Source organism: Henriciella mobilis, from assembly GCF_003576285.1.
Lineage (GTDB): Bacteria > Pseudomonadota > Alphaproteobacteria > Caulobacterales > Hyphomonadaceae > Henriciella > Henriciella mobilis.
Map to the genome: position 1 here is coordinate 113797 of NZ_QWFX01000014.1, position 57671 is coordinate 171467.

General features: G+C 62.5%; 46 protein-coding genes (2 of these 46 only partly in view). 16 read left to right on the forward strand and 30 right to left on the reverse strand.

Going from position 1 to position 57671, the window contains the following annotated elements; genetic code table 11:
• The 11 genes from D1223_RS15040 to D1223_RS18760 form a co-directional block, all read right to left on the reverse strand.
• Positions 1 to 619, reverse strand: partial view of an acetyl-CoA carboxylase biotin carboxylase subunit gene (locus D1223_RS15040; protein WP_119377257.1) — the start only. It extends 1379 nt beyond the left edge of the window; only the first 619 of its 1998 coding nucleotides appear in the window; the start codon lies at positions 617 to 619; its stop codon lies beyond the left edge, outside the window.
• Between the two features lie 93 nt (positions 620 to 712).
• Positions 713 to 1195 carry a potassium channel family protein gene (locus D1223_RS15045; protein ID WP_119377258.1) on the reverse strand — a complete coding sequence of 161 codons (483 nt, stop codon included), beginning with the start codon at positions 1193 to 1195 and terminating at the stop codon, positions 713 to 715.
• A 3-nt stretch (positions 1196 to 1198) separates the two neighbouring features.
• On the reverse strand, positions 1199 to 2164 hold the full coding sequence (locus tag D1223_RS15050) for a hypothetical protein (protein ID WP_119377259.1): 966 nt from the start codon (positions 2162 to 2164) through the stop codon (positions 1199 to 1201).
• A 102-nt stretch (positions 2165 to 2266) separates the two neighbouring features.
• Entirely contained in the window at positions 2267 to 2677 is a 411-nt protein-coding gene (locus tag D1223_RS15055) for a BLUF domain-containing protein (RefSeq protein ID WP_119377260.1), read from the reverse strand.
• Positions 2678 to 3109: 432 nt separating this feature from the next.
• Positions 3110 to 3484 carry a hypothetical protein gene (locus D1223_RS15060; protein ID WP_119377261.1) on the reverse strand — a complete coding sequence of 125 codons (375 nt, stop codon included), beginning with the start codon at positions 3482 to 3484 and terminating at the stop codon, positions 3110 to 3112.
• Between the two features lie 176 nt (positions 3485 to 3660).
• Positions 3661 to 5160, reverse strand: coding sequence for a tryptophan halogenase family protein (locus tag D1223_RS15065; protein WP_119377262.1), 1500 nt, complete (start codon positions 5158 to 5160; stop codon positions 3661 to 3663).
• Positions 5161 to 5165: 5 nt separating this feature from the next.
• Entirely contained in the window at positions 5166 to 6206 is a 1041-nt protein-coding gene (locus D1223_RS15070) for a cupin-like domain-containing protein (protein WP_119377263.1), read from the reverse strand.
• A 124-nt stretch (positions 6207 to 6330) separates the two neighbouring features.
• Positions 6331 to 9342 (reverse strand): TonB-dependent receptor, encoded by a 3012-nt coding sequence (locus D1223_RS15075; RefSeq protein WP_119377264.1) that lies wholly within the window; start codon positions 9340 to 9342, stop codon positions 6331 to 6333.
• 44 nt (positions 9343 to 9386) lie between these two features.
• A complete protein-coding gene (locus tag D1223_RS15080; protein WP_119377265.1) occupies positions 9387 to 10415 on the reverse strand; it encodes a glycoside hydrolase family 16 protein in 1029 nt (342 codons plus the stop codon).
• 219 nt (positions 10416 to 10634) lie between these two features.
• Positions 10635 to 12908, reverse strand: coding sequence for a beta-glucosidase BglX (bglX, locus tag D1223_RS15085; RefSeq protein WP_233353200.1), 2274 nt, complete (start codon positions 12906 to 12908; stop codon positions 10635 to 10637).
• A 145-nt stretch (positions 12909 to 13053) separates the two neighbouring features.
• Positions 13054 to 13803 carry a LytR/AlgR family response regulator transcription factor gene (locus tag D1223_RS18760; protein ID WP_158586609.1) on the reverse strand — a complete coding sequence of 250 codons (750 nt, stop codon included), beginning with the start codon at positions 13801 to 13803 and terminating at the stop codon, positions 13054 to 13056.
• A gap of 88 nt (positions 13804 to 13891) precedes the next feature.
• Between D1223_RS18760 and D1223_RS15100 the strand changes: the two genes are divergently transcribed.
• A complete protein-coding gene (locus D1223_RS15100; RefSeq protein WP_119377266.1) occupies positions 13892 to 15073 on the forward strand; it encodes a sensor histidine kinase in 1182 nt (393 codons plus the stop codon).
• 50 nt (positions 15074 to 15123) lie between these two features.
• On the opposite strand, the gene D1223_RS15105 is transcribed toward D1223_RS15100, so the two are convergent.
• Positions 15124 to 16125 carry an oxidoreductase gene (locus tag D1223_RS15105; RefSeq protein WP_119377267.1) on the reverse strand — a complete coding sequence of 334 codons (1002 nt, stop codon included), beginning with the start codon at positions 16123 to 16125 and terminating at the stop codon, positions 15124 to 15126.
• A gap of 555 nt (positions 16126 to 16680) precedes the next feature.
• On the opposite strand from D1223_RS15105, the gene D1223_RS15110 reads away from it, so the two are divergent.
• From D1223_RS15110 to D1223_RS15125, 4 genes are all read left to right on the forward strand, one after another.
• Positions 16681 to 17256, forward strand: coding sequence for a hypothetical protein (locus tag D1223_RS15110; RefSeq protein ID WP_147372861.1), 576 nt, complete (start codon positions 16681 to 16683; stop codon positions 17254 to 17256).
• A gap of 94 nt (positions 17257 to 17350) precedes the next feature.
• Entirely contained in the window at positions 17351 to 18073 is a 723-nt protein-coding gene (locus D1223_RS15115) for a fimbrial biogenesis chaperone (protein ID WP_119377269.1), read from the forward strand.
• Entirely contained in the window at positions 18045 to 21509 is a 3465-nt protein-coding gene (locus D1223_RS15120) for a fimbria/pilus outer membrane usher protein (protein ID WP_119377270.1), read from the forward strand. Before D1223_RS15115 ends, D1223_RS15120 begins: the two co-directional genes overlap by 29 nt.
• Positions 21506 to 22363: a hypothetical protein gene (locus D1223_RS15125; RefSeq protein WP_119377271.1), complete on the forward strand. Its 858-nt coding sequence runs from the start codon at positions 21506 to 21508 to the stop codon at positions 22361 to 22363. The genes D1223_RS15120 and D1223_RS15125 overlap by 4 nt, the downstream gene beginning before the upstream one ends.
• A gap of 12 nt (positions 22364 to 22375) precedes the next feature.
• Here the strand turns inward: D1223_RS15125 and D1223_RS15130 are convergent, their stop codons facing one another.
• Complete coding sequence (locus tag D1223_RS15130) at positions 22376 to 22762, reverse strand: hypothetical protein (protein ID WP_119377272.1); 387 nt, start codon at positions 22760 to 22762, stop codon at positions 22376 to 22378.
• Between the two features lie 281 nt (positions 22763 to 23043).
• Between D1223_RS15130 and D1223_RS15135 the strand changes: the two genes are divergently transcribed.
• Entirely contained in the window at positions 23044 to 23319 is a 276-nt protein-coding gene (locus D1223_RS15135) for a hypothetical protein (protein ID WP_119377273.1), read from the forward strand.
• 476 nt (positions 23320 to 23795) lie between these two features.
• Positions 23796 to 24371 (forward strand): hypothetical protein, encoded by a 576-nt coding sequence (locus D1223_RS15140; RefSeq protein ID WP_147372863.1) that lies wholly within the window; start codon positions 23796 to 23798, stop codon positions 24369 to 24371.
• Positions 24372 to 24389: 18 nt separating this feature from the next.
• On the opposite strand, the gene D1223_RS15145 is transcribed toward D1223_RS15140, so the two are convergent.
• Complete coding sequence (locus tag D1223_RS15145; RefSeq protein ID WP_158588506.1) at positions 24390 to 25379, reverse strand: AraC family transcriptional regulator; 990 nt, start codon at positions 25377 to 25379, stop codon at positions 24390 to 24392.
• Between the two features lie 273 nt (positions 25380 to 25652).
• On the opposite strand from D1223_RS15145, the gene D1223_RS15150 reads away from it, so the two are divergent.
• The 3 genes from D1223_RS15150 (at position 25653) to D1223_RS15160 (ending at position 27730) form a co-directional block, all read left to right on the forward strand.
• Positions 25653 to 26474, forward strand: a complete 822-nt coding sequence (locus D1223_RS15150) for an isochorismatase family protein (protein ID WP_233353201.1) — start codon at positions 25653 to 25655, stop codon at positions 26472 to 26474.
• 243 nt (positions 26475 to 26717) lie between these two features.
• Positions 26718 to 27203, forward strand: a complete 486-nt coding sequence (locus tag D1223_RS15155; RefSeq protein ID WP_119377276.1) for a YHS domain-containing (seleno)protein — start codon at positions 26718 to 26720, stop codon at positions 27201 to 27203.
• Positions 27204 to 27268: 65 nt separating this feature from the next.
• Positions 27269 to 27730: a nuclear transport factor 2 family protein gene (locus tag D1223_RS15160; RefSeq protein WP_119377277.1), complete on the forward strand. Its 462-nt coding sequence runs from the start codon at positions 27269 to 27271 to the stop codon at positions 27728 to 27730.
• A 24-nt stretch (positions 27731 to 27754) separates the two neighbouring features.
• On the opposite strand, the gene D1223_RS15165 is transcribed toward D1223_RS15160, so the two are convergent.
• The 3 genes from D1223_RS15165 to D1223_RS15175 all read right to left on the reverse strand — a co-directional run bounded on the left by D1223_RS15165 (position 27755) and on the right by D1223_RS15175 (position 34196).
• Positions 27755 to 28510 (reverse strand): AraC family transcriptional regulator, encoded by a 756-nt coding sequence (locus D1223_RS15165; RefSeq protein WP_119377278.1) that lies wholly within the window; start codon positions 28508 to 28510, stop codon positions 27755 to 27757.
• A 177-nt stretch (positions 28511 to 28687) separates the two neighbouring features.
• Positions 28688 to 31990: an amidohydrolase family protein gene (locus tag D1223_RS15170; protein ID WP_119377279.1), complete on the reverse strand. Its 3303-nt coding sequence runs from the start codon at positions 31988 to 31990 to the stop codon at positions 28688 to 28690.
• A gap of 25 nt (positions 31991 to 32015) precedes the next feature.
• The gene (locus D1223_RS15175) at positions 32016 to 34196 is read right to left on the reverse strand and encodes a TonB-dependent siderophore receptor (protein WP_119377280.1); all 2181 of its coding nucleotides are present in this window, start codon (positions 34194 to 34196) and stop codon (positions 32016 to 32018) included.
• Positions 34197 to 34443: 247 nt separating this feature from the next.
• On the opposite strand from D1223_RS15175, the gene D1223_RS15180 reads away from it, so the two are divergent.
• Genes D1223_RS15180 through D1223_RS15195 form a run of 4 tightly spaced genes read left to right on the forward strand, consistent with a single transcriptional unit; the run spans position 34444 to position 38635 of the window.
• A complete protein-coding gene (locus D1223_RS15180) occupies positions 34444 to 35646 on the forward strand; it encodes a PepSY-associated TM helix domain-containing protein (protein ID WP_158588507.1) in 1203 nt (400 codons plus the stop codon).
• Positions 35647 to 35687: 41 nt separating this feature from the next.
• On the forward strand, positions 35688 to 36644 hold the full coding sequence (locus D1223_RS15185) for an alpha/beta hydrolase (RefSeq protein ID WP_119377282.1): 957 nt from the start codon (positions 35688 to 35690) through the stop codon (positions 36642 to 36644).
• Positions 36641 to 37222 carry an FMN-binding negative transcriptional regulator gene (locus D1223_RS15190; RefSeq protein ID WP_119377283.1) on the forward strand — a complete coding sequence of 194 codons (582 nt, stop codon included), beginning with the start codon at positions 36641 to 36643 and terminating at the stop codon, positions 37220 to 37222. The genes D1223_RS15185 and D1223_RS15190 overlap by 4 nt, the downstream gene beginning before the upstream one ends.
• Before the next feature lie 3 nt (positions 37223 to 37225).
• Positions 37226 to 38635 (forward strand): alanine/glycine:cation symporter family protein, encoded by a 1410-nt coding sequence (locus tag D1223_RS15195; RefSeq protein ID WP_119377284.1) that lies wholly within the window; start codon positions 37226 to 37228, stop codon positions 38633 to 38635.
• Between the two features lie 18 nt (positions 38636 to 38653).
• On the opposite strand, the gene D1223_RS15200 is transcribed toward D1223_RS15195, so the two are convergent.
• The 9 genes from D1223_RS15200 to D1223_RS15240 all read right to left on the reverse strand — a co-directional run bounded on the left by D1223_RS15200 (position 38654) and on the right by D1223_RS15240 (position 49790).
• Positions 38654 to 39412, reverse strand: coding sequence for a hypothetical protein (locus tag D1223_RS15200; protein WP_147372865.1), 759 nt, complete (start codon positions 39410 to 39412; stop codon positions 38654 to 38656).
• 138 nt (positions 39413 to 39550) lie between these two features.
• Entirely contained in the window at positions 39551 to 40300 is a 750-nt protein-coding gene (locus D1223_RS15205) for a hypothetical protein (protein ID WP_147372867.1), read from the reverse strand.
• Positions 40301 to 40432: 132 nt separating this feature from the next.
• Positions 40433 to 41257 carry a delta-class carbonic anhydrase gene (locus tag D1223_RS15210; protein WP_119377341.1) on the reverse strand — a complete coding sequence of 275 codons (825 nt, stop codon included), beginning with the start codon at positions 41255 to 41257 and terminating at the stop codon, positions 40433 to 40435.
• Positions 41258 to 41496: 239 nt separating this feature from the next.
• Positions 41497 to 42705 carry a Na+/H+ antiporter NhaA gene (gene nhaA / locus D1223_RS15215; protein WP_119377287.1) on the reverse strand — a complete coding sequence of 403 codons (1209 nt, stop codon included), beginning with the start codon at positions 42703 to 42705 and terminating at the stop codon, positions 41497 to 41499.
• Between the two features lie 306 nt (positions 42706 to 43011).
• Complete coding sequence (locus tag D1223_RS15220; RefSeq protein WP_119377288.1) at positions 43012 to 43395, reverse strand: hypothetical protein; 384 nt, start codon at positions 43393 to 43395, stop codon at positions 43012 to 43014.
• 105 nt (positions 43396 to 43500) lie between these two features.
• On the reverse strand, positions 43501 to 44427 hold the full coding sequence (locus D1223_RS15225; RefSeq protein ID WP_119377289.1) for a hydrogen peroxide-inducible genes activator: 927 nt from the start codon (positions 44425 to 44427) through the stop codon (positions 43501 to 43503).
• Positions 44428 to 44891: 464 nt separating this feature from the next.
• The gene (gene cysD, locus D1223_RS15230) at positions 44892 to 45785 is read right to left on the reverse strand and encodes a sulfate adenylyltransferase subunit CysD (RefSeq protein WP_119377290.1); all 894 of its coding nucleotides are present in this window, start codon (positions 45783 to 45785) and stop codon (positions 44892 to 44894) included.
• Positions 45782 to 48190 carry a YbcC family protein gene (locus D1223_RS15235; protein ID WP_119377291.1) on the reverse strand — a complete coding sequence of 803 codons (2409 nt, stop codon included), beginning with the start codon at positions 48188 to 48190 and terminating at the stop codon, positions 45782 to 45784. Before D1223_RS15235 ends, cysD begins: the two co-directional genes overlap by 4 nt.
• Positions 48191 to 48218: 28 nt before the next feature.
• Positions 48219 to 49790, reverse strand: coding sequence for a proton-conducting transporter transmembrane domain-containing protein (locus tag D1223_RS15240; protein WP_119377292.1), 1572 nt, complete (start codon positions 49788 to 49790; stop codon positions 48219 to 48221).
• 98 nt (positions 49791 to 49888) lie between these two features.
• On the opposite strand from D1223_RS15240, the gene D1223_RS15245 reads away from it, so the two are divergent.
• Together D1223_RS15245 and D1223_RS15250 are read left to right on the forward strand one after the other, a co-directional pair.
• Positions 49889 to 50779 (forward strand): LysR family transcriptional regulator, encoded by an 891-nt coding sequence (locus D1223_RS15245; protein ID WP_119377293.1) that lies wholly within the window; start codon positions 49889 to 49891, stop codon positions 50777 to 50779.
• 194 nt (positions 50780 to 50973) lie between these two features.
• The gene (locus D1223_RS15250) at positions 50974 to 52416 is read left to right on the forward strand and encodes a spinster family MFS transporter (RefSeq protein ID WP_119377294.1); all 1443 of its coding nucleotides are present in this window, start codon (positions 50974 to 50976) and stop codon (positions 52414 to 52416) included.
• A 42-nt stretch (positions 52417 to 52458) separates the two neighbouring features.
• Here the strand turns inward: D1223_RS15250 and gabT are convergent, their stop codons facing one another.
• The 4 genes from gabT to D1223_RS15270 all read right to left on the reverse strand — a co-directional run.
• Positions 52459 to 53733: a 4-aminobutyrate--2-oxoglutarate transaminase gene (gene gabT, locus D1223_RS15255; RefSeq protein ID WP_119377295.1), complete on the reverse strand. Its 1275-nt coding sequence runs from the start codon at positions 53731 to 53733 to the stop codon at positions 52459 to 52461.
• Between the two features lie 15 nt (positions 53734 to 53748).
• Positions 53749 to 55206 (reverse strand): NAD-dependent succinate-semialdehyde dehydrogenase, encoded by a 1458-nt coding sequence (locus D1223_RS15260; protein WP_119377296.1) that lies wholly within the window; start codon positions 55204 to 55206, stop codon positions 53749 to 53751.
• A 75-nt stretch (positions 55207 to 55281) separates the two neighbouring features.
• Positions 55282 to 56484, reverse strand: a complete 1203-nt coding sequence (locus D1223_RS15265) for an MFS transporter (RefSeq protein WP_119377297.1) — start codon at positions 56482 to 56484, stop codon at positions 55282 to 55284.
• Positions 56481 to 57671 carry the 3' portion of a serine hydrolase gene (locus tag D1223_RS15270; RefSeq protein ID WP_119377298.1) on the reverse strand. It continues 999 nt past the right edge of the window, so only the last 1191 of its 2190 coding nucleotides appear in the window; its start codon lies beyond the right edge, outside the window; its stop codon occupies positions 56481 to 56483. Before D1223_RS15270 ends, D1223_RS15265 begins: the two co-directional genes overlap by 4 nt.

Consider the following 57671-nt stretch of genomic DNA (forward strand, 5'->3'; position numbering starts at 1 on the left):
GCGGGCTCTCGATGAACTTCTCGATGAAGATGCGATCATCGCCGAAGGAGGCCTTGGCTTCAGCCTTCACGGCCGGGAAGCCTTCCTCGACCTCCTTGTCATTGTAGGCAACACGAATGCCCTTGCCGCCGCCGCCCGCTGAAGCCTTGATCATGACGGGATAGCCAATGTCCTTCGAGACCTTCAGCGCTTCCTTGGTGTCCTCGATCAACCCCATATGGCCGGGGACCGTGGAGACGCCTGCTTCGGCCGCGAGGTTCTTGGAGCTGATCTTGTCGCCCATCGCCTCGATGGCGTGCGGGTTGGGACCGATAAAGGTGATGCCTTCCTTCTCGAGGCGCTTGGCGAAAGCCGGGTTTTCCGACAGGAAGCCGAAACCTGGATGGATCGCCTCGGCGCCCGTCTGCTTCACCGCATCGATGATCTTGTCCATGACAAGATAGGACTCAGCAGCCGGCGGCGGACCGATATGGACCGCTTCATCGGCCATTTCGACAGCCATGGAATCGGCATCGGCATCGGAATAGACGACGACGGTCTTCACGCCCAAACGCTTGCAGGTCTTGATGACCCGCACGGCGATCTCGCCGCGATTGGCGATCAGGATTTTCTTGAACATGACTGCCCCCTGAAACAGCAGCTACAAAACACTGGGTTGTGGCTTATCGCCCGCATGCGGCGCTGTCCATCAGCTGCCCTTGCGTCAGGCCGTTTAGTTTTCGCTTTCGGCCGCAGTGCTTAGTGATTGAGGCGCGGGCCCTTCGCGCTCGAGACTGGCCTCGAACATGCGGATCTTGCTGGATATCGAAACCAGGAAGGCCGTCGACCAGCCGATGAGCAGGAAACCGTTGGCCGATTCTGTCGCCCCGAGCATGCGCCAGGGATGGTCGGGGAGGACGTCGCCAAAGCCGACCGTCGTAAAGGACGAAATCGAGTAATAGAGCGCCTCGTAGACATTATCGAACGCGTTCACCCAGAGAAAGGCCGCCGTGTAGACCCAGATTTCCACTGCATGGAGCAGGAAAATCGAAAGCACGTAGACGATGATCGACATGCCCTGCCCGATCTTGGTTTCCAGGTGTGCTGGGTGAAACCGCTGCCGGCGCATGACAGCCGAGAGGCCGACCAGCCCTGCCAGATGAATCGCATTTGTGGTGATGACCAGAATGGCGGCGATGCCGAGGACAATCAGCATGTGTTATGCCGCGTCCATGGCCTGGGTCGCCTCCTTGAGACCGCGCGCGAACCCCGGCGCTTCGCTTTTCAGCAATTCGATAAGCGTGCGCTCTGCCGGACTGACCGACTTGTCCCAGCCCAACCGGCGCAGGAACCATTTGTCTTCTTCCTCGGTGACCTGCTTGCCGGCCTTGGCTGCGGCCTCCTTGGCCATGTAGCGCGCGCGGGCGGCCGCTTCCGGGTCATAGCTGACCTTGTCGAACCAGGCGCCGCTCGTGAAGGCATTGGCCATCTTGCCGAAAAAGCCGCCGACGCTGGCCTTGTTATCCTTGAGCCAAGCTTCGCGCGACAGTGCATCAGATTCGGTCTGCGGTTCGGGATGAGCGGCAGCGAGGAGGTGATTCAGGATGGCCTTGGCGAAGACATTGTTCCAGCTCTTGGCATTTGGCGCCTCGGCAATGGCGTCATTGGTCCGGAACAGGACCGTCGCCTCATCCCGGCTGACCCAGAGGCCTGAATCGCCGCCCGGTGCATGCAGGATGCGCCGCATCCGCTCACTCATGGCTTCGTCGGCAACACCATTCTTGATGATCCGGCGCGAAATCGCTTCGAGGCAGTAGTGCGAGAGGGATGCCGGCGCGCCCTCGGCATGGCGCAGCAGCGACAGCATCAGATCGATCTCGCTCGCTGTTTCGATATGCCCGTCGCGCCCGATTATGCCTATCAGCCAGCCGGCTTCCTCGTCTGTGATCCAGCCTTCGGGTGCTTCGCGCGTCAGCAGGAAGTCCTTTATCGCCTCGACAAAGCGCTCGACCCAGACCGGGTCGCGTTCTGCCAGCTGTTCGTTGAGGCGGAACAGCGCTTCGGCTTCCTGGCGGCTGACAACGCCGTCGCGGTAGACTTCGTTCACGATGCGCCGGGCTTCGGCTTCACTCATCTCGCCGAGATGAGAGACACGCGCCATCAGCAGCTGTATCTCGGTTTCCATATGCCCCCCGGGGAACGCAATGATCGGACTGTGCCGGGAAGCATTTCAGACATGGGTTTCCGGATCGTTAGCGCGCCCTGTGCCAGCCCGCCGCAGCGGGCCCTAGCGCATGCGGATGAACTTCGAGAACAGGTAAAGCAGGTCGCGCGGCATATCCGGGTTCATCAGCGCATCGACGGAATCATCTTTGCGGATCACCATGGCTGAGGAGCCCTCGTCATTGTCCACCCGGTGATAGTTCATCGACCATTCGGGAAAGGCGCGCTTGCCGACCGGCTCGCCAATGATGCGGGTCACGCCGAAATGGCGATCATCATTGACGATGCGGTCGTAGATCTCCTCGACTTCATTGCGATCGCCTTCCAGGGCCTGCATGAAGCTGCGGCCATTATGGGCAAGGAAGCCGGTGATGTAGCGTTCATCATTGTTCGACTGCGAGACGTTCAGAATATGATCGATATCGGCATCCGAAAGGCCGTCCACAGCCGTGCTGACATAGACGAGGCGGTACATGGGTCGAATTCTTTCCTGAGCATGAGGCGACAGTGCACTCCGCGTGCATACCCCTCACCGTCACATTACGTCTCAAGGCCCCCGCCAGTGCAAGGGATTACCAGCTTTACGTGTGATATCTGTTTCCCGAACGTTCTTGCCGTGCATTGGGAAGGCTGAGGACCACTCCAAAACAGGGCTGAGCGCGATCCATCTGAGGCGCGTGCGCACCGGAACGGCATCAATCCAGCAAACCGGCTGCACCAGCGCCCGCAGCGTCCGTTGGGACGTGCGGCTTGTCTGTCTTGATCCCGTATCGGCGCTAGCGCGCCTCACATGGATCGGGCTCAGGGAGTCTTTGGTTTTGATCCCCGCTTCGCGATGGATCGGGCTCAGGGCTGTTTGAAACATCAGTCCGCATGGTGAGCGAAGTCGGACCACGCGGACGGGAGGTCAGCTCGAATCCAGAAAGGCCGGTCCAGCGGCGGTACAATTCGGGTCCGATTCCGGTACGAGAACAGTCCAATTCCAGTATGATTCCAGTCTGGCGTCCAAAGCTGCCAGAAACCCGCCCGGCGCGAGTCGCACCCACGGCGCACGCGGTGCGAAATTGGTCCAGTCATCCGGGTCCGGCCGGTCGCCGGCAAGCTGAAGCGTGATCACCAGCCGCCCGTTCGGGAGCACGGCGACACCCAGCATGCCAACCGGGTTCGCGGCCCGGTAAGCGCGGTAATACCGCTCGAACCGCCAGACTTCGAGGAAGAAGACCGGCCAGGTGTAGAGCGGCAGCAAGGCCAACGTTTCAAGAATCCAGGCACGGGTCAGCATGGCCCGAATTGGAGCATGGGTTTTGTGGGGGTGGGAAACTTTTCAGAGTTTCCCGCGGAAATCCGCCGTCCCCGTAGATACCTGCTTTCGCGGGCATCTGCGGCAAGCGTGGCGATCCCCTCACCCCTGTCCCTCTCCCCGTGGGAGAGGGGGAAGGCGTCGTGCCCCCTTCCGGATCAGGCCGGTTCGGCGATAGCAGCGGGACAGTAGGATTTCAGATAGTCCTCATGCGCCGGCAGGCCGTTCGCGGTGCGGTTCACATTCTCGATAATGTAATCGAGGAATTTGGTGATCTCGGCTTCGCTCATCACGTCGGCCACCGGATGATGGGTCTCGGGCATCAGTCCCTGGCCGAGCATCACCTGCGTCCAGGAGTTCTCGGCAAACAGCTCGTCATTGGCGCGGAAGACCCGCCCCGTCTCGCGGAAAAGGCGCATGCGGTGCGCGAGGCTTTCAGGGATCTCCATCGACCGGACATGGCGCCAGAACGGCGTGTCGGTGCGGTTGGTCAGGTGATAGTGCAGGATGATGAAGTCGCGGATATGGTCGGTCTCATAGGCCGTCTGCGCGTTGAATTCATCGACATCGGGCTGGTGCACGCCATGTTGCGGGAACATCCGCATCAGCCGCATGACGGAGCGCTGGATAAGGTGGATGCTGGTCGATTCAAGCGGCTCGATGAAGCCGCTCGAGAGGCCGATGGCGATACAGTTGCGGTGCCAGTGCTGACGGCGCATGCCGGTCCGGAAGCGCAGCACGCGCGGCTCTGTAAGCGGGCGCCCTTCAATGTCGTTCAGCAGCTTCGCCTGCGCCTCATCATCGCTCATATACTTGCTGCAATAGACCGTGCCATTGCCGGTGCGGTGCTGCAGCGGAATCTGCCAGCGCCAGCCCGCCTCATGTGCGATGGAGCGGGTATAAGGCCGCGGCGCGCGCACGGATTCCGTCTGCACGGCAATCGCCCGGTCGCACGGCAGCCAGTGCGTCCAGTCATCATAGCCGACCCCCAGCGCGCCCTCGATCAGCAGCGCCCGGAAGCCTGTGCAATCGACGAACAGGTCGCCGTCCAGCTCCGCGCCATCGTCAAGGACAAGGCTGGCAATGTCGCCATTGGCGGCCCGGCGGACCTCGGCAATCCGGCCTTCGCGGCGTTTCACACCGTGGCGTTCGGCGATCTCGCGCAGGAAGCCGGCATAGGCCGTTGCGTCGATATGGTAGGCATAGTTGAGGCCGAGGTCCGGCAGGTGGGCAAACCGGTCCTTCTCCGCGGCGATGAGTTCGAGGCAATAGTCGCCGAACTCCTTGGCGACGCCCAGTTCGCGGCCGCGGTGCCAGAAATGCTGGAAGCCAGCCGTCCAGTGATCCTTGCCCGTAATCCCGAAGGAGTGGATGTAGCGGTGATTGAGGTCGGTCCAGTTCTCGAAGGCGATGCCGAGCTTGAATGTGCCCTTCACCGCGCTCATCCATTTGGCCTCATCCAGCCCGATCAGCCGGTTATAGGTCACCAGCGTCGGGATGGTCGCCTCACCCACGCCGACCGTGCCGATGGCGTCGGATTCGACCAGCGTGACATCGCAAACCTTCTCCAGCACCTTGCCCAGCGCCGCTGCCGTCATCCAGCCGGCAGTCCCGCCGCCAGCGATAATGACCTTCTGTTTTGCCTGTCCGTCTTTCATCACGCTCACCGGTTCAGCCGTTCTCTTAGGAAAGCCCGCACGCGGGCCGCGACACTGCTTGTCACGGGGCCCATGATACCGCGGGCGTGGGTCGGGATATGCTCGCTTTCGGACCCGTCCGTATCGAAGACATAGTGCTCGAACATATGTTTCCAGATCCGCTTCTCGTCCGGCGGCAGGTCGCGGAGGGTCATCATCGCGTGGTTCAGCACATCCTGCGGCGTGCCGAGATGCGCCGGGCTGGTGCGCCACCAGTAATTGACGAGGATGTTCACGCTGCCACTCGCCTCGACATGGTGCCACCACATGGACGGGATGAAGATCGCGTCGCCGGGGTACAGGTCTGCGATCTGGGCGGTCTTCACCGCCTGTTCGAACTTCGGGAAACGCTCAAGGTCGGGCTCGGCGAAATCGACCAGGCTGACGGGCCGTCCGGCCGGCGTCAGCTCGAACGGGCCGACATAGAGATTGGGCGTCTGGTCCGGCGGAAACAGGGTGAAGCGCCGCTTGCCGGCGGCCACGCAGGCAATGTTGAGCGGCAGGTCATTATGGGCGGCAACGCGCGTGCGCGTACCGATCCAGACGCTGCGCAGCGGCGCAAGATCGCCGAAGTCGACATCGTTCTCATTGCGAAAGCCGGGCATCACCTCATCGACATCGGTCGAGGCGAGATAGATGAGCGGCGGCGGGTCGGCCGGGCCGTACTTGAATACCCGGTCGAGGAACATGGTGAAGGTCGCATTGCCGCGATCGACATTCATGCCGGTGAAGCTGTCATTGTAGAACAGGCGGCCATCGAGCTCTGCCGGGCCGGCTGAAATCGGCACGACGGCGCCCTTGTCGAAGCGATTCATATAGGCCTGAAGCGCCGTATCGGATGTCCGGGCCGCATCGACCACGGGCCAGTCATCGACGAAGCCGCGCAGGATCACCGGGACCTGCGAGGCCGTGATCTCGTCAATGGCCGCATCCTTGCGGTGGCAGCGCACCTCACGGACACGCTGGACCTGGTCGAATATGCCGGTGCGATCTGTTGTGCAGATCATCGCTTACTCCCTTCAGCCCTTCTTACAGCATTGGATCAGCCAGCAACACCTGCCCGGCTGACCCTGATGTCATGGAAGGGAAGACACCCGCCAGCCCGGAGGCCGGCGGGTGCAAAGAGACGGATCAGAAGGTGTACCGCGCGCCGATATTGTACCTCGAGCCCGTCTGGGTCGCGAAGTTCACATAGGCGGGGGTGCGGCCAACCGTCCGGCTGGTCTCGTCGGTCACGTTGATCCCTTCCACGAAGAGGGTCACGCCGTCATAGACTTCATAACTGACATTGAAGTCGATCTGGCCGTAATCCTCGACATAGAGCGGATTGTTGGGCGTGCCGCTGACACCGACGGTCGAGGTCAGGAACTTGTCGCGCCAATTGTACGCGATCCGCGCCTGGAGACCGTCCTTGTCGTAGAAACCGATCAGGTTGTAGCTGTCCGACAGGCCGGTGACCGCAAATTGCGGGTCGCCGCTCGAGGGCACCTGGTTGTTGTCGAACGCAACATCGCCATCAACGATCGTATAGTTCGCGATGAAGCCGAAGCCGCTGTCACCGAAGAAGTGCTGCCAGGCAAATTCCCAGCCATCGATGGTGGCGTCTTCCTGGTTGACCGGCGTCGCGATGTCGAAGGTCAGCAGCGGATCCTCACCCGGAACACCGAAGATGTTACCGGTGAAGTTGCCACTGGAATCGGTTCCCGTGATCTCGAAGGTCGAGGGGTCCGCATTTTCGAAGATCCACTGGCGGATCGCTCCGATATCGTCACCGACCGCGGCGACCGCCGCGTTGTACCGCTCACCGCCGAAGGGCGTGTAGACCTCGAACGGTGTCTGGGTGACGACACCCGAACCGATAAAGTTCTCGACATCCTTGCGGAAGTAGCCGGCCGACACATAGGAGCCGAGATCGTTGTAGTACCACTCGGCGGAGAGGTCGAAGTTCTCCGACAGGAACGGCCTCAGATTGGTGTTGCCATTGGTGCCGTTACCGCCATCGACGCGGAAGATCTGCGCCACCGACAGGCCACCGGCAATGTCGGCATAGCCAGGCCGCGTGAGCGTCTTGCTATAGGAGGCCCGCAGGACGACATCGTCGCGCGGCTCAAGCCGGAAGTCGATCGCCGGCAGCCAGTAGTCATACTCGCCGGTGAATTCCTGAACGACGACATTGTCCGGATTGTCCAGCCCGATCAGGCCGAACTCGTTGGCGGCAACCCATTGGGTACCGGTCGGAGTCGTGACCTGCGATGGCGAGGTGATGTCGGTCTTCTCGTAGCGAAGGCCCGCCGTGATGTTGGCCGGCATCAGGCCGATGTCGAAATCCTTGCTGACCTCGAAGAAGCCGGCATAGCTTTCTTCCTCGATGCGGCGGTCGATCAGGAAGTCGTCGGAACGGCAGACGCCGTCGCCGCCGCACGCCTCGTTGAACGGATCGCCAGCGCTGTCGATGATGTCGACCATGCGGTCGAAATCGAAGACGAAGAACTCCTTCTGGGTCTGCCCGGCACCGCTGAACTGGTCGAAGTTCTCAGCGATGTTGACGCGCTTGAAGATGTCGTCCGGCAGGTCGTCCGCCGTACCGACGCCGCCCCAGGTATCGCGCTGGGCATTGGCAAAGGCCGAACGGACCTTGTTGTTGGTCGCCGAGACGCCGAAGTCGACGCTGTCGATGAACCGGTCGAGCTCATAACGGCCATTGAGCTGGAACTGGTCGATTTCGGTCTTGATGTAGCTGTTGGAGAAGACCGAGCCAGTGGAGATCATCCGAGATGGGTCGATCCCGGTGAACGGATCCTGGAATCCGATCTCCAGCACAGGGATGTCCTTGGTGAAGTCGACCGCCTGCGTGCGCAGCTCGAAATCCGCCGTCGAGATGACAGAGCTGGTGCCGTACGGGCTGTCCTGACCGTTCTCGGCGCTCGAGGAGTGGGCGTCGAAGGTAAAGCTCAGGCGGTCGGTGGCCTGCCAGTCGAGATTGAGGCCGATGGACTGGTTCTCAGCCTTCGTGGCGTATTTCGCCCCGCCCATGGAAAGGTCGGTGCCCAGATCGCCAAAGTCCTCATTGTAGAAGAGCGGGCTTGCGATCGGCCCGTCCGTCCAGCCGCTCGTCACGTCGCCATGATTGAACCAGACCGACATGTCGGACCGCTCGGTCGCGACCTTGTTCTGGGTGTAGAAATAGTCGAGCGTCGCGGTGAAGTTCGAATTCGGGCTGTACTGGAACGTCGCCTGCCCATTGATCCGTTCACGGTTCACATTGGTCAGGCTGTAGTTCACGTTCTGCGGGGTCGAATAGATATCATTCGGACCCGGACGGTTCGTGACCTGCGTATCGTTCGGCGGCTGCGGGAGCGTACCCCAATTGTTTTCCGCGCCAAGAAACGCCCCACGCCAGCCGCTTGTCGTGCCGACCTGGGCGAAACCGGAATCGCGCTCCTGATAACTGCCGACCAGCGCAACGCCGAACTTGTCGTCACCAAAGGTGTTCGAGAAGATGCCCGAGATTTCCGGCGTCAGTTCGGTGTCGCCGAGATTGGTGACCGAGTTGTCGTAAACGCCCTTCGCGCCAACCGAATAGCGCAGGCCCGGCGCATCGAGCGGGCGGGCCGTCTTGATGTTCAGCGTCGAGCCGATACCGCCGGTCGGGATCGAGGCGAGGCCGGTCTTGTAGACCTCGACCGCCGCAATGCCTTCGGAGGCAAGATTGCCGAAGTCAAAACTGCGCGACGAAGGCGCGCCGCCTTCAAGGAAGGCTGTCGGCATCTGCCGGCCGTTCAGCAGGACGAGGTTGAAGCCCGGGCCGAAGCCACGGACAGTCACTTCGCTGCCTTCGCCGTTCTGGCGGTTGATCGACACACCCGTGATCCGCTGAAGCGACTCCGCGAGGTTCGTATCGGGGAACTTGCCCATGTCCTCATTGGTGATCGCGTCGACAACGCCCTGGGCGTTGCGCTTGATGTCGGTCGCCTCGACGAGGCTTCCGCGAATGCCTTCGACGACGACGACGTCCTGGCGAAGGTCTTCGCCCTCCTCGTCGGCCTCCTGGGCATGCGCCGAGTGGGCCAGTGCCAGCGCCGATGCGCTGCCGAGGAGCGCCAGGGATACCTGGCGCCATGTAAACAGTCCTGAATGTCTCACTTTCTTCCTCCCAGTAGACTTCGTGGATTCGTTGCTGATTGTTTTCACCGGGCCTGCACCTCCCAGGGCCCCTTTGGCGTGCCAGCCCACGCCTGCCGGTCGAAACAGGACAGCCCCGTTTCGAGATCACCTGCGCACTGCTCGACCTTCACCCAGTCCACGAGCAGTTCGGCCGGAAACGAGTCCGGATCGAAGCCTGCTTCATTGGATTTTTCAGGCAGGTTCCCGCCCGCAGCGAGGTTGAGCATGAGATAGAAAGGCTGGTCGAATGGTGCGTAGGGCCGGCCGTCCGCATTGGCGGAGCCGGTGTACCAGTCATCGGCGTCGAGGCGCATGAACACCTCGCCATCGACAAGCCATTGCATTTCGCCCGCGCCCCATTCGAGTGTGTAGACACGCCACTCATCGGCCGGGCTTTCAGGCGTTTCGCCTGGTGTTTTCAGGAAAAGGTAGGTGTTGTCGGGCGGCACGTCCCCGAAATGGGCGGCGCCGGATGTGCGGTTTTCGATGCCGGTCGGACAGTCCTCGCAAGGCGTGCCGAGATTGACTGCCTCCATGATGTCGATCTCACCCGAAAGCGGCCAGCGGCCATAGATGCTCGCCGAGGGCATCATCCAGAAGGCGGGCCATGTGCCCTGCCCTTCCGGCAGCTTCATGCGCGCCGAGAAACGGCCATAGGTCCAGTCGGCCAGGCCGCGCGTGCGGATCTTCCCGGAGGTGTAGGGCTGCTCGCGCTCCTCGCTGCCATGCTGGTCGGCGCGCAGCGGGCCGGTATAGGTCTCTTTCCGGGCGATCAGGCGCAGGATGCCGTCCTCGACCTGGATATTGGCCGGACGGTCGGTGTAGCACTGGCGTTCATTATTGCCGCCGCCCCAGCACGACTCCTCAGGCGCCCAACGCTCGCGGTCGAGGGAGTCGCCATCGAAATCATCAAACCAGACCGTCTCCCAGTGCGGCGTGCCTGCAGCGCCCGCCGGGCCAGCTTCGGTTTCCGGCGTGGACGGCGCGGCTGCGCACGCAGCCAGTGCGATGGCTGCGGAACTGCAAAGTCCGGCTACTGAATAATTGCGCATACGACTCCGCCCCTTTTGGGGTCTGGTTACTCCCTTGATTGCACCGTTAAGGCGGCGGGCAGGCCATACAACGCTGGTGCGGTGAAGCGTCTGCGCCGTGCGACAAATGGGAAGCTAGGGCGGAGAAACCGGGCGCAAACCCGCCTACCTGCCTGATAAAAAAGACTGCGGCAGGCTTTCGCCGCCGCAGTCACTCAACCACCTGCCAGGAGGATTTGCCTATTCGGAGGCGGGCCGGGGTTGATAGTCGATCTGCTGGGTGAGGCTCGCTGCGGATGATCCGCCAACGTACAGGTCAATCAGGCCGGCCTCGACCAGGAACTCGCCCCGGCCATTATAGAAGCCAAGCTCATCGGGACCGAGCGTGAAGGCGACCTCGCGCGCCTCGCCCGGCGCCAGAGCGATTTTCTGGAAGCCCTTCAGCTCCCGCACGGGCCGGGCGACGCTGGCGGCGCGGTCATGAATGTAGAGCTGCACGACGTCCTCGCCTGCCACTTCGCCGGTGTTCGTCACGGTCAGGCTGACGGCGACCTCGCTTCCGTCGGCCGCGACGCTTAGGCCTGAATAGTCGAAATCGGTGTAGCTGAGGCCATGACCGAACGGATAGAGCGGGCTGTTCTCCTCGTCGATGTAGTGCGACCAGAAGACTTCCGGGATTTCGTCCGGGCGGCCGGTGCTGAGATGATTGTAATAAAGCGGCAGCTGGCCGACCGAACGCGGGAAGCTCATCGGCAGCTTGCCGCTCGGATTGTAGGCGCCGGTCAGCACATTGGTCAGTGCGTGTCCACTCTCGCTGCCAAGGTGCCAGGCCTGCACGATCGAGGGGACATTCTCGTCGGCCCAGTTGAGCACAAGCGGGCGTCCGCTCATCACGACGAGGATGACGTTCTCATTGGCCGCGTGAACCGCTTCGAGCAGCTCCTGCTGGACGCCCGGGAAATCGAGCCGCGTGCGGCTGCGCCCCTCGCCGGACTGGCGGGCATCTTCGCCAAGGACGATCACGACCTTGTCGGCCGTGCGCGCTGCCTCGACCGCCGCGTCGAAGCCGGAGCGGTCATCGGTATTCACGACGACCGGGTTGGCGAAACCGGCGTCGCCGATCTCCAGATCCGCGCCTTTTTCATAGACAAAGTCGAGCCCGGCAGCCTCGAAGCCCTCGACCACTGAGACGGCGGAATGCGCCTCGGCCATGCCGCGCCAGTTGCCGAGCGGGGTGTCCTTGTCGCCGGCCAGCGCACCGATCAGGGCGATGCGCTCGCCTTGCTTGAGCGGCAGCAGGCTCGGCTCGTTCTTCAGAAGGACAACAGACCGCTCAGCCATGCGGCGCGCCGCATCGAGGTGTTCCGGCGCCAGCAGGACCTGCTCGGCGCGCGCTTCATCGATATAGCGGTAAGGGTCGTCGAACAGGCCAAGCTCGGCCTTCACACGCAGCACGCGGCGCACGGCATCATCGACCAGGCTTTCAGGCACCTCGCCGCGCTCGACCAGGCCGGCAAGGTGCTGGGCGTAGACATTGCTTTCCATGTCCATGTCGGAACCGGCGAGAATGGCCAGTTTCGCGGCCTCTTCCCCGTCCGCGGCAAAGCCGTGATCGATCATCTCGACGCCCGAGCCCCAGTCGGAAATGATAAAGCCGTCAAAGCCCCATTCGTCTTTCAGGATGTCGCGCTGGAGATAGGCGTCGCCAGTGGCGGGAATGCCGTTCAGGACATTGAAGGCGTTCATAACCGTGCGGGCATCGGCGCGCTCAATAGCGGCCTTGAAGGGCGGCAGGACGATGTTGAACAGGGTCACCGTGCCGATATCCACCGTGTTGTAGTCCCGCCCGGCCTCGGCGAAGCCGTAAGCGGCGAAATGCTTCACCGTGGAGACGATGGTATCGGGCGCAGACAGGTCCTCGCCCTGGAAGCCGCGCACGCGGGCGACTGCGATTTCAGAACCGAGATAGGGGTCTTCCCCCGCGCCTTCCATGACCCGGCCCCAACGCGCATCGCGCGAGATGTCAGCCATGGGCGCGAAGGTCCAGTGCAGGCCGTCGGCCGCGGCTTCTCTCGCGGCGATGCGGGCGGTCTCCTCCATCATGGCAAGATCCCAGCTCGCGGCTTCGGCGAGCGGCAGCGGGAAGCTGGTGCGGTAGCCATGGACGACGTCGAAGCCGAATATGACGGGAATGCCGAGGCGCGATTCCTCGACTGCGTATTCCTGGATCGTGCGGATATCGTCGAGGCCGATGACGTTCAGCATCGAGCCGACCGTCCCGGAACGGACCATGTCCATCTTCTGGCGCTGGGTCTCGTCGTCGGGGAGCGGGCCGGTCGTATCGCCGACATCGGAATACTGGGTCAGCTGCCCGACCTTTTCTTCCAGCGTCATCTCGGCGATCAGCGCCTCGATGTGCTGGTCTGCCGACACCTTGTCCTTGGCCTGCGCGGCGCAGGATGAGATCACGACGGACATTGCGGCCATGCCCAGCCAGCCAGCGATGGGTTTCACGACGATACCTCCCGGTTATTGCGGGTTTCAGACACCCTTTTGGAGGGTATTCAACGAAACCGGCTCCGGTCGGCAACTGCCTGCGCGCCGTGTCGCCCGCTTCCTGCGGCGAATGGGATCAGGACACGGCCAGAAGGGCGCGTTCTCAGATTCCGTCGACCAGTTTCTGGACCACGTCCCTGTAGCTGCGGCTGGCGCGAACGGTGATGTCATTGTCCAGGAGAATCTGCGCCTCACCCTTCTGCATCATCCTGATTTCGCGGATATGCGGCACCGAGATGATCGCCGAGCGGTGCACGCGGACAAAGACGTCCGCAGGCAGCTCATTCTCCAGCAGCTTGATCGGCCGGCGGACCGCCGCCTCCTTCTCTTCGGTGTGAAGCAGGGAATAGTCGCCTGCCGCCTCGATCCAGATGACGTCTTCCTGCGGAATGAAATAGAACCGGCCGGCATCCCTGATCCGCAGCATGGAGAGCTGGTCAGCGCGGGTGCCCTCCTCCTCCGGCACGGTATCCAGCTCACTCTCCGCGATCAGGCGATGAAGCCGCTCGGCCTTCTCGACTGCCTTCGAAACGCGGTTCGGATCGAGCGGTTTCAGGATGTAGTCGATCGCATCGATACCGAAGGCCTCGACGGCGTACTCCGGATGGGCTGTTGCGAAAACAAGCAGCGGCTTCGGGTCAGCGAGGATCCCGGCGGCCGCTTCCACGCCGCTCAGCTCGGGCATCTCGATATCGAAGACGGCCAGGTCGATACCGCCGGCATTGATCCGCTCGACCGCTTCGCGCGCCGAGGCGAAGGCGCCCTCGACAGCGATGCTTCCGGTATCGAGCAGCATCGCTTTCATCAGTTCCAGCGCGGGCGCCTCGTCATCGCAGATGATCGTTCTGAGCATGGTCTTGCGGTCCTCGGGCCGGCAGGTTTGAGCATGGAATTTATCGCATCGGCTTGATCGGAACACCATTTTCAATGTCATTAGGGTCATGACCGCCATCGAATCCCCCAACAGCATGTTCAGGACTCTGGGTATCGGCATGGAGTCGAATGCCCGCCAATACTGGCTTTTCCAGGTGGCCGGCTGGAGCGCCATGGGCCTGCTCAGCTATCTCAGCCTGACGCTCTGGTACAATCCCGGCCAGCTGGCCCCGGTGATCCACACGGTGTTGCAATCGGTGCTCGGTATCTTTGTCAGCCATCCGCTGCGCTGGGTTGCATCCGGGACCTGGAACATGCCGATGGTCCGGCGGGTCATCATCAATTCCATCGCCGTGCTGACCGCATCGCTCGTCTGGACGCTGCTTCGGCTCTATTCCTTCACCTGGCTGACAGGCGAGCCGATCCCGCTTTCCGACTGGGGCGGCTGGATGTTCGCCTCCATCGTCGTCTTCGGCGCCTGGACGTTCTGCTATTATGCGCTGAAATATTACCGCCACTGGATCATGGAGCACCAGCGCGCAGTGGAGGCGCAGAACGAAGCCCTGCGGGCCAGCGAGATCGCCCAGCGCGAGACACTGCGGCGCCTGGAAGCCGAGAAGCTCATCCGCGACACGCAGCTGCGCATGCTGAAATACCAGCTCAATCCGCACTTCCTGTTCAATGCGCTCAACTCTGTCTCCTGGCTCGTGCGCAAGGGCGATGCACCCGGCGCGACCGACATGCTGGCGAAGATCGGGAACTATCTGCGCGTCACGCTCGATCATTCGGACGAGATCCAGCACACGCTTGAAGAGGAGCTGGAAACGCTGGACCTCTATCTCGGCATTGAGAAAGTGCGCTTCGGCGACCGGCTCAATATCTCGCTGGACGTGGAGGACCGGGTGCGCGAGGCCGCTGTGCCAAGCCTCCTGCTGCAGCCGCTGTTCGAGAACAGCATCAAGTTCGCCGTCAGCCGTACGGTCGAGCCGACCACGATCCACCTCGATGCGAAACTGGTCGACGGGCGCCTGCACCTCCAGGTGCGCGACAACGGCCCCGGGGCTTTGCTGCCGGCCGACAACCAGAATGAGGAGCCCCAGGGCATCGGCCTGCTGAATGTCGAGCAACGCCTGCAGTCTGCCTTCGGGGATGAATGCGAGATCAGCTTCGACCGGCTTCAACCCAACGGGTTCGTCGTCGATATCGGCATGCCTGCCCAGACGCTCAGCGGACGGCCGCTTACCCCCTAGGCCGCCTCCCTTCAGAGGCCGTGATCCCAGTCCGGTTCGACCTCGCAGCGTTAGTCTGCGGAGCGCAGCCCGGCCTCCAGCACCGCCATGACATCAAGCGCATCCCGGGTCGCGACAGGGTTACTGCCTGTCCCGGCATAAGCATCGCGCAGCCCCGCATAGAACTGGCGGAAATCACCCCTGCGATTTGGCACGCGCCGGCGCTCGCCGCCGGTCGACACGAACTCACCCTCGACAGGATCCAACCCCCATTCACCCTCACCCGGCTTCAGCCCGGCCCTCGACTGGTCTTCCTGCCGGTCGAGTCCATGCTTGATCCAGCTGCCAAGTGTTCCGTGCACGCAATATCGTAGGCCATGGGCCGGGACGGACTGGGACATGTGGAGAATGATGCGGGCCTGCGGATAGCGCAGCAGCACGTGGGCATAGTCGGCCATTTCATCATTCGGTTTCAGGGCCGTGATGTCAGCATAGACCGATTGCGGCCGCCCGAACAGGCAAAGGGCCTGGTCGACAATATGCGCCCCGAGATCGAACCAGATGCCGCCCGGACGGCGATCTTTCCAGCGCTGGCCGGACTGTGGCTTGAACCGGTCATAATGCGCGTCGAACTGGACAATGTCCCCGAGGGCGCCGGTGTCGATCAGCCCTCTCAGCGTCAGGAAGTCGGCGTCCCAGCGCCGGTTGTGGAAGACACTCACCAGCCTGCCGCACTGGCCGGCAAGCGAGGCGACGTCCCGGGCTTCGGCCAGCGTGGGTGCGAACGGCTTGTCGACGACGACATGCCGGCCCGCCTTCAGCGCAGCGCTGGCCAGCGGCGCGTGCAGCTCATCGGGGCACGCCAGCACGATGGCGTCGACGGCCGGGTCTTCCAGCGCGTCATCAAGCGAACCGAAAACCTTTGTGTCCGGATGGTCGGCGATCACTTTGGCTGGATCGCTGGACACTGCCCCGACAAGATCGAGCCCGGGTGTCGCGGCAATCAGCGGGGCATGGAAGACCCGTCCGGCCAGGCCATAGCCGACCACGCACAGTCCGAACCGTCTATCCATGAAGCTCACCTCTCCCCTGCTCGGGCTTTGCCAGGGCTCATGCCCATGGTCCTTGCCGTTTCTGGTCCAGACCGTACCGGGCGGCAAGGGTGCAGGCTGACGGGTGGCCGTCGCCTCTTCCTGACAGACCAGACCGTCCGTCCACGTCGATCGGCCTCTTCGAAGCCGCTCGCAAAATTCGCCTCTTAGGCGAAAACTGTGACACTTAAAATTTAGGGTTTACAAAGGTTAACAAGGCCCTACTTTCATCGGTTGAGTGCTGGAGCTCGCACTCGGGGACAATGGGACACACGAAGCTCAGGGGACGTACAACCTACTTCAGCAGATTATCGTTTTACCTTTCGCCATGCCAATGCGCAGCCATTGGTCGCGACTTCATATCTCCCATTGCCGCGAAAAATCGCCGGACGGCCAAGGCTGTGCGGTTAAAACTGGCCGGACGCTGACGCAGAGCAGCACCGGTCGCTCATTAATACGACTCCGTGAAGTCGCGGCGTCTCGGATTCTAATGCGACTTCGATTGGTGGGGTCCTCCGATTAAGGGAACTAAAACGAATGAAGAAACTAGCATTTGCATCAGTGGCCGCTATCGCCCTGGCAGGCACAGCCTCCGCAGAGTTCATTCAGGCGCCTTCCGGCGGAAGCGCTGAGCTGGAAGTCGAAATCAACGGCGAGGTCGAGGAAATCTGCGGCATCACCGCAACGAGCAGCAGCCTGCTGATCGAATTCGACGATCTGGCCGACACGGACGGTTCGCTCAAATACCCGTTCGATTTCGGGGTTGTCTGCAACTCGGCTGGCGGCGCAATCCTCAGCGCAACCTCCGCCAATAGTGGCGCCCTCCTGCGCAATGGCACGGAAACCGGTGCCGGCAACGAGATCAGCTACAAGCTCAATATCGACCGCGGCGTCGATGGCCTGCCCTACACGACCGGCACCCCGCCGAAAGGCCTGGCTTCCCCGATCTCCTACACGATCAACGGGTCGACCGCGCTGCGCGAAGGCGCTGAAGTCGGTGGTCAGTTTGAGCTCAACGGCGTGAAGGGTCCGGACTTCCAGGGCGCACCGACCACGACGGTCTATGCCGGTGTGTACTCCGACACCGTCACGATCGCGCTGAGCGCACAATAAAAGCTGCCTTTGCAGACAGGTGGGGCCGGTCCGGACAGGATCGGCCCCATTATTGCTTGAACGATGCGGGGAGACGTCAGGAGTAGAGTTAACAATGCGCGACAGACTTGTAACGGCCGCAATCCTTTCCTTCGCCGCGCTGCTGGCGCCACTGGCTGCCTCCGCGTTCGAAGTCCAGCCCATGCGCCACTCCGTCTACCCTGCCAACGGGCAGACGGACGGGCTTCTGACCGTCAAGAATACGCGCAGCAAACCGCTGCCGGTCGAACTGGTCGTGGAGAAGCGGGTCTTCGGAGAAAATGGCGAGATCACGCTCGTTCCGGCTGAAGAAGACTTCGTTATCTTCCCCTTCCAGGCGCTGATCGAACCCGGCGGCTCGCAGGCCTTCCGCTTCCAGTATATCGGCGACCAGGCCCCCGAAGAGGAAGCGGCCTATACCATCCATGTCCGGGAAGTGCCCGTTGACCTGGAAGGCGGCTTCACGGGGCTGCGGTATGTCTACAGTTTCGGCGTCGTGGTCTATGTCGAGGACCAGCAGGCCCAGTCGGATCTCTCGGTTTCCGAGGTGACCCGCGATGGCGACGCCCTGCGGATTTCGCTGGTCAATTCAAGCCCCTCCTTCGCCCGCCTGACCAATGACCGGATCACGCTCTCACAGGGCGACCAGAAATTCGTTCTGGAGGGCGATTCCCTGATGAGTATTGCCGATCAGGTTGTCATTCCGCCGAACAGTGAGGCGATGCTGACCCTGAATCTCACCGATCTCGACGTGCAACCGGGAGACGTAAGTGTCGCGCTTCGAGAAACGCCGGACTGAGGGGGCCGCTCCGCGAGCATCTCCTGGGCAGACGCGGCGAGGGTCCCGGCTGGCCCTTCTGCTTGGCACGGCCGCAACCATTACCTGCCCCGTCGCCCTCGCGGACGATGTTTCCGAAACCGCCCGTCTGAATGAAGACATGCTGGTGGCGCTGAGGCCGCCGGCAACGGGCCCGGCCCGGCTGACGCCAAGGGCGGCCGACTATCTGAGCCTTGATGAGGCCGATATCGAGCCCGTCTCGAACGCCCTGCCCGAACTGCCCAGGACCCGCCTTGAGCCGTTCACGGACGATACGCGCAATATCCCGGCAAAACCGCCCGCAGCCCCGCCCAGCGTCCAGCCCTACCGCAAGGAAGAGGGCAAGCGCAGACGGTCTGACAGCGGCTCGGCAAAGCTGATCACCACTTTCGGCGGGCGGACGATCGGCTCTGTGTCGGTCGAGACATCGCACTCCGATATCCTGTCAGTGAGCGGTTCGGAGCTGGAGCAGCAACTCGCGCCGCTCCTGGACGACACGACGCGGCTGCTCCTGTCCCAATTCAGGAATGGCCCGGTCTCGCTGGTGCAGCTTCGCGCCATCGGCATCGAAGCGGAGCTGAATTCCGCGGCAATGACGCTGGACCTCTCCATCCCGTCCGGACGCGATGCCACGCTGGCCATCTATGCAGACCCTTCGGACACGGTAGAGGCCGCTAACCTCTCCATTCCGGCAGACCCGGCGGCGTGGGCACCTCCGACCATCCGTCCGGATACGAGTTTCGCGCCATCCCAAGCGGGCAATCCTTCGGCGGCGGTGTCCGGGTTCGACAGCGAGCCCGGCAACGCTGCGCAAAGCTTCGACGACGGATGGTCGCTGACCTTCGAGAACAGCGCCGATGCCGGCCAGCCCGATGCCGGCAAGGCGCCGCAGTTCATCGCCTTTCCGGAGAAGACGCTCGATCAGGAGGACGGCCGGCGGGCTGTCGAGGGCGCGCGCCGCCAGTCTCCCTCCGACGGGGTGCAGCCGGTCCGCTTCTTCACGCTCGACACTGTGCCGCCGCCGCCATCCTCGCCGGTCCGCTCCCAGCCCTCCCCGATGGAGGCGTTCCGGGAGAAGCAGTCGAAAGTCGTCACGATCGAGCTGATGACCACTTATCAGGGCCGCTCCATCGGGCCGATGGCGGTCGACACGACGCTGTCCGAAGTCGTGGCCGTGAACGCGCTGCACCTGCAGCAGAAGCTCGGGCCCCTGCTCGATGCCTCGACGCAGCTTCTTCTGTCGCAATTCGAGAGCGGCGCGATCCCGGTAGACCAGTTGCGGGCCATCGGCGTCGAGGCCGAGCTGGATCCGGCCACGCTGACCATGAGCATCGAGGCGCCGGCAAAACCGAACGGCCCGCTGGAGCTGAACCTTGGCGGGCGCGAGGCCCCTGAGGGCACCGAGACGGCCTATCCGGCGAAGGTCGCCGCCGGCCTCACCTCCACCTTTCTCTACAACCAGGATTTCGAAGACCCCGACAGCAGCACGCTGTCATCGGCCTTTTCGGGTTTCGTGAATTTTGGCGGGCCAACCGGGCTCAATCTCGACTATGGCGGCATCCTGACATTCGACGACGGGACGGGCGAGAGCCGGTACAATGCCGATCGCACCATCCTGTTCATGGACCGGCCCGACGAGGCGCTGAGATTCGAGGCCGGGACGCTCTACTCGCCCTTGTCCAACCTCGCCGGGGAAGCCGATTTTCTCGGCGTCGGCGTGACCAAGTCGTACCGGCAATTGCAGCCGACCCGCGTGCTGAGGCCGCTGGGCCAGCGCGCCTTCCAACTCAACCGTGCCAGCGAAGTGACCGTGCTGGTCGATGGCCAGGAGATTTCCCGCTTCAATGCGCCCGCCGGACCTGTCGAACTGAACGATATCCCGCTGGCCAATCTTTCGAACCGTGTTTCCATCGTCGTCGAAGACGAATTCGGCCGCCGCGAGACCGAGAGTTTCAGCATCGCATCCGATACGCTCCTCCTGCAGCCGGGCGTGTCGGAATATTCCTTCGGCATCGGCCAGAAGCGCGACCAGAGCCGGTCCGGCTTTCAGTATGAAGACCAGACTATCGCGCTCGGCAGTTTCCAGTATGGCCTGAGCCCCAATCTCACGGTGGGGGCCTATGGCTACGCGTCCGATGAGCAATCCCTTGCCGGAACACAGTCCGTGTTCGGGGTCCTGGACGGCATTGCACAGCTCGATTTCAGCGTCTCGGACTCCGATACGTCCGGATCGGGTTTCGCCTCCTCGGTCGACTATCGCTGGAACAGTTCACCATCCGAGCCGCGGGCGCAGAGTTTTGCGGTTGCCGTCGACTACCGGGACGAGAACTACGCCCCGGCGGGATCCTTCTTTGGGTCCGGCCAGAAGCTTGAAGCCTCGGCCTTTTACGAACGCCAGCTCAGCGAACGGGTCCGGGTCAGCCTGGCGGGGAACTATTCCGAGAACTATTTCACCGACTCGCCGTCCCATAGCGTCTCGATCGGCTCCAGCTACCAGCTCGGGCGCTTCTTTATCGGCGCGGGCGCGCGGGCTGGAACGCTGTCCAATGGAGAGGACGAGGTCGGCGGCTTCCTGACCGTGACACGCCGCCTCGGCCGGCGCAGCTCGCTGAATGGGCGCTACGACACAAGGAACGACTATAGCAGCCTGAGATACCGGCAGCCCTCGACGAACGATGTCGGAAGTTTCGGGTTCGAATCCGAGATCAGCCGCCGGAGCGGAGACGAAATGCTTCGCGGCGCGGCCGACTACACCGCCAACCGGTATCGCTCCCGCCTGGCGCTCACCCATGCCCAGCGGGACGGCGCCATGGACAACAGTACAACGATGTCGGCGCGCTTCCAGACGGGGCTCGCCTTCGCCGACGGCAAGCTCGGTCTCGGCCGCGATCCGGGACGCGGCTTCGTCATGGTCGACCGGCACAAAAGCCTCGAAGATGCGCAGGTTTCCATCCGCTCGCGCGGGCGCGATGGCGTCAGGGCGACATCCGGCCTTTTCGGACCGGCCGTCTCCCAGGTCAATTCGCCCTTCGTGCCGACGACGACACTGGTGGATGTGAGCGATGCGCCGATCGGCTACAATATTGGCGAAGGATCGTATTACAGCGTGCCGGGTGCGCGCTCGGGCATCAGCATCACCGTCGGCGCCGATGACTTCCGCAGCGCGGTCGTCACCTTCCTGGCCTATGGTGAACCCGTCAGCCTGACAGCCGGCACCGTCACCAACCTCGAGACCGGCGAGACCCAAGTCACATTTACAAACCGGGCCGGCCGGGCCTTGATATCAAACCTCGTACCCGGCAGGTACAGGCTTGAGTTTGCAGGGACCAAGCTCGCCTTTGAATTCGACGTCGAAAAAGATAGCGACGCCTTCACAAATCTCGGTACGGTCGATCTAACCGAAGGGGACATGCCATGAAGACTGCCGCAGCCGCCATCTCTGCCCTGTGCTTGCTGGTGCCGGCAGGCGCCGCTCATGCATGCACCGAGTTCAACCTGGTCGCGCAGCAGATCGGCGAGACGGGATACAATCCCAATGGCCTCTCTCCGGTGGCCATGCAGATCGAGCTGTTCCTGCTCGACGGGCCCGCCGACCAATCGTGCGCGTCCAATACAGTGGAAATCACCAGCCAGACGACCCAGGGCGTGCGCGATCTCGTCATGGGCGGGTCGGTCATCGCCGGAACGACGCCGCCCGGCCAGTCCGTCTTCTCTTCCTACACTGACAAGACGCTGCGGCTGTCGCCGCAGGCGGTCGACCAGCTGGTCTCGGCCGGCCGGCTCGTCTTCGACTACACCTGGATCGAGCCTGGCGGTTTCTATCCGGCCGGCCTCTATACCAGCCTCCTGAGTGTCGACGTGAACGGCATCGAGATGGCGACGGTCGAACCGGATGTGACGGTCTACCCCGCCGTGCGCCTGCTCGGCGAAGCCTCGAACGGCTACAAGAAGGTGGATTTCGAGACGCTTCAGAGCCACGAGGAAATCACCACAGACTTCGTCTACCAGTCGAATGCGAAGCTCACCGTGACCGCGCACTCGCTGAACAATGGCGCGCTGGTCCACGAGGATGGCGTGAACATCTACTCGGTGCCGTATTCGGCGTTCATAAACGACCAGAAGATTGCAACGAATGGCGCCCAGTCCCTCAACCTGAACACCCAGGCGGGCCAGGCTGGCAGCAGCTCGATCCGTCTGCGGCTTGGCGATATCGGCGCGCCAGTGGCTGGTCAGTATGCTGACGTCCTGACGCTGAGCATCACGACCGACTGACCGGCCTCTTCCTCAGCTGGCCTCGACACCAATGGCGAGGCTGGCAAGGTCTGCCGGGTCATTGGTAAAATCGATCTCGATAATCTGGACGCCGGGCCGGTCCGGACTGACCTCGATGCCTGCTGGCGACACCGACGGAGTCTGCCCGGCATTCTGGAAGGGGCGGACTGCCGAAACATCGAGGTTCGGCACACCGTCCAGTGTCAGCATGAAGCTGTTCGCATTGCAGGCCGTCTCCACACGCAGCTGGCTACCGGACGCGCTCGGAAGCGGCTCGACGTTTGCGACCACGCAGCGCGTGGGCACAACGGCGCCGAGGCTCAGGGTCAGGTCATCCTGCGCCATCGCCGCCGCGGAGGCAGAAGACGCCATCAGCAGCGCGAAGACTGAAACCTTCAATATGTTATCGGTTCGCATAGGGGACACGATTAGCAGCGGGACATTTCAAATCACTTACACGTGTAAGGCGAAATGGCCACAGATGCGAACCAAAAACTGGAGACTATCAACAACATTCTGTTCTGCGCGGCGCGACGGTCATGCTGGCGACGGCGTGGCCAGATTTTGCGTCGTCAGAATGAGGCCGGCGCCCGGTCTCTGACGACACCCCGTCCACGGCGCCGCCCTCCCCCCACTTGCCGGCATATGGCCGTGGGCGCGCTTCATGGTACACTGATGCCATGAGCTATGATGTTGGTGCTGGCGATCTGGTGCTCTGCGTGAACGCAGCCCCGAACCATGTAACGGGCGAAGCTGTACCGCTTGTTGCAGGAGAGACCTATCGGGTCCTGGGCATCATGCCATTCCTTTGCCCTTGCGGGCGGTCCGATGCCCTGCTCGATGTCGGCATCGGTTTTGCCTGGTGCCAGACGCGTTTCCGGCTGCTGCCCAAGCCGAAGGCGAAGACGCGGATACGCAAGGCTTCGACCCCGAAGGAACTCGAAAAGACGAGATGAAACGAGCCTCGGCGAGCGTGGCTTCGCCTGTACCGGTCGGGCACAGCTGGAAGCGCGGGCGCATACCATGAAACCGGCCTAATCGTCATTCGAGCCCCGGACAAATTCGTCTCTGAGCCGACATATTGCGCCGCGAAATTCGCCCCTTGCGCGAACATCTGCGCCGTAAAAAAATTTAGGGTTTACAAAGGTTAACTACCCTCTAAATTCGTAGGCTGAGTGTTTGAGCTCGCACTCGGGGACAATGGGACACTCGAAGCTCAGGGGACGTACAGCCAGTTCGGCAAACCAACGCCATTCAGCGTATTCGTTTCCGGAAGCATCCGCTTCTGGTGAGCGATGCCATCGTCCCGGCGCCCAGGCCTGAAGGCAGATCGCCTCCATGTCCGGCGCGAGACAGGCTGAATCCTTTCTGGCAGGCCGCTGCGCCGCCGGACAAAGAGCAGGTGAGGTGTTCCGGCTAGTGGAGTAAGCGAATGAAAAAGGTCGCAATCGTATCTATGGCAACGCTTGCCCTGGCGGGCACGGCGTCGGCCGAATTCAACCAGGCGCCTCCGGGCGGAAGCGCTGAACTGACCATCGAGATTACCGGCGAGGTCGAAGAGATCTGCGGGATCACAGCCTCAAGCAACAGTCTCTCCATCGATTTCGGCGAGCTGTCCGGCACTGACGCGCAGATCACCAGGGGCATCACATTTGGCCTGCTCTGCAACGCGGCGGGCGGCGCGCGTGTGGAAGTCTCCTCCGCCAATGACGGCTACCTGCTGCGCGACGGCACGGAGACAGGTCCCGGCAACCAGATCCCCTACACCTTCGATCTCGACAAGGGACCGGACGAGTTCTCCTACGCGCTCGGCACGCGCCCGGTCAGCCTGGAGACCGACCGCACCTTCAACATTGCGGGATCAGAAGCCCTGCGTGAGGGCCGTGATGTCGGCGCCTATATCGTCGTGCGCGGCGTGAAGGGCCCGGACTTCCAGGGCGCGCCGACCACGACGGTCTATGCCGGCGCCTATTACGACATCGTCACCGTTTCCCTGTCTGCGCAATAGGCACGGCAGACTCGGTGTTCAGGCGCCGACTTCGCTCCTGAACGCACCCGGCGTTTTTCCCACCCACCGCTTGAACGCGCGCGTAAAGGCGCTCTGTTCGGAAAAGCCGGTGAGGAACGCGATCTCCGCGAGCGAATAGCTGGTTTCACCCATCAGCGACTGCGCGAGTTCCAGGCGGGCCTGATTGACCAGGTTCTGATAGGTGACCCCGCTATCGGCCAGGCGCCGCTGCAAGGTCCGCGCGCTCATACCAAGACTTTCCGCGACCTGCCCCAGGGGCGGCACGCCTTCTGTCAGAAGGTCCGCTATCTGCAGCACCAGCTGGCGCTCGAACGGCACCTCCTCCTCGGGCAGGTTTTCCTCGACATGCGAGGCAAAGAAATTCCAGATGCTCTCGTCCCCGACGAGGTTCGGCATGTCGAGGCGCGCCGCCGGCAGGACGATGGCGTCGACATCCGCGCCAAAGGTCACAGGGCACCGGGAATGCGCCTCGAGGGCTTTCTGGCTGCCGATGGCCTGGTGGCGAAATTGCACCGCTTGCGGACGGTTTTGCGCGCCGGTCGCTTCGCGGCAGATATTCACATACGTCGCCAGGGCCCCCTCATTGGAAAGATACATGCCCAGCCGGTCCGGCGTCGTGCGTGTATGGGTCCACAGATACGTGTCGCCATTCTCGACCAGTTCGAATGACGACGCCGTATTATAGAGTCGCGAGTACCGGTCCATCCGCCGGAACGACCGGCGAAGATCCGGCGCCGATTTCCAGGCCAGCCCCACAGCACCGAGGTCCGCGCAGCTGATCGACCGCGAAACGCGGATGTGAAACCCGATATCGGGCCGCTCATGTTCGGCGATCGTCTCCAGCAGGCTGTAATAGTCCGTATCGGACACCATGACCGTCTGGTCCGGCGGCGACGCCATGTCCAGGCCACAGGACCGGAACAGGGCTTCGCGGTCGAGCTGCGGCCCTGCCTCACTGATCATCCTGACGGCAAACAGAGCCGACATTTGCGCCATTACATTCCGCGGCCGACCTGCCACGCCCCCTGACCATCACGCCTCAGCGCACTCACTTTAGGGGCTTTTTTCGAAGGTTCAAACGTTCCGCCGGGCGAAGTTGACGCGCGCGGTCAAAAACATGTCGCACGCCGTCAATACGGGCAGGCCTGCCCGCCGATAGCTTTGCCACACCTTGAACCGGACAGCGGACATACGGGCTAGAGAGGCCTCACTGCGAACCGGCTCGAGAGTTGTGCAAAACCGACCTGGAGACCTGTTGCCATGCCTAATCCGAACCCCAAATCCGCCCCGATCATGACGATCGTCGTATCCGCCACGGTTGCGATTTCCGTCTATGCCGGCGCCGCAACCGCGCAGGCTGAAAAGAGCCGGGCGGCGACCGCGACACTGCCGCCGATCAATGATGGCCTGCCCATGCCGGGCTTCGACATCGTTCCCGGTGAAACCGCCATAGTGGTGACCGATCCGCAAAACGACTTCCTTTCACCCCAAGGCGTCACCTGGGGCGTCGTCGGCCAGAGCATTACGGAAAACCGCACCGTCCAGAACATCGAGGCCCTGTTCAAGGCATCCGGCGAGACGGGCATGCCGCTCTTCATCTCGCCGCACTATTACTATGAGCACGACCATCGCTGGGAATTTGAAGGCACGCTCGAGACGCTGATGCACTCCATCGGCATGTTCGACCGCCCGAATGCACTGGATCTCGAAGGCTTTGAAGGGTCCGGCGCCGACTGGCTGGAGCAGTACAAGCCTTATATCGAGAACGGCAAGACTGTCGTGACAAGTCCGCACAAGGTCTACGGCCCCGACAGCAATGACCTTGCCCTGCAACTTCGCAAGGCCGGCATTTCGAAAGTGATCCTCGCCGGCATGTCGTCGAACCTGTGCACCGAGTCGCACATGCGCGGCCTGATCGAACAGGGCTTTGAGGTCATGGTTGTCACGGACGCGACCGCCGGCGCGATCACCGAGCACTACAATGGCTACGAAGCCTCGCTCACCAACTTCCGGATGATCGCCAGCAAGGTCGACAACACCGCCAATACGGTGAAGGCGATCAAGGCTGCCTATCGCCGGTAACCCGCCCCCTGAAGGTCATCCGGTCCGCTCCCCGAACTCCTCGTGACCCGGATGACCCTCTCGCGCCCGGCTGGCACACCGCCGTTCTCCCCGCCGGCCGGGCGCCTCCCATCCCTTTCGCCAGCGTCACCAAATGCCCCGTGTCGCTGAACGAAGCCCTGCTGTGCCGTTCGCTCCCCGCAACCCACAGCGCCCTCAGACCGGCTGCGCCCCTGCAGCCTCAAACTCAAAAGGAATAGACCAATGACTTCCAGACTTCTTCTTGCCGGTACGATGCTGGCGCTTGCTTGCGTTCCAGCCCTGCCAAGCTTTGCCGAGGATGAGCACAATGTCTCAACAGGCATCACCGCGTCCGGCGCCCCGCTCGGCGTGCATGGTGTCGATACGGTTGCGCTTTCAACGCTGAATGCGGTTGCCGAAGGCGATGCCGCGCACACTGTCGTCAACGATGGCGTCGCCTACTATTTCGCGTCCGAGGAATCAGCCCGCCGCTTCAAGGCCGACCCTGCCAAGTACAAGCCGCAATATGGCGGGTTCTGCGCCTATGCCGTCGCTGTCGGCAAGAAGTTCGATGGAGACCCGCACTATGCCGACATCGTGGACGGCAAGCTCTACCTCTTCGTCAATGCCGCCATCTTCGAGAAGTACAAGAAGGACCGAAAGGGCACGATCGCCAGGGCCGAGAAGACCTGGCCCAGCATCAAGCACAAGGCTGTTGGCGACCTGTAGCGCCCGGCCAGGCGGCCCGGCATGTCCGGGCCGCCGCCCCACCCCTCAATTCCCGGAGAAGACCGATGCGCAAGCCCCTTCCCCCCTTCAGCCTTGAAACCGCGACGGAGAAAGTCCGCCTCGCCGAAGATGGCTGGAACAGCCGCGATCCCGAAAAGGTGTCGATGGCCTATGCAACCGACAGCCTCTGGCGCAACAGGCGGCTGTTCATCTACGGCCGCTGCGAGATCGTCCGCTTCCTCGAATGGAAATGGCGCCAGGAGCACGACTACCGACTCGTCAAGGAGCTCTTCGCCTTCCACGAAAACCGCATCGCTGTGCGCTATGCCTATGAGTACCACAATGATGAGGGCGACTGGTTCCGCGCTTACGGCAACGAAAACTGGGAGTTCGATGACAACGGCCTGATGAAACGCCGCCATGCCAGCATCAACGACCTGCCGATCCGCGAGGAGGAAAGACTGCTCTACTGGCCGCTTGGCCGCCGCCCGGATTCCTATCCGGGTCTGACCGAGCTCGGTCTATAGACAGGTGCCCGTGTCGCGGGCCCGTCAGAAGGCGTACTTGCTTGGCGGCACACCGAACGCCTTCTGGAACATGGCGCAGAAGGCGCTCGGGCTTTCATAGCCGACATCCATGGCAACGGACGTGACCGGCGATCCGGTGGACAGCAGCGACAGCGCTTCAAGCAGGCGGACCTGCTGGCGCCAGACCGCGACCCCCATCCCCGTCTCGCGCTTGAAGGCGCGGGTGAAGGAACGCCGGCTCATCCCGGCCACGGCCGCCCATTCATTCGTGTCGCGTGGATCGGACGGATCTTCCAGGATCTGGCGGCAGACCCGCACCAGGCGCCGGTCGTTCGGCATCGGCGCCGCATACGGGATCTTCGGGGAATCGAGCAGTTCACGGATGAGCAGGTTGATGACCTGCTCGTCGCGCGCGCTGAGTTCGACATCCAGCGGAATCTGGGTGACTTCGATGATCAGCGCTTTCAGCAGCTGGCTGACCTCGACGATGTGGCAATACGGGTCGCCGCGCTCATAACGCGGATCGATGTAGAGCGAGCGAAGCGATACCGGCCCCCGGCAGGAGACTTCATGCGGCACGCCGCTCGGAATCCAGACGGCGCGCTGGGGCGGGATCACATAGCTGGTCGTATCGGTGACAACCGACATCACGCCCGCGCTGGCATAGAGCAGCTGGATGCGTTCGTGCGAGTGGGCAGGGTCCCGGAAGCTGGCGGGATACTCATCGGCCAGGCCAACGACGGCCCTGCAGTCCAGATCGATATCAACGGTGCTCTTCATGGCAGGCTCATTTCTTCTCGACAGGCCCGGGATGATGCCAGCTGCAGGAGACATGACAATTCAGTGACGCCGTAAGTGGCCCAATAGAAGCAATATATGACCTGATTGCACGCCGATGGCCACATTCATGACCGCCAGTGCCGCCTGTTTGTGCAGGCGCCAGGCTTTGCAGGACCGCTAAGGGATGCGTGTCAGCGCATGCTCATCGAGCGTCTCGCCATCATAGAGATGGCCATGCTTCATGACGAAGCGCACGTTTTCAATGGCCCGGATGTCGGCGGTGGGATCACCTTCCAGCACGACAAGATCGGCGACCTTGCCAGCCTCCAGGCTGCCCAGGCTGTCATCGCGGGCAATCGTGCCGGCACTGCCCATCGTGGCCGCCCAGAGTGCTTCTGCGGGCGCCCATCCACCCTCGACATAGGCTTCGATCTCCCAGATCGTGCCGAGCGCCGGAAGATCCCCGTGCGCACCGACGCCCACGAGGCCGCCCGCCTCAAAGATGCGATGGGCGCTGGCCGCAACCGTCTTGTAAAGGAAGGCGTTCTCATCAGGTGCCTCGACGCCGGCGAATTCGCGCTCAATGAACCATTCCGGCGCGAAGCGCGCATATTTGGTGTCCTCAAGCGGCTGCCGGCGGGCGATGAAGCTGGTATCAGCCGGCGTGCCGCCATGCGTGATCATCAGGGTCAATGTGCTGCTTGTCCCGCTCTGCGCGAACAGCTCTGTCACATCCCGGTGGAGCACAGGCGGCGGCAGGGCATGCTCATTGCCTGAGTACCCGTCCAGAATCTGGCTGAGCCCCAACTTGAAGGACAGCGCCCCTTCCGTGGTCGGCGTCATGCCGAGCCTGTTCGCGGCATCGGCAAACCACTGGCGCACGCGCCGGTTACCGACGCGGTACTGCTTCAAGTTCCGGGTGCGGTAGTGGTCGCGATAGCGCGTCAGCACGGCCTCGACCTCGGCCAGCGACCGGAAATCATGATAGTCGAAGATCGCCGGCCCGGTGGAATAGAGCCGCGAGCCGATAACCGCGCCGCTCGCGACAAGGTCCTCATAGGTGAACATGTCGATGGTCAGCGAGGACGGGTCGAACAGGGTGGTGATGCCGTAGGCGAGATTGGTCTTCAGCCCCCAGGCATCGAACTGCAGGACATCCCTGCGAATATCGGCGACGTGGTAGTGCGCGTCGATGAGACCGGGAATGACGTATTTGCCCGAGAGGTCGATGCGCGCGACGCCTTCATCGGCGCTCACTGTTCCCGCGGGCCCAATGGCAGCGATCCGGCCATCCTTCAGCAATATCTCCGCGCCTTCGATCCTTCGGGCGGGATCGGAGCGATCATCCATCGGGAAAACGGTCGCGCCGGTCAGCAACACCTGCTGCCCGGGCCTCTCTCTCGGCACAGTGATCGCGATGTCGCGGACATCGTCATAGCCGCGTTCGACCGGGACCGGCCTGTCACTGCGCGGTGCATCAAAGTCGACATCGCCGAGCGGCAGCCGGTACAGCGTCGGGCCGACGGTCCAGAACAGACAGTCGCCATTGCAGCTCCAGCCAAAATAGTCGGCACCGATATCGGTGATGCGGACATGCTCGGTGGCGGGCGCGGACAGGTTCACCGTCTCGCCCGGCGTTCGAGGCAGCCGGTAGAGGTGCAGCTGCTGGGCGATCTGGGCGAGTGCCCATTGCCCGTCCGGCGAGACGCGGAGGTCATCGGCGGCGGCCGCGCCTTCGGCGAAATACCAGTTCGCACCTTCAGCCTGTGTGACAACGGTACGCTCGCCGGTTTCCAGCGAAACCGCTCCCACGCCCTTGCCGGAATTGAACAGGACGCGCCCCGGCTCGCCCGAGAAATGCGGACGCCCGCCAAGACGGCCGGAGGCGAGGATGCGCGGCCCGCTGCCATCAAGCGGGATGAGCACGAGCTCAGCCTCGCGCAGCTGGCCATACTCCATATAGGTTTCACGCCGGTCATCCGCGCTGGAGCGAACGGCGATGATCGCCGTCCCGTCAGGCGTGAAGACGGGGTGGGTATAGAACGCCGCCTCGGCGGTTACCTGCTGCAGCGCCGTGCCATCTGGCCGGGATGTCCAGACCTGGCCGCCATCGGCCCTGGACCAGCTGACGAAGGCGAGCCGTGTACCGTCCGCCGACCAGGCGGGGTGATAGGTCGACTCCATGGCTTCGGTCAGCCGCTTCGGCGCCCCCTCGCCCATCAACGGCGCTGTGTAGACGTTGCCAAGCGCCGAGAAGGCGATCGCGTCGCCGTCCGGCGACAACGAAGGCGACATGAGCAGGCGCGCACGGACAGGGCCGCTCTCAAGCGGAATCTGAGAGCGCACCAGGGGCCCGAGCGGCTGGTCGACCTCGGCGGTGAAAGCAATATCCGATGGCCCTTCACCTGAAAGCGGGAAGCGCGTGATCTGGCCACCTGTATTGGCAATCAGCGCCGAGCCATCGGGGGTGAAATCGAAACGCGGCACGCCGTCATGCCAGAGGCTGGCCTGCAGGGAATCCGGATCCAGCATGCCAATCGTTTCCGTCTCGCCGCTCGCAAGGTCGAGCCGCTGAAGGCGTGTCGTATTGCCATGGCGTTCAGCATAGGCGAGCTGGCGGGCATTCGGAGACAGGCGCGGACGGAAAGCGGGGTGGTCCTTGCTGCCGGCCAGGACGGTTTCATCGCCAGTGTCTGTATCGAGCGAAATCACTTTCCAGGCCGAAAATTCGTCGAAGGCAGCCGTCTCTTCGCTGAGAGAGGCGAGATAGAGCGTGCGCCCGTCCGGCGCGAACTGGGCGCCGAGCGAACTGACGGGTTCGCCCTCCTCGGTGTCCGGCCCGGTCGACCGCAGGACGCGGCCCATGGCGCCGGGTGCGGTGTCGAACTGCCAGAGCTCGTAGGCATTCCGGTCCGACCAGAAGCGCGACACGGTGATGGTGTTCCCGTCCGGGCCCCATTCAGGCGAGATCCAGACAGGGTTGTCGTCGTGGAAGGAAATCTGGCGCACATTCGCGCCGTCCCTGTCCATGATCCAGAGGTTTTCAGCGCCTGAGCGGTCGCTCAGGAAGGCGATCGAACCGCCATCGGGCGAGAAGACCGGCTGGGTGTCGAGCGCCAGCCCCCGGGTCAGCGCGTCTGCCTCACCGCCACTGATCGGCAGGCGGTAGATGTCGCCCAGCATGTCGAAGACAATGGAGTCGCCGTCAGGCGAAACGTCCAGCGAGAGGTGGGTGCCCTCCCCAATCGTGAACGACACGGTGCGGGACGCCTCAAGTGGCAAGGTCTGGCCCGGGCGTGCCGCGGGCGTGGCAGGCTTGCCGGATATACCGGGTGTTTCAGCGCGCTCGGGCTGGACCGTTGCGGGCTGCGTGCCGTCCTGCCGGATGCAGCCCGGCGCCACGCTGAGCAGCATGGCGCCGAGTGTGCAAATCAGTCTGGTCGAAAGACGGGAGGACCGGTCTGGCGTCTGGTGTGTCATACGGTCGGCCTGCCCTCCCCTTTCATCAGAACTTCCGCGTCACCGTCGCGATGACCTGGCGTCCAGCGCCATACGTACAGCCGGCCGGGCCAGAGCAGCGGGCGACATACTCTTCGTCGAGTATGTTGGAGCCGTTGATGGCAAACCGCCAGCTCTCATAATCGTAGCGGATGATGGCGTCGATCAGGGTGGATTCCTCACCGGTATAGATGACCGGGTTGAACGGGCCTGGCAGCGCGCCTTCACTCTCGCTGGTGTAGCGGACACCTGCCCCGATGCCGAAGCCGGCGAGCGGGCCGTCGATGAAGGAGTAGTCGGCGAAGATCGACGCCTTGTTCTCCGGCGTCACCGGAAGCGGCGCACCGACTTCCTGCGGCGTGGAACTCTTCACCACTTCGCTGTCGGTGTAGCTGTAAGAGGCGTTGATCGACAGCTGGTCGTTGATCCGGCTGACGAGTTCGATCTCGGCACCCTGGACCTCGACCTCGCCGGTCTGGGTCCCGAAGACCGGGGTGACCGACGGGGCGGTGCTCACGACATTGGTCTGCGTGATCTGGTAGATCGCGCCGGTCAGCAGAAGCTCATAGCCCTCCGGCAGGCCGCGCGCGTCGAACTTGACGCCAGCCTCGATCTGCTCGCCTTCGCTCGGGTCGAAATCATTGCCCGTCACCGAGTCCGTGCCGATCACCGGCTCGAACGAGGTCGCATAGCTGATATAGGGCGCGATGCCGCTGTCGAAGACATAGTTGGCGCCGACGCGATAGGTGAACGCGTCCTGCTGCGTCTCCGTACCGGTTGCATTGTTCTCGATCGTGACATCGTCATAGCGCCCGCTCAGCGTGAAGAACAGGTTGCCGATCCCGATATGATCCTGCGCGTAGAGCCCGGAATGCTGGAGCGTCTGGTTGTTGAACGCGGACGGATAGCCGGGTGTCAGGTCCGCCGGATAGTCGTAGACCGGATCGAACAGGTCGATCGTGTCGGTGCCGTAGAAAAAGCCGAAATCGGCAACGTTCTCGACGTCGCGGTAGTCGTAGCCCACAATGATGTCATGCGTGACACCACCTGTTTCGAGGTTGATGTCGAACCGGTTGTCCGTAGCAAAGCTCTCGACGCTTTCGCGATAGGTGAAGTTCGACTGCAGCACCGTGCGGAAATCATCCGGCGTGCCGTCGAAATCATTGTCGATGAGACCGCCCGATCCGTAGATCCCGGTCGGGGTGTCCTCGTCATAGTCGCTCAGCTTCGAGTTGGAGATGAAGCTCACCATCTCGTTGAACCTGTGCTCAAACTCGTAACCGAGGCCCCACTGCTCCCGGTCGAACCGGTTGTTAGGGTTGCCGAGATTGGTCGAGGGATCGATCTTCCCGACAGGGTTCGGAAGCAGCGTGCCATAGACCGGCAGGAAGCCGTTCGTGTCACCCATGACTTCGTCCGACTGATAGTAGCCAAGCAGCGTCAGCTCGGTGTCGGGCGTGAAGTCGACTTTGAGGGCGGGAGCGAACAATTCGCGATTGGCGGAAACAAGATCGCGCTCGGCATCGCGGTCACGCACCAGGCCGGTCAGCCGGAAGCTGACATTATCGCCAAGCGGGCCGGTGAAGGTGCCAGCCACCTGTTTGTAATTGTCGGTGCCATACTGGGCTGATAGCTCGCCGCTGAACTCGTCTTCCGGCCGGCGGGTCGTCTGGTTGTAGAGGCCGCCGGGCGGCGAGTTGCCGTACAGGGCCGCAGACGGGCCCTTGAGCACATCGAACGATTCAAAGGCGTAGAGGTCGAGGCCGACGCTATAGATGGAGGTCGAGACCGGTGCGGCCAGGCCATCGATGTACTGCTTCGGCGTGAACCCGCGAACCGTCACGAAATCAAAGCGCAGGTCGGGGCCGTAATTCTCGCCAAAAACGCCGGAGGTGTAGCGGACGGCCTGCTGGGCATCGATAAAGTTGAGCAGGTCGATCTGGTCGCGCGTGATGACGGAGACAGACTGCGGCGTCTCGATCAGGGCGATATCGCTCTTGTTTGCGCTCTGGCCTTCGCTCGGCACGAAGTCCGGTGCGATGACATAGATAGTGTCCTGGACGGCGACCTCGTCCTCGCTGGTGTCTTCCTGGGCCACTGCCGCCGGCGCAATCAGCGCGGCGAGCATCGTGGTTGCAAGCAGGACTGCTCGCGTATTCAGCGGTCGTTCAATCGGATTCAGTGCCATTTTATCCCTCTGGATTTGCTTGCGCCACATGCCGCTCCTGTCATCAAAATGTATCAGGGCCCGTGCGCGCTGAATTTTGGCTTTGGGTCGCATAGTTCTCATTTTTGGCCATTCCGCAGCATCGCAAATGCGAGTTATTCGCAATTGCCGACCCATTCAAGACAAATTTCGACCCTGACTGCGTATGGCTCCTGGCGCTGAGTTTCGCTTATCCTTCAGGTCGAGAAATCCGGAGCATTCCTGCGATATGAGCACAGCCCTTCCTTCAAACACCTGGCTCTTCCTGCATCGCTGGTTCGGCGTTCTGATGGCCCTCTTCCTGTTCCTCGCGGCGGTTTCGGGATCGCTGCTGACCATGCGCGAGTCACTCGACCGCTGGGTGAATGCGGACCTCATGATATTCCAGGGCGCGGCGAGCGAGCGCCTCGATACGGTCGAGGCGGTATCGCGTTTCGAGGCGCAGGCGCCGCATGTCCAGGTGGTCGAGTTCCCGCTCAATCCGCACACGGATGAAACCATACCGGTGAAGGTTGTCCCCGCCCCCGGCGCGCCCGCGCTCGACCATGACGAGGTGTTCCTCGATCCGGCGTCGGGCGACGTCATCGGGACACGCAGCACCGAGCCCGGCTTCTCCGGGCGCCAGATCATCCCGCTCATCCTCGGCTTCCACGAGAACTTCCTGCTCGGCGATACCGGCCGCATCTTCCTCGGCTTCATCGCGCTCGGCTGGCTGCTGAGCTCGCTGGTCGGCCTGTATCTGACCTTTCCCAAGCGTGGCCCTGTCTTCAAGAAGTGGCTGGCCGCCTGGACCTATAGCCCGAAACGCTCCTTTGCCCGTCAGATGCTGGACATCCACCAGGCCAGCGGCCTGTGGCTTTTTGCGTTTGTGGTGATCCTCGCCTTCACATCGGTGGCCCTGAACTTCTTCTTCGAGTTCTGGGCGCCCTTCGCAGAGATGATCGCACCGACCGGCGAATCCTATTTCGACCAGCCGGTCCTCTTTCCTGAAGGCACACAGCCTGACCTCTCCTTCCAGCAAGCCCTGGCGCGCACGCAGGAACAGATCGCAGCCGCGGGTGTGTCCTGGCAGCCCGCCACGATGCTCTACTACCCCGACTACAACCTCTATGGTGCAACGCTGACCGATGATGGCGTGCTGAACTACAAGGCGCTGGGGCCGATCTACTACCATTTCGACGCGGCCACGGGCGCCTTCGTCCAGCAGGTCAATCCCTATGACAACAGCACCGGCCTTGCCCTGATGCGCTCGGTCTATCCCCTGCACAGCGGCGAAGTCGGCGGACCGGTGACGGTGTTCATCGTCTTCCTCACAGGCCTTGCGACGGCTGAAATGTGCGTCACCGGGCTTTGGGTCTGGCTGAAGAAGCGCGGACCGAGGATCGCAGCCCGCAAGAAGCGGCTTGCCGCGGCAGAGCAGCACGGCGCCTGAGCCCGCCGTCTATTCCGACCCCCTACGTGAGAGAGACTTTCATGAGCGCTTCTTCCCAGACGCAGGCCGACGATCTCGAACCCGAAGTCCGGCGGTTCGTGGAAGATGTCACCAAACGCTCTGCAGAACTCGCGGGCGACGGCCCGCTCAGCTTGCAGGCTCGCCGGGCCGTCGCCGAAAAAATTCGCGAACCCTGGCGTGAAGGCGGGCCGCAGATGCAGGCGGTCCGCGAGATCACGCTGCCGCAAACGGGCCGGACGCTGCGGATCTACATTCCTGAAAGCGGCGCGGGCGCAGGCACGCTCCTCTATCTGCATGGCGGCGGCTGGATGCTCTTCAGCCTCGACACCCATGACCGGCTGATGCGGGAATATGCCGATGCTGCAGGCTGCGCGGTGGTCGGCCTCGATTATTCGCTTGCGCCAGAGCATCCGTTCCCGGCGGCGCTCAACGAAACGGTCGACTGCGTGAACTGGCTTCAAGACGAAGGCAGCGCGCATGGACTCAATACAGGCAAATTGCTGATTGGCGGCGACTCGGCCGGCGGCAACCTCGCGCTCGCGGCTACAAAGTTGCTGCGCGACACGGGCGCGAGAGTCCCGGACGGCGTCCTGATCAATTACGGCGCCCTCGACACCGAACATCGTACATCGCACCAACGCTATAACGGCCTGCCCTACATGCTCGACGTCAGCGAGATGGATGATTTCTGGCAGGCCTATGTGGCCGAGACCGAGCTTGAGAGCCCCTATGCGAGGGTGCTGCTGGGTGAGCTGGGTGGGCTGCCGCCTACGCATCTGTGTATCGCCGAATGCGATATCCTGCTCGATGAGAACAAGGAGCTGGTGCGGCGGCTGGAAGCGGCCGGCGTCGAAGCGAGCGCGATAATCTATCCCGGCGCGACCCACAGCTTTCTGGAGGCAATGTCCATTTCTCCGCTGGCACAGCGCGCCATCGCCGACAGTGCCGCCTGGATGAAGCGGATCCTGGCCTCATGAGCGCGGATTTCAGCAAGGTTCCTACTCGCGATATCCTCGACTTTGCCGCAGCCTATCCACTTGCCTGGATTGTACCCGCAGCCGACCCGTCAACGGCCTTGCTGATGCCCCTGCTCATCGAGACCGATGCAGATGGCATCCCCCTTTCCATCCTTGGCCACATGCCTGTGCGTGGGCCCGCGAGCGACGTCCTTCGGCGAGACGGCAAAGCTGTCTTCCTGTTCCTCGGCGCAAATGCCTACATCCCGCCGGGCTGGGTCTCGCAAACGGATTGGGCGCCGACCTGGAATTTCCTGTCGCTCAAGATTGAGGCTGCGTCGATGCAGGTCGACGAGGCGCTGACGAAGCCGGCTGTCGAAGCGCTGGTCCGCCATATGGAAGCGCGGGCCGGATCGGGCTGGACCGTCGACCGGATCGGGCCACGTTACGAGACGCTGCTAGCCGGCATTACCGGCTTCCGTGCCCCGATCAGCAAGATCGAGCCCCGCTTCAAGCTCGGCCAGGACGAAAGCGAGACCGTCCATGATGAGATCAAGAGAGGCCTCGGGGATCATCCTCTAGCCGACTGGATGGAGTAGGCCATGGACATGATTACCGGATTTGCCGACGCACTGGGCTCTGCGCTGGCCAGCGCCGTTTTCTATTCGGTCACCCTTTTCGGGGTCGAGGTCCAGCTCATCGTGCTCTGGCTGTTCGCGGCCATGGTGTTTTTCACCCTGCGCCTCGGTTTCCTGAACCTTCGCGGGTTTGCAACGGGGTGGAAGGTCCTCGCCGGGCGCTACGAAGACCCTGATGCACCGGGAGAGCTCTCGCCCTTCCAGGCCCTTTCAACGGCCCTCGCGAGCACGGTCGGACTTGGCAATATCGCCGGCGTTGCCATCGCCATTGCGATGGGTGGACCGGGCGCGGCATTCTGGATGATCATCATCGGCTTTTTTGCCATGAGCCTGAAATATGCCGAGGTGACGCTGGCCGTGCGCTACCGGGTCATCAATGATGACGGCACCGTCTCGGGCGGTCCGATGTGGTATCTCAGCCGCGGCCTTGCCGAGCGCCGGATGCCCCGCCTCGGCAAGGTGCTGGCGACCGCCTATGCGGTGTTTGCGCTATTCGCCTTTGTGCAGGTCATCCAGGTCAACCAGTCCTATGCGCAGCTGAGCGAGGTTGTCGGACTCGAACGCGATACAGGCTGGGCGCTCGGCTATGGCATCGTGATCGCTGCGATTGCGGCACTGGTCCTGATCGGCGGCGTGCACTCAATCGGTGAGGTGACCTCGAGGCTGATACCCTTCATGTGCGCGCTGTATGTATGCGGTGTCCTTGTTGTGCTGGCCGTCAATCTGGAGGCTGTGCCGGGCGCCATCGTGACCATGGTGCATGACGCCTTCAGCGCCGATGCGGCGGCCGGCGGACTGGCGGGGAGTTTCGTGGCGGGTATGCGCCGGGCCGCCTACTCGAATGAGGCTGGCATCGGCAGCGCGTCCATCGCCCACTCGGCGGCCCGCACAAGACATCCGGCCTCGCAAGGCCATGTCGCCCTGATCGAGCCCTTCATCGACACGATCGTCATCTGCGCCGCCACCGCGCTGGTCATCATCACGACCGGGGTCTGGAACAAGGGGTATGACGACATCGCCATGACGTCTGCAGCCTTCGGGACGGTATCGGCCTGGTTTCCATATGTCCTTGCCGTGGCGGTCAGCCTGTTTGCTTTCTCGACCATTCTGGCGGCGGGTTATTACAGCCTGCAGGTCATCGACTATTTCTCGCGCCATTCGATCTGGATGCGCCGCATCTATCTCTGCTTCTTCTGCGGCCTTCTGCCGGTCGGCGCGATGGTCGACGTGACCACCGTCACCAACCTGATCGACAGCTTGTTCTTCATGCTCTCGCTGCCGAACCTGATCGGGCTCTACCTGTTGCAAAAGGTCGTCGGTGAGGAAACGGCGCTATTCCGCGCAAGGCTGGGCAAGCTGCCGGACACGCGCTGAGTGAGAACCGCTCAGCAATCAGCCCGACACTGACAGCGTCATGCCGACCGCGATACCGCTGTCGCGGAAACGGGTCACGGCGCCGTTGCGAATCTCGTCGGCATAGCTCTCTGCGTCAGCAGCCTCGGCACGGGCAAATATCCCGAACTCGACATTGTCCGAAACCGGCCTGGAGGCACCGATCTCCGCACCAAGATAGGAGCGGTTCGCCGAACCATCGCCCGGGACAACGAACCCGGCGCGGCCGAGCGCATAACTCGTCCATCCGCCAACATCCCAGCTGGGGCCGGCAGACACTTCGACGCCCCAGTCCTCGAAGTCGGCATCGTAGAAGCCGGTGATATTCGGCGCGTACGGCGCGTTGAAGTCGAAAGCACCGACAAGTTCGAGGCTGGCCTCGGCGCCCTCGCCCGGATAGGTCAGCCAGTTCGCCGAGAGGTCTGCAACAACTGTGTCATTCTCGAGCACGAGCCCGGCCGTGTAATCAGCCTCGTCATCGAAGGCTTCCTGATCGGGCCCGACTGGCAGAAGCCTGTAGAAGGCGGCATAGACCGTGGCGCCAGAGACGGTTGTCTCTGCTGTGGCGCCGAATTCCAGCGTCGGGCCGCCAATCTGTTCGCCTCGGTCGAACAGGCTGGACGTTGCAGCGAAGTCGGCCGACAGCCAGACCTTTTCCTCGGCGCCGGCGACCTCGGCAAACAGCGCGGCTGCGCCCAGCATGGCGGGGAACCGAACCCCGTTCGTCAACTGCTCGCCAATGCCTCGACCCTGATGCATGCCTTCGTCCTCTTTGCTGGTAACCTGTCCAGTAACCTAGCGATGCGTGGCAGAAAGCAATTGCGTCATCAGGCCTTTAAGTTCGTCCTTCGGGCCAGCCGCCGAGACGAGCGCCGTCCCCGCGGATCGCATTGTGCTTCAGAATTCGCGGCCAATGAAGAGCTTGGCCATGCTGTCATCGGCGCCCCCGGTGATCCCGACGCGCACGGCGGACTGTACAAAAACGCCGTTGTCCCAGCCGATCTTCACCACCGGCCCGACCTGGTGGGCCTGGTCGTCGAAACCCGGAATGTTGCGGCTGTTGCCGAGCTCGCTGAACACTTCAACACCCAGCCGCCAGTCATCTGAGCCGAGCGCCGAAACGTTTACGGCGCGCGAGATCTGTCCGCGCAGCTCGAGGTCCACGCCGCCGTCGCTGCCGTCCCCGGCCTCGATCTCCGCAATGAGATTCGACCGCCATTCCCAGTCGCCCGCGAACTTGTCCGTCAGGGTAAGACGCACTTCGGCCTCGTCAGGGCCGTCATCCTTGGCGAAGCCGTAGGCAAATCTCAGCCCGCCATTGAAGCCGGAATTGTCTGCCTGCTCCTCGCTCCACTGGAACCAGTTCTCGACGGTCAGGCCTGTGAGATCCCAGTCTTCACTGTCAGGCTTCGAGAAGGAGCCGATCAGGCGGAGCTGGTACCAGTCGGTGAAGGCATTGTCGTAGTGAATGCGGCTTGCGGCATTACCTTCATCATCCAGCCCCAGACGCGCCTCGACCGACTGCTCTGCTTTCGTCACACCTGCCGAGCCGACATTACCCGTCAGGGACTGCGCCTGGGCCGGCAGCATTGCCAGGCCGGTCACGAAGCTGATCGTGGCGACAAACTTGAAAAATCGGGTGGTCATGAAATTCAACGCTTTCATTTATTTTCACTTGCTGGACGAGACCTTCGATACGGCGCGAGCCGTCACCTGGTTTAAAAAAATCGAAGGGGCCTGCGCGGATGGCAGGCCCCTTCTTCCTGCGCCGGCTCAGGCTTACTCGATCGGAGAAAGGAGTTCCGGTGCCGTCACAAGCTGGCGAACGCCGTGCGACTTGGTTTCGTTGAAGACATTGCCTTCTTCAGCCCAGGCATGCAGCGAGTTGATGTCGAGCTTGGTGCATTGCGGGCGGACGCTCCAGGTGACCTGTGCGGGTGAGCACTGCATCTGATTGTAGCTCGGCCCCGTGGTCGAGCCGCGGAAGCTGACCGGCGTGCCCGTGCTCGACGGGATGCCACCCGGCTGCCAGACGCCGCCCGCCTGGCGAACCGCCGCCAGCTCGGTGAAATCGGCTGCAGACTCGTCGTTCACCACGAGGAAGACCTGCGCCTCAACACGAAGCAGCGGATCGGTGCAGGTTTCCGGGACACACGCCCCGAGGCCTTCGCCCGGCGCAGCGTCGCAGGTCGTGTGCACCCAGTGAACCTCGATCGTGTCACCCGGCTTCACCTTGCCATAGGCGCCCTCTACAGGCGTGAGCTCGGCTTCGGTAAGGTCCTGTGTCGCGTTGCAGGCATAGCCGCCATAGTCACTGTCATTCACGAACACGCTGAAGTCCGGCCCTTTGTGCTCGGCATTGGTATGCGTGTGGATGTTGCAGAGGTTCATCTCGGTGGATGGCGGGGCTTTCGGGAAGGTCACTGAATTGAGACCGTACACGCCCGCAATGTCGCGCGGTGTCTGCGGCCCGGCGTCGAGGCAGAGGCCGGCCTGTTCAACCGTTTCGACTTGCGCCGACACATCGGCTTCCGTTGCCGCGTCCGTTTCTGCCGCAATTGTCTCATTCGCACAGCCTGCCAGCGCCAGGGCACAGGATGCCATTATCGCTGATGCTGCGACTTTCCTTTTCGTCATCATGTTGTCTTTCTCCGATTGACCTGGTTTTCGAGAAACCGGGACAAGAGATGAAGACGGGCAACAAAAGGACAAATACCAAGAAAATACAGAAGCGATAGTTTTTAGCTATAATATGGGTACGGCCAAAGAGCGACGCTCCAAAGGCAATGACCCGCCATCCCTTATGCAGGATGGCGGGCCGCAAATGCGCCTAATGAATGAAGTCAGCTGGCGAGCTGCACAGACGAAGCGCCGGTCCGCCGCTGCTCGGCCCCGGCCATCATCAGCATGGCGACACCCATCAGGGCCGACATGAGCGAGCCGAGCAGGACACCCAGGCGGACCTGATCGAGCCGTGCGGCGCTGTCAAACGCCAGTGTTCCGATAAACAGGCTCATGGTGAAGCCGATACCGGTCAGGCACGCCACGCCATAGAGGTGCATCCAGGATGCCCCTTCCGGACGGCGCGCAATGCCCGCTTTCACCGCGAGAACGGTGGCGCCGAAGACCCCGATCTGCTTTCCGACGAACAGGCCCGCAGCAATCCCCAGGGGCAGCGGCGACAGGAGATCGTCAAGCGACACGCCGGACAACGACACGCCGGCATTGGCAAACGCGAAGACCGGCAGGACCCCATAGGCGACCCATGGATGCAGCCCATGTTCGAGCTTGTGCAACGGCGACTGGGAGTCCGCCGTCTTGCCGTAAATCGGCACGGCCAGGGCCGTCACGACACCGGCCAGCGTCGCATGGACGCCCGACTTCAAGACGCAGACCCAGATGAATGTGCCGATCAGCGCATAGGGCGCGATCGTCTTCACCCCCATCCTGTTGAGCGCCACCAGCGAGGCGACACCAAGCGCGGCCCAGCCAAGCGCCATGAGGGAGAGATCCGCCGTATAGAAGAGCGCGATGATCATGATGGCCCCAAGGTCATCTATGATCGCGATGGCCAGCAGGAAGATCTTCAACGATACCGGCACGCGGCTGCCGAGCAGCATCAGCACGCCCAGGGCAAAGGCAATGTCGGTCGCGGCGGGAATGGCCCAGCCATTCAGGCTTTCCGGGCTGTTCGCATTGAGCGCGATGAACACCAGCGCCGGACCGGCCATACCGCCAACCGCCGCAAATATGGGAAGCGCTGCCTTGTCGAAACTCGACAGCTCGCCCTGCAGGATTTCACGCTTTATCTCCAGGCCGATCAGGAAGAAGAAGATCGCCATCAGGCCGTCATTGATCCAGAGAATAAGCGGCTTGGCGATTTCAAGCGCGCCAACCTGGACTTCAACCGGGGTCGACAGCAGGCCGGTATAATAGCCTACAAGCGGAGAATTGCTCGCGACCAGCGCCAGTACCGCCGCGATCATGAGCAAAATGCCAGCGGAGGACTCCAGCCGCAGGAAGTTCTGTATGCGTGCAACTATAAAGGTCATGCCCCACCTTTCGGGATTGGTTTCAGGATGTGTCGGACGGGAGCCCCAGATCGAGATCACAAGACCCGAGCGGAACGGTGCGCTCCCTTGACGCTGCCACGGAGACTTGGATGCCCTGGTTCATCTGATCCAATCTTCACTTTCTAAGGAAACAATAGCTTTAAACTATGCTTCAAGCCGCAGCTGCGAAGGAAGGTATTGATGGCCCGCCGACAGGCGCTCTTGGCGGGACATTGCGTTATGAACGGCCTCGTCCGGCCAGGATCAGGGGGAACAAATCCCGCGGCAGAAATCGGACGGCGGCGATCAGTCAGACGCCAGTTCGGAGACCTCTTTCCAGCGGGTCATCCGCTCGAGCCCTCTGCGTGCACTGTCGACGAGCCGGTTGCGATCGGCGTACGGCCCGAAATAGCGGAACCTGCAGAGCATCCAGCGCTCGCCGGTCTCATCCTCTACCGGCTGGGGCAAACCCAGTATTTCGATCGGCGCCCAGCTGATCAGCGATTCCGTGTGAAAAAAGAGAGAGCGGGGAGACCTGTCCCAGCGCGCCAGCAACCAGAATTCGTCGGGTGAGCGCGGTGATCTGGGCAGGGCTCTTGCGGCCTTCCTTTGCCCGGCCTTTCCATGGGTCAGGTAGGCAAGACGTATGGGCTTGGCCGGGACGGGCGCCTGGCGGGGTGGCGAGAACATGGGCAACTCCTTTCAAGTCGCCTCATATTTGTGGCCCGCTATAGATTTTGAAAATTCAAATAATGAGTTCAGCTGATTGCTTTAGACTATGCAATAACTGCGCACTCACGAAACCCTTCCAGCCCGCCCGACCAGGACCGAAACCGCTGCTGCGCGCAGCTCTTCGGCCAGTTTCTCAAGCCGGTCGGCCAGCGGCGATGTTTGCCGCCAGATGAGCGAGATTTCGCGCCGCGCCATCGGATCGTCGATCCTGCGCACAACAAGATCAGGGTCCCTGCGAGCTTCAGTGAGGGCATAGAGGCTCGGAAAGACCGCAACGCCGGCGCCCATTTCCGCCATCTGCCTGATCGCATCGAGACTGGTGCCCTGATACTCGCTGCTCACATGGGCCCCGGCAGCCTCGGCGAGAGACTGGATGATGTGGTAGAAGCGGTGGCCATAGCCGAGCGTCAGCAGGGAACGGCCCTTCAGGTCAGCCAGCTTCACATCCCCGGCCGACTGGGCCAGCTCGTCATCCGGGGCCGCGCACACCCACAGATTCTCCTCGAAAAGCGGCGCGTGACCGGCGTCGGAATGGTCCTCGATGGTGGAGATGACGGTATCGAGCCGGCCATCATGAAGGTGCGCCTCGAGGTCGATTGTTCTTTCCTCGCGGACGCTGAGACGGAAATCGGGATACTTGGCATGCAGATGCCGCGTCGCCGCCGGAAGCAGGTAAGGCCCGATCGTCGGTAGCACGCCGAGACGAATCCGGCCGGCCAGCGATGCCCTGCCTGACTGCACGACGGCCTTCAGGTCTTCGACATCCCTGAGGATCATCCGCGCGCGCCGAACCGCTTCCTCCCCTGTTGGCGTCATGAAGGCGCCATGACGGCCGCGCTCGATGAGCACGGTCCCGAGATGCGCTTCCATTTCCGCGATCTGTGCAGACAGGCTGGGCTGGCTGACATTCACACGCTTGGCAGCGTCACCGAACTTCCCGGTATCTGCGATGGCGACCAGGTATTGCAGCTGTCGAAGCGTCGGTCTCATGTTTCATAATCCATGGCTATGGAGAGGAGAGATATTTTCGTTTTGAACTATTCCTGACTCTGATCCAAATCAAGGTCGACCGCAACGAAACGGTCGATAAAGGAGAAAAAAATGAAAAACTTGCCCGGCTCAAATCCTCCCAGCGCTGACCGCACGCGTCAGCTCATCGAAGGCGTGACGCCCGCATTCCTGCGGCGTCAGTGGCGCATGAGACGCCGAAAACGCTACGCAGCGCCTCTGAACGCCTGATCCTCTCTCTCCGGCGCTCTTGGGTGCTGAACACTCTCCAGACTGGGACAGCCCCTTACCTCCCCCACCCCTGCACATCCCTGATCTGGACACCGCCTGGAACACTGTTTCCAGGCGGTTTTCTTTTTTCAGGGAAGACTGCCCCGCCCGATATCTCGGACCTTGAAATTTGGCCTCTGGGGCAGCCCGCCGCGCGGCAAAGGCGGATAGCGCCATCAGAAATAGCCAGCCTGTTTCTGGCTTTCCAGCGAGCCCTCATCACTAATCCGGCCATTGCGCTCCGAGTTGGCGCTGGTGAGCGTTTCCTTGACGACGGAACGAAGATCGGACGCCGTCGATGGAAGGGCCGCCGTCACCGGCCAGCAGCCGAGGGAGCGGAAGCGGACATGTTCCTCCGCGTCGATTGTCAGGCCCAGCGCTTCAGCCCGCGCTTCATTGTCGATCACGATCCGCTGGCCCTGCCGAAGACAGACCGGGCGCTTGTCTGCGAAATAAAGCGGACACAGCCGGATGTTCTTCTTGAGGATGTACGCCCACAGGTCGAATTCGGTCCAGTTCGACAGCGGATAGACCCTCAGTGTCTGACCGGACGAGCGGCGCCAGTTGTAGAGCGACCAGAGTTCCGGCCTTTGCCGGCGGGGGTCCCATCCATGCCCGGGACTGCGGACGGACACGATGCGCTCCTTGGCACGGCTGGCTTCTTCATCGCGCCGGGCGCCGCCGAAGATGACGTCATAATTGCCGGCATCGAGCGCCTGCTTCAGCGCGTCCGTTCGCATGATCGTGGTGTAGAGCGCTCCATGTTCGACCGGGTTCAGCCCCTGCCTGCGCCCCTCCTCATTATGATGCAGGACGATTTCAAACCTGTGCTCAGCCGCGAAGCGGTTGCGGAACTCGACCACCTCACGAAACTCCCAGGTCGAGTCCACATGCAGGAGTGGCATGGGCGGACGCGAGGGATGGAACGCTTCAAGCGCCAGGTGCGCGAGGACCGTGGAGTCCTTGCCCCCGGAGAAAAGAAGGACCGGACGGTCAGCCTGGGCAACGCCATCCCGCAATATCTGGATGGCTTCAGCCTCGAGCCGGTCGAGATGCGTCAGGTCGGTCATGCCGCGACCTCGTCATGCACGGCTGGCGACGTCGCGAAGGCCTGTTCCCACTGACCGTCACCGGCATAGCGCCAGGCGAGATGGCCGGCATCATCCATCGCGAACAGGTGCAGCCAGTGATTGTCGAACAGCGCGCGCACGCTCTCATGCCGGTTCAGGATCTCGGTGATCGCTTCGCGCGGCGCCTCGATACAGACCGAAAGCCGAACCGGGATGTGGCGGAAGTCGATACCATCGCTGACGGACTGGAGCGGCAGGCCGCTGCGCAGCGAGCCGCCATTGCCTTCGAGCACGCCAAATCCGCCCACGACATTGTGAAGCAGCTTGTTGCCCGCCCCGAAAACCTCTGGCGCCACCGTTGATCCGTAATACTGGAGATTGATCCAGCTCGCGACCACGACGGGCGCAGTCAGGATGAGCTCAAGCACCTTGAAGCCTTCATCGTCGCGCCAGTCATAGGAGTGCAGGAATGAGCGGCCTGACAGGTCCTTTCCTGCGGTCCGCGACCTGGGCGCTGCGATGAAGGCGCTGCAGCCGGCCAAGCCCCATTCCTGGCGCGTCTGGGACCAGCTCTTGCCGCGGCGCTTCAGCTTGCCCGGACGTGCCACGCGCGGCAGTGCCGGTGCCCGCTCGGCCCGGGCCCGCTCACCTGCGAGGTCGAGCAGCTCTTTCGCCGCCTCGATGTCCTTGGAATGCGCCGCCGATGGCGTGTCGTCGTGAAGCGACACCTGATCGGAGGTCGTATCATGCAGACCGCCGACGAAATGGGTGTCCTCGGGGATGACAATGCCGCGCTTTTCAAGCTCGGCGCGCACGGCGGTTTCATTCAGCAGGCCAGCAAGCAGGCGCGCATTGACGTCGCCCGCATACCCACCGCAGGCGCCGCACTGGAGCGCACTGGCATGCGGATTATTGGTGACCGCAGCGCCATGTCCGACCAAAAGAACAAGCCGGGCAAAATTCCGCGTCAGCGACATCGCCCGCAGGATCGTCTCTGCCGCGTCTGTCCTGGCCTCGAGCGGCATGGATTCCGCGATACGCGGGACGGGCGACCGCGTCGACTTGCCGGACTTCAGGCCGAGCGCGCCTTGCAGCAGCTTCGGCACATAGATCGGACCAGCCGACTCCACGAAAGCAAAGGACGACACCGCTGCCAGCTTGAACCGCCCCCAGGCCCGGACAGCCCGCAGCCGGAAACGCTTCTCGCGATCTGCCTTGGCGTTGTCTTCAACCGTTTCGACCGTGTTCAGGGACGGGTTAAGCAGGACCGGCAGGCGGTGCTCTTCCGTGTCGGAAGCAAATGCCTTGTGATTGACGCCGAGACCGAAAAACCCGGCGAAGCCCAGCGTCTCTACCGAGCTGGACGCGCCTTCCAGCGCGCGGCGGAAGACTTCCGAGCGGACATCGATACAGAAAGCTGCCTGAATAGCCGGCCGCTGATCAACCCGTCCGGCGTCCCGAGGCGCGGCCATCGTCGCTTCAAGCTCACGCTGCCCAGCATGATCCAGCGCGTACTGCAGGATTTCCAGGAGCTGGGCGTGCTGTGGCAGCTTGCCCGAATTTTCCCGCTCGCGGCAGGCGCGCTTCCAGTCGAGGGCGATTGCCTCGCCATGTGCGCGGAAGGCGAAGACTTCCCACGCCACCGCAATGGCGAGCAGTTCGGTCATGACCGGACTGGTTTCGCCTGCCATCTCTGCTTTCCACAGCCGGTAGCGGCCTAGTTGTGACCAGCCGCCGAGATCGAAAAGAAGCTGTGTCAGATAGGCAGGCAGCGCCGCGTCCTTGAGGCCAAGCTCCTGCGTCATGGACGCCACGAAGTGGGCCGCATCATCTGGCAGGCTGGATGCGAACTGGCAGAAATCGCTCAGCCCCAGGACTTCCGGCGTCAGGTCATTGGTCGCAAAGGCGCGCCATGAAGACCACACAGTGCCGCGTCCGTTCACCTGCCACAGCGCCTGACCTTCATCGAAATAGTTCGATGCCCAGGCGGTGACGCGGTCGGTCATGATCGCACGCAGGTCCACTCCGCTGCCTTCACCGGCGAGGTCGAGCACAGTGGGAATGCGCCCTTCCCCGGTTGCGTCTTTCGCCCTGAGGCGCTGACGGATCTTTTCCGGCGTCAGCCCCGGACCGGCGCCGTAGGCCTTGATGGCCTTGGCAAGGTCGCTATCGCCAATCTTGCCGCTATCGAGTTTCTGCTGGAACCAGGCCTCCTTCATGAACAGGGACTGTCCTGTCATGGATGCGAACCTGGCGTGGGTCGCGCCCAGCGATGCCACACTCGAGCCGAGGAAGGGATTGACGGCGACGGTCGCTTCGAGCGGCCACATGGGCGGGATGGTGCGCGCGGCTTCATCGATCGCTGTGTTGACGGCAGCGAGGTGCTTTGAGGGTGTCTTGCTCATGATTTCAATCCTTGTTCGCGAAGGCCTGTCAGGACCGGGCCCGGCCGGAATGGCGCCAGCCGCCGAGGATGCGGTCCCAGACAGCATTGATGTAAAAACCGTTGGTGAGGTGGACGCGCAGGCCGCGCACAGCCGGATGGCTCGCCCAGAGCGGGAAGGTCGCCTGCGCGAAGGCCACGAGCGCGAAACTGAACAGCGCCAGTGCGATCAGTGCCCATTCCAGTCCGTCGGGTGACGGCGGGGCGGGAAGCGTCGGATAGGCGAGATAAGCCGCCGCCGACTGCAGGGCGAAGTAGGCCAGCGTGACTGCCACCGAGTAGCCTGCCGTGTAGAGTCCCAGCTGACGCGGCGCCTTGTCGGCCAGCCCTTGCGCCAGCATGTAGGCCACGCCGAAGACTAGGATCGCGCCGAGCGCAATCGCCTGCGGCGACTTGCCTTCGAGCCCCACAAGCAACGTGGTGGCGGCATAGATCGCGATGGCCGTCAGGAAGGCCGTGCCCACCGTCCGCAGCCCCGGAAGGGCAATCGGGCCGGGCCGGCGGATGGATGCGACCTGCTTGACCGCGTCGCCGGAGCCCAGAAACGCGTGGGCCTTGTACAGCGAGTGCAGGACGATGTGCAGCAGGGCCAGCGGGAAAAGCGCAAGGCCGCACTGGAAGATCATGAAGCCCATCTGGCTGATCGTCGACCAGGCCAGCGATGTCTTCACGGCTGGCTGGGTCAGCATGACCAGGCCGCCGAAAAGCGCCGTAAAGCCACCGACCAGAACCAGCAGGGCGAGGACACCCGGCGCGAGCAGCATGACGTCGGCAAAGCGGATCAGGAGGAAGCCGCCGGCATTGATGATTCCCGCATGGAGCAGAGCAGACACGGGCGTCGGCGTTTCCATGACCTCGGTCAGCCAGCCATGGAACGGGAATTGCGCCGATTTGAGGATCGCGACTCCGGCCAGCATCAGCGCTGCCATCGTCGTGGCGAGACTGCCTGGCTCACCACCGGCGCGGGCCATTTCATTGATTTCGGCAATGTTGCCGGTGCCATAATGCATCCAGAGCAGGATGCCTGCGCCCGCCAGCAGGAGATCGCCTGCGCGTGCGAAGACGAACTTCTTGCGGGCCGCCCTCTGCGCACCCCGCCGGCCGGGATAGAAAAGCAGTAGCCGGTGAAGGCAAAGGCTCGTTGTGACCCAGAAGACGAAAACCTGGATCAGATGTCCCGACATGACCAGCATCAGGACCGACGCCATGGCCAGCATCAGCCATGACATGAAGCGTCCCTGTCCTGCCTCGCCTTCGAGGTATTCCCCGCTATAGGCCAGCACGATAGCGCCCACGAAGCCGACCAGCGCAACGAGAACCGCGCTGACCAGGTCAAAACGCACGAACATGAGGTCGAAACCTGAAATGCTCAGCGGCAGGGTTGCGGCGCCCGTCCAGGCATAGACCGCCAGCGAACTGACCGAAGCCGCACCGATCAGGACGGCGGCAAACGGCATCGCCTTGCGGATGGGCGGGTATGGTGCGGTCTGGAAGAAAGAAACGATTGCGAGCAGTGCGAGCGCGACCGAGGGCGCGAGCAGCAACATGAGCGTGAGCGACATACCGGGTCTCCAAAATCTGATGGCCCCTCGCTAGCAAAGCGCTATTGTTTAGTATAATACAATATATCTCTCTTTTCGTTCTGTTTTGGAGAACGGTTTTGCTGAACTACAACCATCTGCGCTATTTCTGGATTGTCGCGAAGGAGGGGCATCTGACGCGCGCTGCGGAGTCGCTGAACCTGTCCCAGTCCGCCCTGTCCACCCAGATCAAGAAGCTTGAGGAAAGCCTTGGCCATGCCCTCTTCGAACGCCGCGGCCGGTCGCTGACGCTGACGGAAGCAGGACAGATCGCGCTTGATCACTCGGAGGCGATTTTCTCCACCGGCGACGAAATGATCGGGCGGCTGCGCAATGCCGAACGCCTTAGCAAGAAGATCCTGCGGGTCGGGGCCCTTTCCACGCTTTCGCGCAACTTCCAGATCGGTTTTCTCCGGCCGGCCGTGCAGGATCCGGGTATCGAGGTGATAATCCGTTCGGGCACGATTGCCGAACTCCTGGCAGCCCTGGAGGCACACCGGCTCGATGTGGTTCTGGTCAATCAGGTGCCCTTGCGCGATTCGGCAACGCCGTGGTCGTCACGCATCATTGCAGAGCAGGACATCAGCCTGGTCGGCACGCCCGAACGGATTGGCGGGCGCAGCGATCTGATCGAACTCCTGTCCAGCGAACCGGTCATCCTGCCAACTGCCGATAGCGGCTTCCGCAATGGCGTGGACGTCATGTTCGAACAGCTCTCCCTGTCACCGACCGTGGCGGCGGAAGTCGACGATATGGCGATGATGCGTCTTTTGACGCGGGAGGATATCGGGCTTGCGATCCTGCCGCCAATCGTCGTGACCGACGAGCTTGCAAACGGGCGGCTTGTCGAGGCCTGCAAGCTCAGCGCGATCCAGGAAACCTTTGCCGCGATCACCATGAAACGGCGGTTGCCGAACCCGGCGCTCGAAACCCTGTTCGCCAGCCGAGAGCTGGATGCGCATGCAAGCTGAGCACCGGGACGCCATCGGGCGTGGATGCCGACGCTTTTGCCATAGGCTTTAGCTATCAAGCTCTTCTGAAAATCATATTGTTCTCATCATGAGACAGCCAGTAGCGTCCCGTCGCACTGATCCTTGGGAATGAAGCCAGGCCGTTTTCGGGTTCGGCCCTGACGGTTCGCCGGGATGTAGGGCTGAGCAAGAGCATGAGCGAAACAGTTTCGAGCCCGGCCGGGCAACCTATCCAGAGCGCGACGGCTCGTCTTGGACAGAGCTTTGGCACGTTCGGATACAGGTCCTTCGTGCTGATGTCCCTGACGCTGGTCTACACCTTCAATTTCATCGACCGGATCCTGATCAGCGTCGTCAGCGTGCCGATCATCAACGAATTCCAGCTCTCGCAATTCCAGTTCGGCCTGCTGTCGGGCATCGGTTTCGCCCTCTTCTACACACTGCTCGGCATCCCGATCGCGAACCTCTCCGAGCGAATGAGCCGCAAGCTGATCATCGGCATCTGCGTCATCCTCTGGTCGCTGGCCACCGTCCTCTGCGGTTTCACGACAGGCTTCGTCACGCTGCTGCTTGCCCGAATGCTTGTCGGCGTCGGCGAAGCGGGCTGCACGCCTCCAGCCAACTCCATGATCAGCGATTATTACGCGCCGGCTGCCCGTCCGACGGCGCTTGGCATTTACGCCATGGGCGTCACGGCCGGCGGCGTCCTTGCCCAGGTCTTCGGCGGCGTCATCCTCGATATATTCACCTGGCGCGAAGCGTTCATCTTTGTCGGCGCGCCGGGGGTCCTTCTCGGGCTCATCTTCCTGCTCACCGTGAAAGAGCCGCCCCGCGGCTACTCCGATCCGCCGGGAACCGAAAAAGTCGAGCGCGCAAGTTTTCGCGACGCCATCAAGGAGATCGTCTCGAAGCGCACCTTCTGGGTCATGACCGCGGGCGCCACCCTGGCCGCCTTTGCAGGCTACGCCCTGGTCGGCCTTCAACCGCAGCATGTCGTCTTCACGCACGGCTACACACCAGCGCAGACGGCGCTCATGTTCATGGCCCCTGTCGGACTCGCCGGCACGCTTGGCGCCTTTCTCGGCGGCTTCCTGACCGAGAAAGCCTCAAGACGTTCAGAGACAGCAGCCACCTGGGTGCCGGGGATCGCCTTCCTGGTCTGCGCCCCGCTTTATGCCTCCGCTTTCCTGGTCGGCGGCAGCACGCTGATGCTGGTCTTGCTGATGGTCGCCAGCGTGCTGCAATATTTCTATCTCGGCGCGCAGTACAACATTGCGCAGGCTGTGGTCAGCCTGCGCGTACGGGCGACGTCGGTCGCCATATTGCTCTTCATCGTCAATCTGATCGGCTATGGCGCCGGCCCGCCGGCCCTTGGTATCGTGGCCGACCTGATGTCCGCGAGCTGGATCGGCGCCAATGACCTGGCCGGCCAGATCACGGCCTCCTGCAGCCTGACCGATGCAAGCCTCTCCGAAGAACTCGTCGCAGCCTGCCGCGACGCGCGCGCCTATGGCGTGAAGTGGGCCTGCGTGGTTGCCACCGGCCTGTTTGCCTTCGCTGGCCTTTTCTTCCTCGCGGCGGGCCGGACCTTCATCCGCGACCTGTACGCCAATCGCCGGGCAATGGCGGCCGTCTAGCGTGTGGGCGGGAGGCGTTGGGGACAGCGTCAGCGCGCCAGCTTACCGGGATGCCTTCACCGCTTCGGCCAGAATCGCCAGGCCCTCATCCAGCACCTCGAACGGAATCGTCAGAGGCATGAGGAAGCGGATGACATTCGCCCGCACACCGCAGGACAGGAGCAGAAGTCCGCGCTCGCGCGCTTCGTGAACGATCCGTTTTGTCCGGTCAGGATCAGGCTGCGAGGCATCGCCGTTATGGATCATTTCCATCGCTGCCATCGCGCCGAGCGAACGGATGTCACCGATCCCCCTGTCCGACTGGCGAAGCGCATTACAGTGACGGATCACCCGGTCTCCGATTTCGACGGCCCGCTCGCAAAGCCCCTCTTCCCGAATGACATCGAGCACAGCGAGGCCTGCCGCACAGCCGAGCGGTGAGCCGCCATAAGTGCCGCCGAGACCGCCGGGCGCGGGGGCGTCCATGATATCTTTCTTGCCGATGACGCCAGAGATCGGGAAACCGCCGGCCATGGCTTTCGCGATCGTCATCAGGTCGGGTTCGATGTCGGCATACTCGGTCGCGAAGACGCGGCCCGTGCGGGCGAAACCGGTCTGGATTTCGTCGCAGATAAGCAAGATGCCATGCTCGTCGCAAATCGCGCGTAGCGTCTGCATGAAAGCGGGGCTTGCCGCGTAAAAGCCACCCTCGCCCTGCACCCGCTCGATGATGATCGCCGCGATCCGGCCGGGCTCGACATCGGCCTTGAACAGGTTTTCGAGCGCCTTCAGCGAGTCCGCCTCGGTGACGCCATGATACGGCACTGGAAACGGCACATGCCAGACATCGGCCGGGAACGGGCCAAAGCCAATCTTGTATGGCGCGACCTTCCCCGTAAGGGCCATCGTCATCATCGTGCGGCCATGAAACCCGCCACCGAACGCGATGACGCCCGGCCGGCCCGTTGCGGCCCGCGCGATCTTCACGGCGTTCTCGACGGCTTCAGCGCCTGTCGTCAGGAAGATGGTCTTCTTCGGTGTGGGGCCGGGTGCCAGTGCCGATAGCTTCTCAGCCAGCTCGATGTAGGGCGCGTAAGGCGTCACCTGGAAGCAGACATGGGAGAAGTTGCCGAGCTGTTCAGCCGCTGCCGCTTGCACCCTGGGATGGTTGTGGCCCGTATTGTTCACGGCGATACCGGACGCAAAATCGATGTAGCGCCGGTCTTCTTCATCCCAGATTTCGGAGTTCAGGGCTCTCTTCGCAAAGACCGGATGCATGCTGCCAATGCCGCGAGGGACGGCGGCTTCACGTGATTTCAGGAGCGTTTCGTTTTTCATGGCGTATCGCCGGGCTCAGCCGCCCAGCCCTCCTAGCAGGATGTATTTGAGTTCAAGATAGTCATCGAGGCCGTGGCTCGAGCCCTCACGGCCGAGGCCGGATTGCTTCACGCCGCCAAAGGGCGCCGCCGCATTCGACAGCGCGCCGTCATTGATGGCGACCATGCCGTATTCGAGCCCTTCCGAAACGCGGAAGGCCCGGCCGAGGTCATTCGTGAAGGCGTAGGCTGCAAGCCCGTAAACGGTGTCGTTCGCCGCTGCGATGACGTCGCTTTCCGTCTCGAAAGAAATCAGCGGCACAACCGGCCCGAAGATTTCTTCGCGGGCGATCTCCATGTCATGACTTACGTTGGAGAGGACTGTCGGCGCGTAGAACAGCTCGCCGGCCTCGTGGCGCGTTCCGCCTTGCACAATGCTGGCCCCGGCTTCAGCCGCGGAATTGACGAGCGCCTCAACCTTTCTCACCGCCTGGCTGTTGATCAGCGGCCCGATCTGCGCGCCCTCTTCCAGGCCGGGCGCGATCTTGAGCGCGGCCACCTTGCTGCGGACAATCCCGGCGAACCGGTCCATGACAGAGGCGTGCACGAAGACACGATTGGCGCAGACACAGGTCTGACCGGCATTGCGAAACTTCGAGGCCATCAGCCCGTCTGCCGCCTTCTCCAGGTCAGCATCTTCGAACACGATGAACGGCGCGTTCCCGCCAAGCTCCATGGAGACCTTTTTGATCGTGCCGGTCGACTGGCGCATCAGAGTGCGGCCGGTATTCGTGGACCCCGTGAAGGTCACTTTCCTGACCCTGTCACTTGTTGTGAGCACTTCACCGATGTCGGCGGGCGCGGTGGTCGGAACAACGTTGAACACGCCAGCCGGCAATCCGGCCCGTTCGCCAAGCGCCGCCATGGCGAGCGCAGAAAGCGGCGTATCCTCTGCGGGCTTGGCAACCATTGTGCAGCCAGCCGCCAGAGCCGCAGCAACCTTTCTCGCCAGCATGGCATTCGGGAAGTTCCAGGGCGTGATCGCGGCGCAGACGCCGACGGGCTGACGGATCACGAGGATACGCTTGTCCGCCGCCGGAGACGGGATTGTCTCTCCATAAATCCGCTTGGCCTCTTCAGCGAACCATTCAAAATAGGACGCACCGTAGAGGATCTCACCGCGCGCTTCGGTCAGGGGTTTGCCGTTTTCTAGCGTCAGGATGCGGGCTAGCCGGTCAGCCTCCTCGACCATGAGGTCGCGCCACTTGCGCAGGATGACCGAGCGCTCGCCTGCCGGTTTTGAAGCCCACTGTGACTGTGCTTCATGCGCTGCGTCGACAGCGGCTTGCGCATCCGCTGCGCTGCAATCGGCAACCCGTGCAATCACATCTCCAGTGGCCGGATCTCTCACATCAAAGACCTGTCCGGTCTCAGCCGGGCGCCATTCGCCCGCGATGAAAGCCTTTGTCGGGCAGTCGAAACCGATGCCTGGCATTTCTGAACCCCTCAACTATCGATGAGGCCAGACTAGCCGCTGGCTTTATGGGCAATAGTACCAGTTGGGCGGTGTTTATTGCGCCAGAACGCGATCGCGATGGCTGTCCAGATGCCGGGCCGGAAAGAGCATGATGACCATGCTTAGCGCCAGGCCGGCGAGCGCTGTATTGATCAGCGTCGACAGGCCCAGACCAGCGCCGAGAATCCAACCCGCGATGAGAGGACCTGAGGCCAGCCCCATCTTCGATATGAACCCGCCAAAAGCCGACGCCCGGCCGGCCTTGTCGAACTCCGCGGTCATGCCGAGAAGATAGGCGACAACGAAGCCCCAGGTGATCCCTGTCCCGCAATTGGCGATCATGTAGGCGGCTGGGCTGGCGCTCCAGTGAAAAACCGCCGTGCCGAAAAGCGTGAGGATCATGGAGGCAAAGAGCAGCCAGAACCGCCCGAATTTCAGGCCGCAGATCATAACGAGTGCCGGCCCCAGCAGGGCGACCCATGTCGCCAGGCCGAGCGCCATTGAGACATATTCGCGCTCAAGACCGTACCCAATTCCAAGACGGATGATATAGGCCAGCAATCCCATGTTCGCGGCCTGGAAGACGAAGATCGCAAGCAATGTCATTATCAGCGGGCGCCACTGCATCGGCGGCGCCTCCTCAGCGCTTTCAGGGTCTCTTGCCGTCGCCGGATGCGCCGACAGAAACGGCAGCATCAGCAGCGTCGCAAGGCTGAAGGCGGCGAGCGAGAGAAAGAGCGCGCTGGTCCCGTAGAGCGGTGCAAGCGGGGGCAGCAACATGACACCAAGCCCTCCAAGTCCGAATTGAACGAAGAGCAGCATACCGAATGTCCGGTCAGACTTGGCCGTGCGCGCGATGAGGGCAAACGCGGTTCCGGTCAGAAGCCCCCCGATGAAGCCATGAACGGCTCTTGCGGCAAACAGCGCCGAAAAACTGTCGATGGCGATCGAACCGAGGTCGATGGCAATCAGGGCGACCAGGCAACTGATGCAGGTCACTCTCCAAGGCATCCTGCGCACAGTTGCTGTTGCCAAAAGCGCGCCGGCCGCTGCGCCATAGATGTTGATAGAACCGATCTGACCAGCTTGGCCTTCGGACAGGCCGAGGCCAGCCACCAGGCCGTCGACAATGGCCGCCATGATGTTGACGTAAAAGAGGCCAGCCGTTGCGAGAAAGGCCAGGATAATGGCCGCCGTCCAGCCATCCGGGTCAACGCGAAGCGAGGCACGTGCATGCGGTATCGAGGTGTCGCTCATGGGCGCCCTCCCTTGCAGAAGTTTGAAATCTTGCCGGTTTCAAGCGCGGCACCCGCCCAGCGATACGCGCCGCCATCGCTGACATAGTAGTAGGTCACACCGTTCGGAATGATCGCGGCGACGAGCCCGCCGAAGCCAGACATGAATGGAATGCGCGTTGGAGAATCGCAGCTCCCATAGGCCTGAATATCGAACGCCCAGAAGCCGTTCCTGTAGAAGAGTGGCGCCTCTGCAGCGGGCAGACCGTCACCCTCTCCCTCCTTCTGAAGGGCCTGTCTGAGCGGCCTTTTCGCGACGACCTGCTCACCGTCGATCTCCCCATCGGCGCCGCCGAGAAATACGAGAAGCTTCGCCAGGTCGCCGCGCTGCATGAACAGGCCCCAGCCGGTGAACGGTTGAGAATCGGCGGACGGCCCGGAACGCCGCGTCTCATCGAGCACTTGCGAGAGACCGAGCCGGCGCCAGAGCGGCTCGACGAGCAGGTCCCTGTAGATATCCGCCTCCGCCCCCTTTTTCGCGCGAAGGAAGGCCTGCATGGCCGTGCCGAGCAGATAGGTGTCGGAGGTGTGATAGACGAATGTCTTGCCCGGCGCTGTCCGGCGCGGGAACTGCCCGCAGGCGAGCGCAAGCTTGCGCGCGTGAGAGGTCGTCACAAAGAATTCCTGGTCGACCGACGCATCTTCATCAGCGTCAGGAGCGGCCGACCCGTAATGCCCCGTCGCCATGTTGAGCGCATCGGCAAAGGTGACATCGTTCCAGGAACCTTGCTCCGCACAAGCGGGCACATAGTCGACAACCAGCGCGTCCATGGCACCCGGATGGAGTTGCTCCAGCCGCATCATGCCGAGGCCGGCAAACATCGATTTCGCGAAGGAATAGGACGGAATGACCAGCTCATCACAAAGCGGCATCGGCCCCGCCCGCGTGCCGCACTCGCTCGCATAGTGATGGCCTTCGACCGTCAGCCCGAAGAGCGTCATGTCTTCGGGATCGACGTCGCCTGCAGCGCCGAATGCGCTCGCGTCTATTCCGGGAAAGTCCCGCGCCAGGTCTTGTATAGCGCGAATAGGAAGCCGGCTGGCCAGCTCCCGCTCATGGCGTTCGACGATGGTGGCGGCGTTTTCGACGTCAGCTGCTTCAAACCCAGCCTCCATGAGCCCCCATGCGTCGAACTGAAAATAGGCGCA

Bases quoted from the DNA above. Each gene is read 5' to 3' on its own strand.
- D1223_RS15070 (WP_119377263.1), bottom strand. From the start codon at position 6,206: ATGATCTGCACAACAGATCGCACCGGCATATTCGACCAGGTCCAGCGT.
- D1223_RS15055 (WP_119377260.1), bottom strand. From the start codon at position 2,677: ATGTACCGCCTCGTCTATGTCAGCACGGCTGTGGACGGCCTTTCGGAT.
- D1223_RS15045 (WP_119377258.1), bottom strand. From the start codon at position 1,195: ATGCTGATTGTCCTCGGCATCGCCGCCATTCTGGTCATCACCACAAAT.
- D1223_RS15155 (WP_119377276.1), top strand. From the start codon at position 26,718: ATGACTTCCAGACTTCTTCTTGCCGGTACGATGCTGGCGCTTGCTTGC.
- D1223_RS15260 (WP_119377296.1), bottom strand. From the start codon at position 55,206: ATGCCAGGCATCGGTTTCGACTGCCCGACAAAGGCTTTCATCGCGGGC.
- D1223_RS15200 (WP_147372865.1), bottom strand. From the start codon at position 39,412: ATGCATCAGGGTCGAGGCATTGGCGAGCAGTTGACGAACGGGGTTCGG.
- D1223_RS15185 (WP_119377282.1), top strand. From the start codon at position 35,688: ATGAGCGCTTCTTCCCAGACGCAGGCCGACGATCTCGAACCCGAAGTC.
- D1223_RS15150 (WP_233353201.1), top strand. From the start codon at position 25,653: ATGCCTAATCCGAACCCCAAATCCGCCCCGATCATGACGATCGTCGTA.
- D1223_RS15265 (WP_119377297.1), bottom strand. From the start codon at position 56,484: ATGAGCGACACCTCGATACCGCATGCACGTGCCTCGCTTCGCGTTGAC.
- D1223_RS15180 (WP_158588507.1), top strand. From the start codon at position 34,444: ATGAGCACAGCCCTTCCTTCAAACACCTGGCTCTTCCTGCATCGCTGG.
- D1223_RS15160 (WP_119377277.1), top strand. From the start codon at position 27,269: ATGCGCAAGCCCCTTCCCCCCTTCAGCCTTGAAACCGCGACGGAGAAA.
- D1223_RS15240 (WP_119377292.1), bottom strand. From the start codon at position 49,790: ATGTCGCTCACGCTCATGTTGCTGCTCGCGCCCTCGGTCGCGCTCGCA.
- D1223_RS15140 (WP_147372863.1), top strand. From the start codon at position 23,796: ATGAAAAAGGTCGCAATCGTATCTATGGCAACGCTTGCCCTGGCGGGC.
- D1223_RS15220 (WP_119377288.1), bottom strand. From the start codon at position 43,395: ATGTTCTCGCCACCCCGCCAGGCGCCCGTCCCGGCCAAGCCCATACGT.
- D1223_RS15105 (WP_119377267.1), bottom strand. From the start codon at position 16,125: ATGGATAGACGGTTCGGACTGTGCGTGGTCGGCTATGGCCTGGCCGGA.
- D1223_RS15205 (WP_147372867.1), bottom strand. From the start codon at position 40,300: ATGACCACCCGATTTTTCAAGTTTGTCGCCACGATCAGCTTCGTGACC.
- D1223_RS15135 (WP_119377273.1), top strand. From the start codon at position 23,044: ATGAGCTATGATGTTGGTGCTGGCGATCTGGTGCTCTGCGTGAACGCA.
- D1223_RS15050 (WP_119377259.1), bottom strand. From the start codon at position 2,164: ATGGAAACCGAGATACAGCTGCTGATGGCGCGTGTCTCTCATCTCGGC.
- nhaA (WP_119377287.1), bottom strand. From the start codon at position 42,705: ATGACCTTTATAGTTGCACGCATACAGAACTTCCTGCGGCTGGAGTCC.
- D1223_RS15225 (WP_119377289.1), bottom strand. From the start codon at position 44,427: ATGAGACCGACGCTTCGACAGCTGCAATACCTGGTCGCCATCGCAGAT.
- D1223_RS15145 (WP_158588506.1), bottom strand. From the start codon at position 25,379: ATGTCGGCTCTGTTTGCCGTCAGGATGATCAGTGAGGCAGGGCCGCAG.
- D1223_RS15060 (WP_119377261.1), bottom strand. From the start codon at position 3,484: ATGCTGACCCGTGCCTGGATTCTTGAAACGTTGGCCTTGCTGCCGCTC.
- D1223_RS18760 (WP_158586609.1), bottom strand. From the start codon at position 13,803: ATGCTCAGAACGATCATCTGCGATGACGAGGCGCCCGCGCTGGAACTG.
- D1223_RS15170 (WP_119377279.1), bottom strand. From the start codon at position 31,990: ATGACACACCAGACGCCAGACCGGTCCTCCCGTCTTTCGACCAGACTG.
- D1223_RS15165 (WP_119377278.1), bottom strand. From the start codon at position 28,510: ATGAAGAGCACCGTTGATATCGATCTGGACTGCAGGGCCGTCGTTGGC.
- cysD (WP_119377290.1), bottom strand. From the start codon at position 45,785: ATGACCGACCTGACGCATCTCGACCGGCTCGAGGCTGAAGCCATCCAG.
- D1223_RS15210 (WP_119377341.1), bottom strand. From the start codon at position 41,257: ATGGCATCCTGTGCCCTGGCGCTGGCAGGCTGTGCGAATGAGACAATT.
- D1223_RS15190 (WP_119377283.1), top strand. From the start codon at position 36,641: ATGAGCGCGGATTTCAGCAAGGTTCCTACTCGCGATATCCTCGACTTT.
- D1223_RS15100 (WP_119377266.1), top strand. From the start codon at position 13,892: ATGACCGCCATCGAATCCCCCAACAGCATGTTCAGGACTCTGGGTATC.
- D1223_RS15125 (WP_119377271.1), top strand. From the start codon at position 21,506: ATGAAGACTGCCGCAGCCGCCATCTCTGCCCTGTGCTTGCTGGTGCCG.
- D1223_RS15080 (WP_119377265.1), bottom strand. From the start codon at position 10,415: ATGCGCAATTATTCAGTAGCCGGACTTTGCAGTTCCGCAGCCATCGCA.
- D1223_RS15235 (WP_119377291.1), bottom strand. From the start codon at position 48,190: ATGAGCAAGACACCCTCAAAGCACCTCGCTGCCGTCAACACAGCGATC.
- D1223_RS15175 (WP_119377280.1), bottom strand. From the start codon at position 34,196: ATGGCACTGAATCCGATTGAACGACCGCTGAATACGCGAGCAGTCCTG.
- gabT (WP_119377295.1), bottom strand. From the start codon at position 53,733: ATGAAAAACGAAACGCTCCTGAAATCACGTGAAGCCGCCGTCCCTCGC.
- D1223_RS15250 (WP_119377294.1), top strand. From the start codon at position 50,974: ATGAGCGAAACAGTTTCGAGCCCGGCCGGGCAACCTATCCAGAGCGCG.
- D1223_RS15065 (WP_119377262.1), bottom strand. From the start codon at position 5,160: ATGAAAGACGGACAGGCAAAACAGAAGGTCATTATCGCTGGCGGCGGG.
- D1223_RS15115 (WP_119377269.1), top strand. From the start codon at position 17,351: ATGCGCGACAGACTTGTAACGGCCGCAATCCTTTCCTTCGCCGCGCTG.
- D1223_RS15195 (WP_119377284.1), top strand. From the start codon at position 37,226: ATGGACATGATTACCGGATTTGCCGACGCACTGGGCTCTGCGCTGGCC.
- D1223_RS15110 (WP_147372861.1), top strand. From the start codon at position 16,681: ATGAAGAAACTAGCATTTGCATCAGTGGCCGCTATCGCCCTGGCAGGC.